Annotated in this window: 53 protein-coding genes (2 of these 53 cut by a window edge); 27 read left to right on the top strand and 26 right to left on the bottom strand. The window is 41.4% G+C overall.

The features are described from left to right. On the bottom strand, nucleotides 1-124 hold the 5' portion of the coding sequence (lptF, locus tag L3Q70_RS03335; protein ID WP_062570144.1) for an LPS export ABC transporter permease LptF. It extends 989 nt beyond the left edge of the window; 124 of the gene's 1,113 nt are visible here — the first part of the coding sequence; it begins with the start codon at nucleotides 122-124; its stop codon lies off the left edge, out of view. A gap of 322 nt (nucleotides 125-446) precedes the next feature. On the opposite strand from lptF, the gene pepA reads away from it, so the two are divergent. The 3 genes from pepA to L3Q70_RS03320 all read left to right on the top strand — a co-directional run bounded on the left by pepA (nucleotide 447) and on the right by L3Q70_RS03320 (nucleotide 5,413). Then, nucleotides 447-1,961, top strand: coding sequence for a leucyl aminopeptidase (gene pepA / locus L3Q70_RS03330; protein WP_062570143.1), 1,515 nt, complete (start codon nucleotides 447-449; stop codon nucleotides 1,959-1,961). Between the two features lie 126 nt (nucleotides 1,962-2,087). Next, nucleotides 2,088-2,534 carry a DNA polymerase III subunit chi gene (locus L3Q70_RS03325; protein ID WP_062570142.1) on the top strand — a complete coding sequence of 149 codons (447 nt, stop codon included), beginning with the start codon at nucleotides 2,088-2,090 and terminating at the stop codon, nucleotides 2,532-2,534. A 23-nt stretch (nucleotides 2,535-2,557) separates the two neighbouring features. Further along, nucleotides 2,558-5,413 (top strand): valine--tRNA ligase, encoded by a 2,856-nt coding sequence (locus tag L3Q70_RS03320; protein ID WP_237114841.1) that lies wholly within the window; start codon nucleotides 2,558-2,560, stop codon nucleotides 5,411-5,413. 110 nt (nucleotides 5,414-5,523) lie between these two features. Here L3Q70_RS03320 and L3Q70_RS03315 read toward each other — a convergent pair whose 3' ends face one another. Beyond that, nucleotides 5,524-6,801 carry an outer membrane protein transport protein gene (locus L3Q70_RS03315; protein ID WP_062570140.1) on the bottom strand — a complete coding sequence of 426 codons (1,278 nt, stop codon included), beginning with the start codon at nucleotides 6,799-6,801 and terminating at the stop codon, nucleotides 5,524-5,526. A gap of 337 nt (nucleotides 6,802-7,138) precedes the next feature. Between L3Q70_RS03315 and L3Q70_RS03310 the strand changes: the two genes are divergently transcribed. Then, nucleotides 7,139-7,462 carry a hypothetical protein gene (locus tag L3Q70_RS03310; RefSeq protein WP_062570221.1) on the top strand — a complete coding sequence of 108 codons (324 nt, stop codon included), beginning with the start codon at nucleotides 7,139-7,141 and terminating at the stop codon, nucleotides 7,460-7,462. Here L3Q70_RS03310 and L3Q70_RS03305 read toward each other — a convergent pair. The 10 genes from L3Q70_RS03305 to L3Q70_RS03260 form a co-directional block, all read right to left on the bottom strand. Beyond that, complete coding sequence (locus L3Q70_RS03305; RefSeq protein WP_062570139.1) at nucleotides 7,422-8,630, bottom strand: HD-GYP domain-containing protein; 1,209 nt, start codon at nucleotides 8,628-8,630, stop codon at nucleotides 7,422-7,424. The genes L3Q70_RS03310 and L3Q70_RS03305 overlap by 41 nt on opposite strands. 163 nt (nucleotides 8,631-8,793) lie before the next feature. Continuing rightward, the gene (gene rraB / locus L3Q70_RS03300; protein WP_062570138.1) at nucleotides 8,794-9,129 is read right to left on the bottom strand and encodes a ribonuclease E inhibitor RraB; all 336 of its coding nucleotides are present in this window, start codon (nucleotides 9,127-9,129) and stop codon (nucleotides 8,794-8,796) included. After that, nucleotides 9,129-9,842 (bottom strand): 1-acylglycerol-3-phosphate O-acyltransferase, encoded by a 714-nt coding sequence (locus tag L3Q70_RS03295; RefSeq protein ID WP_193988357.1) that lies wholly within the window; start codon nucleotides 9,840-9,842, stop codon nucleotides 9,129-9,131. The genes rraB and L3Q70_RS03295 overlap by 1 nt, the downstream gene beginning before the upstream one ends. Nucleotides 9,843-10,157: 315 nt before the next feature. Then, entirely contained in the window at nucleotides 10,158-12,458 is a 2,301-nt protein-coding gene (gene parC / locus L3Q70_RS03290; protein WP_237114840.1) for a DNA topoisomerase IV subunit A, read from the bottom strand. Nucleotides 12,459-12,468: 10 nt separating this feature from the next. After that, nucleotides 12,469-13,569, bottom strand: coding sequence for a PQQ-dependent sugar dehydrogenase (locus tag L3Q70_RS03285; RefSeq protein WP_062570135.1), 1,101 nt, complete (start codon nucleotides 13,567-13,569; stop codon nucleotides 12,469-12,471). 53 nt (nucleotides 13,570-13,622) lie between these two features. After that, nucleotides 13,623-15,512, bottom strand: a complete 1,890-nt coding sequence (parE, locus tag L3Q70_RS03280; protein WP_062570134.1) for a DNA topoisomerase IV subunit B — start codon at nucleotides 15,510-15,512, stop codon at nucleotides 13,623-13,625. A 33-nt stretch (nucleotides 15,513-15,545) separates the two neighbouring features. Further along, complete coding sequence (locus tag L3Q70_RS03275; protein WP_062570133.1) at nucleotides 15,546-16,106, bottom strand: YqiA/YcfP family alpha/beta fold hydrolase; 561 nt, start codon at nucleotides 16,104-16,106, stop codon at nucleotides 15,546-15,548. Beyond that, nucleotides 16,091-16,873, bottom strand: coding sequence for a metallophosphoesterase (locus L3Q70_RS03270; RefSeq protein WP_237114839.1), 783 nt, complete (start codon nucleotides 16,871-16,873; stop codon nucleotides 16,091-16,093). Before L3Q70_RS03270 ends, L3Q70_RS03275 begins: the two co-directional genes overlap by 16 nt. Further along, nucleotides 16,860-17,318, bottom strand: a complete 459-nt coding sequence (locus tag L3Q70_RS03265; RefSeq protein WP_062570131.1) for a DUF1249 domain-containing protein — start codon at nucleotides 17,316-17,318, stop codon at nucleotides 16,860-16,862. The genes L3Q70_RS03270 and L3Q70_RS03265 overlap by 14 nt, the downstream gene beginning before the upstream one ends. Before the next feature lie 27 nt (nucleotides 17,319-17,345). Continuing rightward, a complete protein-coding gene (locus L3Q70_RS03260; protein WP_062570130.1) occupies nucleotides 17,346-17,978 on the bottom strand; it encodes an NUDIX domain-containing protein in 633 nt (210 codons plus the stop codon). 152 nt (nucleotides 17,979-18,130) lie between these two features. On the opposite strand from L3Q70_RS03260, the gene tolC reads away from it, so the two are divergent. The 3 genes from tolC (at nucleotide 18,131) to L3Q70_RS03245 (ending at nucleotide 21,132) form a co-directional block, all read left to right on the top strand. Beyond that, nucleotides 18,131-19,471 (top strand): outer membrane channel protein TolC, encoded by a 1,341-nt coding sequence (tolC, locus tag L3Q70_RS03255; protein ID WP_062570129.1) that lies wholly within the window; start codon nucleotides 18,131-18,133, stop codon nucleotides 19,469-19,471. A 100-nt stretch (nucleotides 19,472-19,571) separates the two neighbouring features. Then, a complete protein-coding gene (gene lpxL, locus L3Q70_RS03250) occupies nucleotides 19,572-20,498 on the top strand; it encodes an LpxL/LpxP family Kdo(2)-lipid IV(A) lauroyl/palmitoleoyl acyltransferase (RefSeq protein ID WP_062570128.1) in 927 nt (308 codons plus the stop codon). A gap of 58 nt (nucleotides 20,499-20,556) precedes the next feature. Further along, nucleotides 20,557-21,132 (top strand): TcpQ domain-containing protein, encoded by a 576-nt coding sequence (locus L3Q70_RS03245; RefSeq protein WP_062570127.1) that lies wholly within the window; start codon nucleotides 20,557-20,559, stop codon nucleotides 21,130-21,132. Here L3Q70_RS03245 and glnE read toward each other — a convergent pair. Beyond that, nucleotides 21,121-23,913, bottom strand: a complete 2,793-nt coding sequence (glnE, locus tag L3Q70_RS03240) for a bifunctional [glutamate--ammonia ligase]-adenylyl-L-tyrosine phosphorylase/[glutamate--ammonia-ligase] adenylyltransferase (protein ID WP_237114838.1) — start codon at nucleotides 23,911-23,913, stop codon at nucleotides 21,121-21,123. The genes L3Q70_RS03245 and glnE overlap by 12 nt on opposite strands. 72 nt (nucleotides 23,914-23,985) lie before the next feature. Here glnE and L3Q70_RS03235 point away from each other — a divergent pair, with 72 nt between their 5' ends. The 6 genes from L3Q70_RS03235 to ruvX all read left to right on the top strand — a co-directional run bounded on the left by L3Q70_RS03235 (nucleotide 23,986) and on the right by ruvX (nucleotide 28,250). Continuing rightward, nucleotides 23,986-24,879 (top strand): hypothetical protein, encoded by an 894-nt coding sequence (locus L3Q70_RS03235; RefSeq protein ID WP_062570125.1) that lies wholly within the window; start codon nucleotides 23,986-23,988, stop codon nucleotides 24,877-24,879. Between the two features lie 28 nt (nucleotides 24,880-24,907). Then, nucleotides 24,908-25,372, top strand: coding sequence for a hypothetical protein (locus L3Q70_RS03230; RefSeq protein ID WP_062570124.1), 465 nt, complete (start codon nucleotides 24,908-24,910; stop codon nucleotides 25,370-25,372). A 59-nt stretch (nucleotides 25,373-25,431) separates the two neighbouring features. Then, entirely contained in the window at nucleotides 25,432-26,166 is a 735-nt protein-coding gene (gene rsmE / locus L3Q70_RS03225; protein WP_062570123.1) for a 16S rRNA (uracil(1498)-N(3))-methyltransferase, read from the top strand. 68 nt (nucleotides 26,167-26,234) lie between these two features. Continuing rightward, entirely contained in the window at nucleotides 26,235-27,188 is a 954-nt protein-coding gene (gshB, locus tag L3Q70_RS03220) for a glutathione synthase (RefSeq protein ID WP_237114837.1), read from the top strand. A 24-nt stretch (nucleotides 27,189-27,212) separates the two neighbouring features. After that, nucleotides 27,213-27,770, top strand: a complete 558-nt coding sequence (locus tag L3Q70_RS03215) for a YqgE/AlgH family protein (protein WP_062570121.1) — start codon at nucleotides 27,213-27,215, stop codon at nucleotides 27,768-27,770. A 30-nt stretch (nucleotides 27,771-27,800) separates the two neighbouring features. After that, nucleotides 27,801-28,250, top strand: coding sequence for a Holliday junction resolvase RuvX (gene ruvX / locus L3Q70_RS03210; protein ID WP_193988351.1), 450 nt, complete (start codon nucleotides 27,801-27,803; stop codon nucleotides 28,248-28,250). On the opposite strand, the gene L3Q70_RS03205 is transcribed toward ruvX, so the two are convergent. Genes L3Q70_RS03205 through L3Q70_RS03195 form a run of 3 tightly spaced genes read right to left on the bottom strand, consistent with a single transcriptional unit; the run spans nucleotide 28,247 to nucleotide 31,304 of the window. Next, the gene (locus tag L3Q70_RS03205; protein WP_237114836.1) at nucleotides 28,247-29,116 is read right to left on the bottom strand and encodes a hypothetical protein; all 870 of its coding nucleotides are present in this window, start codon (nucleotides 29,114-29,116) and stop codon (nucleotides 28,247-28,249) included. The genes ruvX and L3Q70_RS03205 overlap by 4 nt on opposite strands. Further along, nucleotides 29,116-30,249 carry a PilT/PilU family type 4a pilus ATPase gene (locus L3Q70_RS03200; protein ID WP_237114835.1) on the bottom strand — a complete coding sequence of 378 codons (1,134 nt, stop codon included), beginning with the start codon at nucleotides 30,247-30,249 and terminating at the stop codon, nucleotides 29,116-29,118. The genes L3Q70_RS03205 and L3Q70_RS03200 overlap by 1 nt, the downstream gene beginning before the upstream one ends. A 14-nt stretch (nucleotides 30,250-30,263) precedes the next feature. Then, nucleotides 30,264-31,304 (bottom strand): type IV pilus twitching motility protein PilT, encoded by a 1,041-nt coding sequence (locus L3Q70_RS03195; protein WP_062570117.1) that lies wholly within the window; start codon nucleotides 31,302-31,304, stop codon nucleotides 30,264-30,266. A 2-nt stretch (nucleotides 31,305-31,306) separates the two neighbouring features. On the opposite strand from L3Q70_RS03195, the gene L3Q70_RS03190 reads away from it, so the two are divergent. From L3Q70_RS03190 to L3Q70_RS03150, 9 genes are all read left to right on the top strand, one after another. Then, nucleotides 31,307-32,020, top strand: coding sequence for a YggS family pyridoxal phosphate-dependent enzyme (locus L3Q70_RS03190; RefSeq protein WP_237114834.1), 714 nt, complete (start codon nucleotides 31,307-31,309; stop codon nucleotides 32,018-32,020). Between the two features lie 17 nt (nucleotides 32,021-32,037). Beyond that, nucleotides 32,038-32,859, top strand: coding sequence for a pyrroline-5-carboxylate reductase (gene proC, locus L3Q70_RS03185; protein ID WP_062570115.1), 822 nt, complete (start codon nucleotides 32,038-32,040; stop codon nucleotides 32,857-32,859). A 23-nt stretch (nucleotides 32,860-32,882) separates the two neighbouring features. Next, nucleotides 32,883-33,416, top strand: a complete 534-nt coding sequence (locus L3Q70_RS03180; RefSeq protein WP_062570114.1) for a YggT family protein — start codon at nucleotides 32,883-32,885, stop codon at nucleotides 33,414-33,416. A 54-nt stretch (nucleotides 33,417-33,470) separates the two neighbouring features. Then, nucleotides 33,471-33,911 carry a DUF4426 domain-containing protein gene (locus tag L3Q70_RS03175; RefSeq protein WP_237114833.1) on the top strand — a complete coding sequence of 147 codons (441 nt, stop codon included), beginning with the start codon at nucleotides 33,471-33,473 and terminating at the stop codon, nucleotides 33,909-33,911. Between the two features lie 7 nt (nucleotides 33,912-33,918). After that, the gene (locus L3Q70_RS03170; protein WP_062570112.1) at nucleotides 33,919-34,518 is read left to right on the top strand and encodes an XTP/dITP diphosphatase; all 600 of its coding nucleotides are present in this window, start codon (nucleotides 33,919-33,921) and stop codon (nucleotides 34,516-34,518) included. After that, a complete protein-coding gene (gene hemW, locus L3Q70_RS03165; protein ID WP_062570111.1) occupies nucleotides 34,515-35,651 on the top strand; it encodes a radical SAM family heme chaperone HemW in 1,137 nt (378 codons plus the stop codon). Before L3Q70_RS03170 ends, hemW begins: the two co-directional genes overlap by 4 nt. Nucleotides 35,652-35,691: 40 nt before the next feature. Next, nucleotides 35,692-37,527 (top strand): DUF885 domain-containing protein, encoded by a 1,836-nt coding sequence (locus L3Q70_RS03160; protein WP_062570110.1) that lies wholly within the window; start codon nucleotides 35,692-35,694, stop codon nucleotides 37,525-37,527. A gap of 102 nt (nucleotides 37,528-37,629) precedes the next feature. Continuing rightward, nucleotides 37,630-38,310 carry a hypothetical protein gene (locus tag L3Q70_RS03155; RefSeq protein ID WP_237114832.1) on the top strand — a complete coding sequence of 227 codons (681 nt, stop codon included), beginning with the start codon at nucleotides 37,630-37,632 and terminating at the stop codon, nucleotides 38,308-38,310. Nucleotides 38,311-38,317: 7 nt separating this feature from the next. Beyond that, complete coding sequence (locus L3Q70_RS03150) at nucleotides 38,318-39,574, top strand: oligosaccharide flippase family protein (protein ID WP_193988348.1); 1,257 nt, start codon at nucleotides 38,318-38,320, stop codon at nucleotides 39,572-39,574. Here L3Q70_RS03150 and L3Q70_RS03145 read toward each other — a convergent pair. Then, nucleotides 39,563-40,279 (bottom strand): SIMPL domain-containing protein, encoded by a 717-nt coding sequence (locus L3Q70_RS03145; protein ID WP_193988347.1) that lies wholly within the window; start codon nucleotides 40,277-40,279, stop codon nucleotides 39,563-39,565. The genes L3Q70_RS03150 and L3Q70_RS03145 overlap by 12 nt on opposite strands. Before the next feature lie 142 nt (nucleotides 40,280-40,421). Between L3Q70_RS03145 and L3Q70_RS03140 the strand changes: the two genes are divergently transcribed. Both L3Q70_RS03140 and L3Q70_RS03135 read left to right on the top strand, forming a co-directional pair. Further along, on the top strand, nucleotides 40,422-43,091 hold the full coding sequence (locus tag L3Q70_RS03140) for a bifunctional acetate--CoA ligase family protein/GNAT family N-acetyltransferase (protein WP_237114831.1): 2,670 nt from the start codon (nucleotides 40,422-40,424) through the stop codon (nucleotides 43,089-43,091). A 10-nt stretch (nucleotides 43,092-43,101) separates the two neighbouring features. Beyond that, the gene (locus L3Q70_RS03135) at nucleotides 43,102-44,055 is read left to right on the top strand and encodes an ion transporter (protein WP_157066224.1); all 954 of its coding nucleotides are present in this window, start codon (nucleotides 43,102-43,104) and stop codon (nucleotides 44,053-44,055) included. A 27-nt stretch (nucleotides 44,056-44,082) separates the two neighbouring features. Here the strand turns inward: L3Q70_RS03135 and L3Q70_RS03130 are convergent, their stop codons facing one another. The 3 genes from L3Q70_RS03130 to L3Q70_RS03120 are packed head-to-tail and all read right to left on the bottom strand — an operon-like array spanning nucleotide 44,083 to nucleotide 49,232. Then, nucleotides 44,083-48,588, bottom strand: coding sequence for an EAL domain-containing protein (locus tag L3Q70_RS03130; protein ID WP_237114830.1), 4,506 nt, complete (start codon nucleotides 48,586-48,588; stop codon nucleotides 44,083-44,085). Nucleotides 48,589-48,600: 12 nt separating this feature from the next. After that, nucleotides 48,601-49,029 carry a GNAT family N-acetyltransferase gene (locus L3Q70_RS03125; RefSeq protein WP_193988344.1) on the bottom strand — a complete coding sequence of 143 codons (429 nt, stop codon included), beginning with the start codon at nucleotides 49,027-49,029 and terminating at the stop codon, nucleotides 48,601-48,603. Nucleotides 49,030-49,031: 2 nt separating this feature from the next. Next, the gene (locus L3Q70_RS03120) at nucleotides 49,032-49,232 is read right to left on the bottom strand and encodes a DUF3283 family protein (protein ID WP_062570102.1); all 201 of its coding nucleotides are present in this window, start codon (nucleotides 49,230-49,232) and stop codon (nucleotides 49,032-49,034) included. Nucleotides 49,233-49,372: 140 nt separating this feature from the next. Between L3Q70_RS03120 and L3Q70_RS03115 the strand changes: the two genes are divergently transcribed. After that, on the top strand, nucleotides 49,373-50,068 hold the full coding sequence (locus L3Q70_RS03115) for a transporter substrate-binding domain-containing protein (protein ID WP_237114829.1): 696 nt from the start codon (nucleotides 49,373-49,375) through the stop codon (nucleotides 50,066-50,068). Here L3Q70_RS03115 and L3Q70_RS03110 read toward each other — a convergent pair. The 4 genes from L3Q70_RS03110 to zntR all read right to left on the bottom strand — a co-directional run bounded on the left by L3Q70_RS03110 (nucleotide 50,065) and on the right by zntR (nucleotide 53,241). After that, entirely contained in the window at nucleotides 50,065-50,313 is a 249-nt protein-coding gene (locus L3Q70_RS03110) for a DUF1289 domain-containing protein (protein ID WP_062570219.1), read from the bottom strand. The genes L3Q70_RS03115 and L3Q70_RS03110 overlap by 4 nt on opposite strands. Before the next feature lie 99 nt (nucleotides 50,314-50,412). Continuing rightward, the gene (locus L3Q70_RS03105) at nucleotides 50,413-51,540 is read right to left on the bottom strand and encodes a 1-acyl-sn-glycerol-3-phosphate acyltransferase (RefSeq protein ID WP_062570101.1); all 1,128 of its coding nucleotides are present in this window, start codon (nucleotides 51,538-51,540) and stop codon (nucleotides 50,413-50,415) included. 152 nt (nucleotides 51,541-51,692) lie between these two features. Next, on the bottom strand, nucleotides 51,693-52,844 hold the full coding sequence (locus L3Q70_RS03100; protein WP_237114828.1) for an SO_0444 family Cu/Zn efflux transporter: 1,152 nt from the start codon (nucleotides 52,842-52,844) through the stop codon (nucleotides 51,693-51,695). After that, a complete protein-coding gene (gene zntR, locus L3Q70_RS03095) occupies nucleotides 52,828-53,241 on the bottom strand; it encodes a Zn(2+)-responsive transcriptional regulator (protein WP_083515344.1) in 414 nt (137 codons plus the stop codon). The genes L3Q70_RS03100 and zntR overlap by 17 nt, the downstream gene beginning before the upstream one ends. Nucleotides 53,242-53,326: 85 nt before the next feature. Here zntR and L3Q70_RS03090 point away from each other — a divergent pair, with 85 nt between their 5' ends. Both L3Q70_RS03090 and L3Q70_RS03085 read left to right on the top strand, forming a co-directional pair. Beyond that, entirely contained in the window at nucleotides 53,327-54,271 is a 945-nt protein-coding gene (locus L3Q70_RS03090; protein ID WP_193988340.1) for a D-2-hydroxyacid dehydrogenase, read from the top strand. Nucleotides 54,272-54,428: 157 nt separating this feature from the next. After that, on the top strand, nucleotides 54,429-54,812 hold the full coding sequence (locus tag L3Q70_RS03085; protein ID WP_062570098.1) for a DUF3192 domain-containing protein: 384 nt from the start codon (nucleotides 54,429-54,431) through the stop codon (nucleotides 54,810-54,812). A gap of 28 nt (nucleotides 54,813-54,840) precedes the next feature. On the opposite strand, the gene L3Q70_RS03080 is transcribed toward L3Q70_RS03085, so the two are convergent. Beyond that, entirely contained in the window at nucleotides 54,841-55,764 is a 924-nt protein-coding gene (locus tag L3Q70_RS03080; RefSeq protein WP_062570097.1) for a diguanylate cyclase, read from the bottom strand. Continuing rightward, nucleotides 55,733-57,671, bottom strand: the 3' portion of a protein-coding gene (locus L3Q70_RS03075) for a response regulator (RefSeq protein WP_062570217.1). It continues 1,514 nt past the right edge of the window; 1,939 of the gene's 3,453 nt are visible here — the last part of the coding sequence; its start codon lies beyond the right edge, outside the window; its stop codon occupies nucleotides 55,733-55,735. Before L3Q70_RS03075 ends, L3Q70_RS03080 begins: the two co-directional genes overlap by 32 nt.

The raw sequence follows: 57,671 nt of genomic DNA, 5'->3' as shown, positions 1-57,671 counted from the left end.
CCCCTTCGGAGGCATCCCCTAAAATAACAACAAACTTTTGTGACACAAAAATGGTCATCAAAGTTAGAAATACGGCGACCTGCGACTTTAAGACTTCAGTGGTCAAATAACGAAAAATTAGCAATGCTCGCCCCTGTTAAACATCGTGTTTCACTGGAATAGTAAGAAATTTTGAGTAAACTAGTTATTTTACTCACTTTATTATATGCCATCATAGTGAAATATCATACCTAGCAAGAACATATAATCTTGCATAAATGGTACAGATGGCCTCAATTATGTGATATTGATATTCACAATAAGATAAAGTTCAAAAACACGTAAATAGAGTCATAGTTTATGAGCTAATATTAGTATTAATAAACTAAAAAATGTAAGAAAGGACTAAAAAATGAATTTCTTGCCCTTATTTTTTAAGGTTAAATGACTCAACACTAGGAGTGACAATGGAATTTAGCGTAAAAAGTGGTAGTCCAGAAAAGCAACGTAGCGCATGTATTGTAGTTGGCGTTTATGAGCCACGTCGTTTATCCCCCATTGGTGAGCAGCTAGATAAAATTAGCGATGGTTATATCTCTAACTTACTTCGCCGCGGTGATCTTGAAGGAAAGCCAGGGCAAGTATTATTACTACATCATGTACCTAATGTACTGAGCGAGCGTGTATTGCTGGTTGGCTGTGGTAAAGAACGTGAGTTAGATGACAAGCAATATAAACAGATCATCTCTAAAACAATTAATACACTAAACGAAACCGGTTCGATGGAAGCGGTATGCTTTTTAACAGAGCAACATGTTAAAAGTCGTGACACCTATTGGAAAGTGCGCCAAGCAGTTGAGACAACGCAAGACTGCTTATACACCTTCAATCAACTGAAAAGTAAAAAAAGCGACCCTCGTCGCCCACTACGTAAAATCGTTTTTAACGTACCAACACGTCGCGAGTTAACGATTGGCGAAAGTGCCATTGAGCATGGCCTAGCCATCGCTGCGGGTAGCAAATTATGTAAAGACGTTGCCAATATGCCACCAAATATCTGTAATCCAGCGTATTTAGGTGAACAAGCACAGGAAATTGCTGATAACTTCGATAATGTAACGGTTGATATTATCGGCGAAGAAAAAATGGCAGAGCTGGGCATGAATTCATACCTAGCAGTTGGCCGTGGCAGCGCGAATGAATCGGTTATGTCGGTGATCAACTATCAAGGTGGCGACAAAGATCAAGCGCCAATCGTGTTAGTGGGTAAGGGCTTAACCTTTGACTCAGGCGGTATTTCAATCAAGCCAGGCGAAGCCATGGATGAAATGAAATACGATATGGGTGGTGCAGCGGGTGTTATTGGTACGATGCGCGCATTAGTGCAAATGCAGTTACCTATTAACGTTGTCGGTGTTTTAGCGGGGTGTGAAAATATGCCAGGCTCAAACGCTTATCGCCCAGGTGATATTTTAACAACCATGTCGGGTCAAACTGTTGAAGTGTTAAATACCGATGCCGAAGGTCGTTTAGTACTGTGTGATGCGCTCACTTATGTTGAGCGCTTTGAACCAGATACCGTAGTTGACGTAGCAACACTAACCGGCGCGTGTATTATTGCGCTGGGTTCACATGCAACGGGTTTACTCTCAAACCATAACCCACTTGCTCATGACCTACTTAAAGCGTCTGAGCAAAGTGGCGATCGTGCATGGCAGCTACCGCTTTGGGATGACTATCAAGAGCAACTTGAAAGCCCATTTGCAGATTTCACCAACTTAGGTGGCCGCGCAGCAGGAACAATTACGGCAGCATGCTTCTTATCTAAATTCACCAAAAAATACAATTGGGCGCATTTAGATATCGCTGGTACAGCATGGCGCAGTGGTGGTAAAAACAAAGGTGCAACGGGTCGTCCTGTCCCAATGTTAACTCAGTATTTACTAAACCGCGCAGGTGTGAGCGAAGCGAGTCACGATTAAGCCTTATCGCAAGCTTAAAACTAACCCTAAATAAGGCGCCAAATGGCGCCTTATTAATTGAAGCAACACGCGTTCTATGTCAAAATCTCTGCTTTGATCTGTGTATCTGTGGGGACGAAAGTCACAATGAGCATGAACGCACAATTTTACGTTCTAAAACAAGATGGTAACAGCCAGCAAGCTGATAAAGCATGTTTTGATCTTGCCGCAAAAATAGCAGCAGATCAGTATCGTCTTGGTCATCGCGTATTTATTTACGCCGATAACACTGACACGGCCCACACAATCGACGACATCATCTGGTCATTTGAGCCAGATAGCTTTATACCACACAACCTACAAGGTGAAGGCCCCAAAGGGGGCGCTCCGGTTGAAATTGGTATGACTCCACCTGTCGGCAACAGAAAAATATTAATCAACTTAGCTGAACACCTACCGGATTTTATTCGCCGTTTTCAGCAGGTTTTTGATTTTGTCCCCGTTGAGCCTAACGCTAAACAAGCTGCCCGTGAGCGGTTTAAAAAGCTACGCCAACTGGGCGCCCATATTGCAACGCAAGAAATTGACATTTAAGCATTTATTTAAGGTTCTGTGTAATGGATAAAACCTACAATCCGCAAGATATTGAACAGTCTTTATATCAAGACTGGGAAGAAAAAGGCTACTTTAAACCGTCTGGCCAAGGTGACGCTTACTCAATCATGATTCCGCCACCAAACGTCACAGGTAGCTTACACATGGGCCATGCGTTCCAAGATACCATTATGGATACGCTAACACGCTTAAAGCGTATGCAAGGCAATAACACTTTATGGCAAGTAGGTACTGATCACGCGGGTATCGCAACGCAAATGCTTGTTGAGCGTAAGCTTGCAGCTGAAGAAGGTAAAACACGTCACGACTTAGGCCGTGATGCATTTATCGAAAAAATCTGGGAGTGGAAAAACCACTCTGGTGGCACTATCACCAAACAATTACGTCGCTTAGGTGCGTCAGTAGATTGGGACCGTGAGCGTTTCACTATGGACGAAGGTCTTTCTGAAGCGGTTAAAGAAGTATTCGTACGTCTTCACAAAGAAGACTTAATCTACCGTGGTAAGCGCCTAGTTAACTGGGACCCTAAACTTCACACGGCGATTTCTGATCTTGAAGTTGAAAACAAAGACAAACAAGGTCACATGTGGAACTTACGTTACCCACTTGCTGATGGCGTAAAAACCAAAGAGGGCAAAGACTACATCATTGTTGCCACAACACGTCCTGAAACAATGCTCGGTGATACAGGTGTTGCAGTTAACCCTGATGATGAACGTTACCAAGACCTGATCGGTAAAGACATTTTACTGCCTATCGTTAACCGTCGCATTCCAATTGTTGCTGATGAACATGCAGACATGGAAAAAGGCACAGGTTGTGTGAAAATCACGCCTGCCCACGACTTTAACGATAACGAAGTAGGTAAACGTCACCAACTACCAATGATCAACATCTTCAACAAAGATGCTGCGGTATTAAGCGAAGGTGAAAGCTACACATTCGACGGTAAAGAGCTTAAATTAGATGCGCCAATTCCTGAGCGTCTACACGGCCTTGACCGCTTTGATGCACGTAAAGCGATTGTGAGCGAATTTGAAGAACTTGGCCTACTAGAAAAAATCGAAGATCACAGCCTAACTGTACCTTACGGTGACCGTTCTGGCGTAGTGATTGAGCCTCTTCTTACTGATCAGTGGTACGTGCGCGTAGCACCTCTAGCAGAACCTGCGAAAGAAGCGGTTAAAAATGGCGACATTAAATTTGTACCTCAACAATACGAGAACATGTACTTCTCGTGGATGAACGACGTACAAGATTGGTGTATTTCACGTCAGCTTTGGTGGGGTCACCGCATCCCTGCTTGGTACGACAACGAAGGTAACGTATACGTTGGTCGTGACGAAGCTGAAGTACGCCGCGATAATAACCTTGCTGATGATGTTGCACTTAAGCAAGACGAAGACGTTTTAGATACCTGGTTCTCATCTGCGCTTTGGACTTTCTCAACGCAAGGCTGGCCTGCAAACACTGATGATTTAAAAACTTTCCACCCGTCTGATGTATTGGTAACAGGTTTCGACATCATCTTCTTCTGGGTTGCACGTATGATCATGATGACTATGCACTTCATCAAAGATGATAACGGCAAGCCACAGGTACCATTCAAAACCGTTTACGTAACTGGCCTTATCCGCGATGAAAACGGCGATAAGATGTCTAAATCGAAAGGTAACGTACTTGATCCTATCGACATGATTGACGGTATCGACCTTGAGAGCCTAGTTGAAAAGCGCACTGGTAACATGATGCAGCCACAACTAGCGAAGAAGATTGAGAAGAACACGCGTAAAACATTCGAAAACGGCATCGAAGCACACGGTACAGATGCACTGCGTTTCACCCTTGCGGCAATGGCGTCAACGGGTCGTGATATCAACTGGGATATGAACCGCCTTGAAGGTTACCGTAACTTCTGTAACAAACTATGGAACGCCAGCCGTTACGTATTAATGAACACAGAAGAACAAGATTGTGGCTTCAATACAGATGCTGAAAAACAGTACTCACTCGCTGATCGTTGGATTTTAGGCCAATTTGAAGCAACCGTTAAAACCTATACTGAGCATCTAGAAAACTACCGTTTTGACCTAGCAGCAAACACCATTTATGAGTTCACTTGGAACCAATTTTGTGACTGGTACTTAGAACTTACTAAACCAGTATTGTTTAAAGGTAACGAAGCACAGCAACGTGGTACGCGTCATACCTTGATCACAGTACTAGAAAGCTTACTACGCTTAATGCACCCAATGATGCCTTATATCACAGAAACGATTTGGCAACGTGTTGCACCGCTTGCGGGCATCGAAACAGCCAACACCAGCATCATGGTACAAGGCTTCCCTGTATACGATGAAGCAAATGTTGATAGTCAAGCGATGGACGACCTTGAATGGGTTAAACAATTCATTCTTGCGATCCGTAACATCCGTGGTGAAATGGATATCAGCCCAAGTAAGCCACTATCTGTGTTACTTGCAAATGCGTCTGATGAGGACAAGCGACGTTTAACTGAAAACGAAGCCTTCTTAGCGTCGCTTGCTAAGCTTGAAGAATTTACCTTACTTGATAACAAAGACGATGCGCCAGCGTGTGCAACATCGTATGTTGGTAACCTTGAGATCATGATCCCAATGGCAGGCTTAATCGATGTTGAAGCTGAATTAGCTCGTATCGCGAAACAGCTTGAAAAAGCAGAAAAAGGCTTAGCACAGGTTCAAAACAAGTTGGCTAACGAGAAGTTTGTAAACAACGCACCAGAAGCTGTGCTTGCTAAAGAGCATGCTAAACTGGCTGAGTTTACAGATGCAAAAGACAAACTATTAGCGCAAAAAGCGAAAATCGAAAGTCTATAAAAGTATATATAAAGCGCGATTTATTCGCGCTTACAAAAAAGCCGCGCTATAACAATGTTATAGCGCGGCTTTTTAATGCTCTGTAGCAGCGACTTTACGTCGCGTCACTATTAAAACGTGTAGTTATACTGAGCACCAATGAGCACTGCATGACCTTTCGATTCAAAGTCCCATGATACTTCTTGGCCTAATGCTTTTGCAAAGCTATCTTCTTCTGTAAAGTTCTGTGTTTTACCGCGAAGGATACTCACACCTAAGTCAACGTTTGAGTTTTCACTAAATGCGTAGTTACCACCAAATGAGAACCAGAAACGATCTGTATCAGGAATAGAGATTGATAAGTGAGATTGATCAACTGGTGACTCATCGTAAGCAATACCGGCACGAAGAAGTAATGCATCGCTGTACTGATAGTCAGTACCGATAGAGTAACGCATTGCATCAGAGAAATTCTCTTCTTTTCTAAATACTGGTGCTTCGTTACCTGGTACATAGGCTTCTAATTTTTGGAAGCTATCCCAACCCGTCCATTGAATGCTGTAGTGTACGCCTAGTTTTTTATCTAACTGGTGTGAACCAGAAAACTCAGCAATAGCTGGAAGCGTTAACTCAAGTGCGCCTGGTACTTTAACGCCCGCAGTGCCACCAAATGCAGCAGGTAAGCCATTTGCGTACTCACCTTCAAAGTCGATGTCTGTTTCGCTACGGTAGTTAAAACCAAAACGGTTGTTTTCGTCTAACTGATACATGGCACCAATGTTCCAACCAAAGCCGTAATCATCGCCTTCAAGGTGAACAATTTCAGTCTCTACTGGTACACCAAGTGGATTAACACCTGCATTACGCACTACTTTCGCATCAGCATATACATAGTTTAAGCCAAGACCTAAGCTGAACTGTTCGTTAAACTTATATGATGCACTTGCATTCATGTTAACTGTAACGATTTCAGTTTCACCAGCAATTGAGCCTGCCGCGTAGTTATCATTAAATTCAGTTGAAAGACCGAAGTTAGAAAATGCACCAAAACCTAACGATACTTTGTCGTTTAATGGCATTGTGAAGTAACCTGCTGGGATAAATGCAGAAGGAGCAATGCTACTATCATCAAGTACATTCTCATCTAAACCATATGCAGCAGATTCACCTTCTAAACTTACATCAGGAATAACAGCAATACCCGCAACTGAGATTTGCTTAGTTTTAAATAAAGACATAAGTGCAGGGTTACGCGCTACTACTGACGCATCATCAGCAACCGCTGCTTCACCAGCATAGGCACGGCCTAAGCCTGATACGTTTTGTTCTGCTAATTGGAAAGCTGCAGCAAAGCTGTCAGCAGAAACAACAGCAAGTGATGCTGCAATCAATGTTCTAGTGAATTTCATAATCTGTGTCCTCTTGCAAACTTGTATGTTAGCTAACCCAACAAACACAGAGGCAACCTATAATTTAAGCATAAAGGTCAATGCTGTGCGTTGGTATTAGATGTATTATTCTAATAATTACAAACTTTCGAACATTACCTTAATTAAGATCAAAAAACTGTAACTTTTCGTTAGAAAGAGGTAAAAAAACCACATTTTAACAACAAGATAACAACTTTTTAAAACTCGTCCGATGTCTAGTTACAAAAACACCAAACGATAGTAATTATCATTTAGATTGACATGTTATTTTATGCCCCTTAAACTAAACGCAATTGAAATTATTTGGGCAAAAGTGATGGTTATTGCATTGATAATCGCAGCATTAATTCTATGTGGTTTAAGCGTGCACTATTTCTGTAAGGCAAATTATTGCGCATGCACTAAGGCTGGTGACTGTGATAACCCTGTTAACCACTACTGGTTAGGTGCCATGTTCAGCTCAGTATTATCGTTGGTGTTATGCTGTGTGGCACTGCACGTAGAGAAAGGCACATTACTGTGGCTAGTATTAATGACGAGTTGTTTTAGTGGTGCATTTATTTCTGCAAAACGAAACGCTAAAAAGCGCTGTGTAAAGTCTAAACAAGAAGATGCTCTTTTAACAAACGAGCCAAATTAAGTTGATAATCAAGGGGCTTAATACTCGATATTATTTTTAGCTCATGCTCTTCACTTAAGTGAACATCTTTCGCTGTAATGTGGTGTTTGTGCTTCGCATTATAAAAGATTTTCACTTTTGGCTTTATCGGGTTGTCCTGATTGCCTTCCATGACTAACGCTAAGCGTTCATTGTTTAACTTCACAATTGATCCGACAGGATGCACACCCAAACACTTTATAAATCGCTGTACGAGTTCTGAGTCAAATAACTGTTTATTCGCTAATAAATAACGCAGTGCCGAAATTGGCTCCTCTCCCATTTGGTGAGGTCTGTCAGCAGTTATTGCATCATAAACATCGACAATTGCCATTATTCTGGCAGGACGACTTAGCTTTTCGGCTGTAATGCCCCTAGGGTAACCACTTCCGTCTAATCGTTCATGATGATTAACAATCATATCAAGCATTAACGGTGTAATGCCCTTTTCACCTTTAACTAAGCCTAGACTCTGTGCAACGTGTTTTTTCACAACCTGCATTTCATTGTCATTAAGCTGACTTGGCTTAGACAGCACGCCCTGTGGCATTTTAGCTTGCCCAATATCGTGCAGTAGCGCCCCCATTGCCAATTCTTTAACAGTTTGCTCTTTATACCCAAGATATTTAGCGAATACACTCACCAGAATGGCCGTATTGATCATATGTCGCCAGTTATAAATATGCTTGTCTCTAAGACGAGTAAGAATCGTCATGGCGTTGTGATTACGAAATACAGAACTAACGATATCAACCACGACTTCATCAAGCAGTGTCATATTCATTTTCAAACCTGATGTGATATCTGAATATAAAACTTGCAACTTACGACTATGCTGTTCGTAGTTAACACTCGCTTTCACGAACTCTTGTTCGACCGATATGCCTTTTTCAGCAACTTTTTTTTCTTTTTTTGGCTTGGGTTTTTCTACGGGTTTGGGCTGGTATTTAGCCGGAAGCGCAACATCACTTTGAGTGAAGTCAATGAGGAGTTCTTCAACACCTTCAGACACCAGACGTTGAATAATACTTCTATCTCTAACTAATCCACGGGTTTTAATTTTAACGCTATTAATGTGCTCGTGCTGCTTACTGACACTGTCAACAAACATCCCTGGTACTAGTTCGGCAATGGGTAAGGTTACAAGCATATGTGAGCTTAGTTTATAAAAACATCGAGTTTTTTATTATCGCCAATTGGTTAAAAATGTCTATAGCAAGGAGGGTAAATACGAAATTAGTGTGAGACAAAAAGGCTTCAGATCATAGGCGCGACTTTAAATCGCGCACAAAATAAATTTCACGCCTACAAAATTACTCTTGAAAGTAAGTTCCCCAACCATCGTATTCAACGTTCGATTGTTGAGCGAGCGCTTCAAGCTTATCGACATCTTCCATAATGGCTTCGACGTCAAGCTCACACTCAACGACTACATCAAAGCTCCATACTTTTTCGCCATCCTCTAGCTCAAGTTCAGCAGGCTCTTCAACATCGTAACCGAGTTTAAAAGCAGCTAAAGCGGCTTGCTCTAACTGTTCAAAATTTTCGCTAACAAAGTGGTGTTCTACTTCGTACAGTACTTCAGGATCTGAGCCATCTTCAAGTAATGAAGTAACGATGTCTTCAGTAATTTCGCGCCAATTTTCCATTATTTATTTCTCACTTGAGCATCTAATTCAGTTATTTTAGCAGCCATAATCTGATGAACATGCGATGCATGATCACGAGCAGATACGTCTTTATCAAGATAAATTGGCGCTAACATTTCGAGGTAAATTGTACCATTATCCCAGCGATTTAGCTTAATAGTTTTATGCGTTGTGCTCATGCAAACTGGCACAACAGGTACATCAGCACTCATTGCTGTATGAAAAGCCCCTGTTTTAAAAGGTAACAAGCCACGCCCATAGCTTCGCGTGCCCTCAGGGAACATCCAAACCGACAAACCTTTTTGCTTAATTTTTTCGGCTGATTTTGAAATCGTGCCTGCGGCTTTTGAACGATTAGCGCGATCAATTAAAATATTACCTGATAACCAATATAGCTGCCCAAAGAATGGGATCCATTTCAGGCTTTTCTTTCCAAGACTCACACAATTTTCAGGCACCATTGCAGGCAAGGTAAATAAATCGTAGTTATTCTGATGATTAGCCACATACACTGCAGGGCCAACTGTTTTTGCATCCGCATGGTAACGTAATTCAAGTTTTACTCCCAGTAAGTTAGCCATTTTGCTAAACCAGCCAGAAATAATATGTACGTTATTGGTATGAAATGGCTTAATGATGCATAAGACTAAGCCAAAAAGGCAGCTAAACACGATAAATAAAGCCATGATAATAATACGAAAAACAGCTAACAAACGGATTCTCCTCGGGTAAATCAGCGCGCATTATAACGTGAAAAGTGCCTCTGCAATAGCTTTTAGCTTACATGTGTGCGCTAAAAATATATCTTTTTATACCAATTCGCTTAATTAAGTGGTCTATTTTGAGGCAATAAAACCTCGTTGATAGCAAGGCAAAAATTTCGTTATTTAGTTGCTCTAAATCAGAAATTTTTAACGCAGATAGCGACAGGTTTAATCCCTCAAAATGATTAAGTATTATTGCGGATTGGTATAATATTAGAACAATAATCTACCCCAATAAAAAAGGCCTGCTAAGCAGGCCTTGTATTATTCTGTTATATCATCAACCGATGGCTCCGTTATGTCATCGGTCTGTGTTATTTCTATTACAGCTTCATCTACTCGCTGTAAGCCACGTGGTAACTTGTTCCCTCTTCGTCCACGCTCGCCATGATAATGCTCAAGGTCACTTGGCTTTAAGGTTAATTTGCGCTTACCAGCATGAAGCGTAACACTGCTCCCCTCGGGCACTACGGCCAACACTTTTACAAACTCTTCCCTCGCCTGTACTTTCGCACTTGGAATAGAAATAATTTTATTGCCTTTACCTTTACCTAGTTTAGGCAAATCACGTAGTGGGAATAACAACATACGGCCTTCGTTTGAAATAGCCATACAATAGTCAGTGGCAATATCGGTAATACGAATTGGCGCAAGTAGTTCACCCCCTTTCGGAACACTGACCAATGCTTTACCATTTTTATTTTTACTCACGAGATCTTTAAAGTCACTGATGAAACCATAACCCGCATCTGATGCCATCAAGAGTTCTTGATTATCTTCGGCCATCACAACATGCTCAAAGTTAGCACCCGAACTTAAATTAAAGCGACCCGTCATAGGCTCACCTTGGCTACGTGCAGAAGGTAAACTATGCGCATCAGTCGCAAAAGCACGGCCATTTGAATCAAGGAATACCGCTGGCTGATTACTCTTACCACGCGCAGAGGCCTTATAGCTGTCGCCTGACTTATAACTTAAACCTTCTACATCTAAGTCATGACCCTTACCAACACGTGCCCAGCCTTTTTCAGATAACACAACCGTCACTGATTCAGAAGGGATTAAATCTTTTTCGCTCAGTGCTTTTGCTTCCAAACGTTCAACAACGGGTGAGCGTCTATCATCACCATACATGTCAGCGGCTTCTTGGATTTCTTTTTTCATCAACGTCGACATACGACGTTCAGAGCCCAGAATTTGCTCTAATTTGTCACGCTCAAGGGCAAGTTCATCTTGCTCACCTTTGATCTTGAATTCTTCAAGTTTAGCTAAGTGACGTAGTTTTAACTCTAAAATCGCTTCGGCTTGAATATCCGTAATACCAAAGCGTTCCATTAATACAGGTTTTGGCTTATCTTCCGTACGAATAATCTCAATGACTTCGTCGATATTTAAAAAGGCCGTTAATAAACCTTCTAAAATATGTAAGCGTGCTAGTACTTTATCTAAGCGATACTGTAAGCGGCGTCTGACTGTTTCGCGGCGAAACGTCAGCCACTCAGTTAAAATACTTCGTAAATCTTTCACTTGCGGACGACCATCTAGGCCAAGCATGTTTAAGTTTACGCGGTAGTTCTTTTCTAAATCTGTGGTGGCAAATAAGTGCGCCATTAACGGCTCAGCTTTAATGCGGTTTGAACGTGGCACTATCACAATACGGGTTGGGTTTTCGTGATCAGATTCATCACGTAAGTCAGCCACCATCGGTAGCTTTTTAGCATTCATTTGTGCTGCAATTTGCTCTAAAACCTTTGCTCCTGAACACTGGTGCGGTAATGCTGTGATAACAATATCGCCCTGCTCTTCAGTGTAAATTGCACGCATCTTAATAGAGCCACGCCCTGTTTGATAAATCTTACGGATATCGTCTTTGGGGGTGATGATCTCAGCTTCTGTTGGGTAGTCAGGCGCATGCACTAACTCAAGCAGCTCTTCGATTTCAGTTTTTGGCTTATCAAGTAATAAGCAACAGGCACTGGCCACCTCACGCACATTATGTGGTGGAATATCGGTTGCCATACCCACCGCAATACCGGTCACACCATTGAGTAAAATGTGCGGTAAACGCGCAGGCAGTACCATTGGTTCATCAAGTGTACCATCGAAGTTGGCGGTCCAATCAACCGTGCCTTGACCAAGCTCTTTTAGTAGTACTTCCGAGAACTTTGATAAACGGGCTTCAGTGTAACGCATCGCTGCAAATGACTTAGGATCATCAGCAGCCCCCCAGTTACCTTGACCATCCACCAGCGGATAGCGATAAGAAAATGGTTGCGCCATTAATACCATGGCTTCGTAACAGGCACTATCACCATGTGGGTGGTATTTACCTAGTACATCACCCACGGTACGCGCTGATTTTTTATATTTTGCTTGCGCCGATAACCCCAGTTCGCTCATTGCATAAATGATACGACGCTGTACAGGTTTAAGTCCGTCGCCAACATGCGGTAAAGCGCGGTCCATGATGACGTACATTGAGTAGTTTAAGTAGGCGTCTTCAGTAAAACGCCCCATCGTTTGTTGTTCTATGCCTTGCATCAGCAAGGTATTTGTATCACTCATTAACGCTTACCTATTTTTTCTTAGCACTAACACGATAGATCACGTTAGCAAAGTCGTCTGAGATCAATAAGCTGCCATCTGCAAGCTCTGCAAATGCAACTGGGCGACCAAATGTTTCTTCGTTTTGCATAAAGCCTGTGATGAATGGGGTGTATTTAGTGATACGACCTTGCTCAACATTCGCTAGCATGACTCTGTAACCCGACTTTTTACTACGATTCCAAGAACCATGCTCAGCAACAAATAACTGCTCTTTGTATTTAGCTGGGAACTGCTTGCCGTTATAAAAATGAATGCCTAATGGCGCAACATGCGCACCCAGTGCGAGCGCAGGCGATTTGTAATCAGCAATATTTTTACCTTTACCAAACTCAGGATCTAAAATCGCCCCTGCGTGAACATAAGGGAAACCATAATGCGCTCCCTCCTCACCTTCACCAACTCGATTGATTTCGCAAGGCGGGATATCATCGCCCATCATGTCACGACCGTTATCACTGAACCAAAACGCATTTGTTGTTGGGTGATAGTCAAAACCCACTGAGTTACGAACGCCCTGAGCAATGGTTTTGATTTCTTTGGTATCAACATTAAGTGAAAAAATACGACCGTATTTGTCGTCTTCAGCACAAATATTACATGGCACCCCGACAGGTACAATTAACTCACCTGTTGGGGCAAAGCTAATAAATTTCCAACCATGGTGGCGGTCTGTTGGGAATTTATCATACACCACCTCAAACTTAGGGGCTTTGAGGTGTTTATCAATGTCTTTAAAGCGAATAATACGTGACACTTCAGCAACATATAAATCACCCTCTTTTATTGCCAAGCCTGATGGCATTTCTAATCCTTTGGCAATAACAATTTTCTTATCGGCTACACCATCGCTGTTATGATCAATCAATGCATATACATTGCCTGCTTTACGCGAACCTGCATACACAATGCCTTTTTTTGATACGGCAATTTGGCGTGCATTTTCAACATCATCGGCGAATAAGCTTACTTTGAAGCCTTCAGCAACAGTTAGTTTATCAAGAATATCTTCAGCCATTGCTGGCGCTGATAGTAAGCTCAGCGATAAAAATGAGGTCAGTAGTTTTTTCATTTTTCTTGCCCTTTAATTCGTTTAACAACCCTTAGGCTGCAAATGTACCTGTATTAAACTTGCGCGCGATTACCGTGATCTTCTAACCATTGACGGCGATCTGATGAACGTTTCTTCGCAAGTAACATATCCATCATTTCCATGGTTTGCTCTTCTTCATCGAGTGTTAATTGCACCAAACGACGGGTATTTGGATCCATCGTTGTTTCTCTTAGCTGCAGCGGGTTCATTTCACCCAACCCTTTGAAGCGTTGAACATTCACTTTACCGCGTTTTTTCTCAGCTTCGATGCGCGCTAAAATACCATTCTTCTCATCTTCATCGAGGGCGTAATACACCTCTTTACCGATATCAATACGAAACAGCGGTGGCATGGCGACAAATACATGACCTTCTTTAATAAGCGCTGGGAAATGACGAACAAACAGTGCGCATAATAGTGTGGCAATGTGTAACCCATCCGAGTCAGCATCAGCCAAAATACAAATCTTGTTATAACGCAGACCCGATAAATCACTTGAATCAGGGTCGATACCTAGGGCCACTGAAATATCATGCACCTCTTGTGATGCTAAAATCTGTCCTGATTCGACTTCCCATGTATTAAGAATTTTACCGCGCAGTGGCATAATTGCTTGAAATTCACGGTCACGGGCTTGTTTAGCTGAGCCACCCGCAGAGTCACCCTCTACTAAGAATAATTCAGTACGGTCATTATCTTGGGCACTACAATCGGTTAATTTACCCGGTAACGCAGGGCCTGAAGTAATGCGCTTACGCACGACTTTTTTAGCCGCGCGTAAACGACGCTGTGCATTTGAGATACATAGCTCAGCTAATAATTCAGCGGTCTCGGTGTGTTCGTTTAACCATAAGCTAAATGAGTCTTTCACCACACCCGATACAAATGCAGCACATGAGCGTGAAGACAGCTTTTCTTTGGTTTGGCCAGCAAATTGTGGGTCTTGCATTTTCACCGACAATACATAGCTGCATCGCTCCCAAATATCATCTGGCGTTAACTTTACACCGCGAGGCAATAAGTTTCTGAATTCACAAAATTCACGCATCGCTTCGAGTAGACCTTGGCGTAAACCGTTGACGTGGGTACCGCCTTGTGCGGTAGGAATTAAGTTTACATAGCTTTCAGCGATGGATTCACCGCCCTCAGGTAACCACACAACAGCCCAGTCAGCGCCTTCAGTTGAGCTTGAAAAATCACCAATAAATGGTTCTTTTGGTAATACCTCAAAACCCTTCACCGCTTCAACTAGGTAATCTTTTAAGCCCGTTTCGTAATACCACTCTTGGCTTTCCTTGGTTTGCTTATTAGTAAACTTAATGCGCAGGCCTGGGCAGAGTACTGCTTTGGCTTTTAATAAATGATTAAGCTTGGTAATCGAGAAATTAGCAGAGTCAAAATAACTGGCATCTGGCCAAAAACGCACGGTAGTCCCTGTGTTACGCTTACCCACAGTGCCAATCACGTTTAAGTCTTCAACTTTGTCGCCGTTTTCAAAGGCCATACGAAACTGCTGCGCATCACGACGTACGGTAACTTCAACACGCGTTGACAGGGCATTTACAACCGAAATACCTACACCGTGTAAACCACCTGAAAACTGATAGTTTTTATTAGAGAACTTACCACCAGCATGCAGCTTGGTAAAAATGAGCTCCACTCCGGGAATGCCTTCTTCAGGGTGAATATCTATCGGCATACCACGGCCATCATCAATAACTTCAAGCGAGTTATCTTCATGAAGAATGACATCTATTTTTGTTGCATGACCTGCCATTGCTTCATCGACGCTGTTATCGATAACCTCTTGGCCTAAGTGATTAGGGCGAACCGTGTCGGTGTACATACCTGGGCGGCGTTTAACGGGCTCTAACCCATTTAAGACTTCAATTGCTTCGGCGTTATAATTTTGCTGACTCATAGTTTTTATATCTTTTATGCGCTTAGCTATGTTTTACGTGATTTTAAGAAAATCTACAATACTTGCAAAGGTTTGTTCGAAGCCGATAAAACTATGATCGCCTCCAAATTCAACGTGTTGCTTACACTGAGAATAATAGTTAACCGCCTGCTGAAAAGGCAGTACTTCATCGCCTGTTTGCTGTAGCAAATAAATCAATGAAGGGGTGTCTAATTGCGACAAATATAACCTGCGCAATGCATCCATGTGACGAGTATCAAGTTCGTAATGGGTGTCTTGATACGGGTTATAGTTTGGCCCTAAATAGTTATCAAGTAACTCAAATGGGCGCACCGCAGGATTAATTACCACCGCGGGTATCGAATAACGTTGCGACAAATAGGTCGCATAAAAACCGCCTAATGAACTACCGAGTAATACAGTATCATCATTTAACAGTTGTTCTAATTGTAAAATTGCATGTAATGGCTCATGGGTTAATCGCGGCACTTTATAATCAACATCAAACTGAGCCATATGCTCACCAAAACGCACGGCTTTATAGGATTGCTCAGAGCTATTGAAACCATGAATATAAATTACCCGTTTAGCCATACTACATCCGTTGTTAGCTGCAAGCTTTGTTGTTTATCAATATTTAAGTTAATCACACGAAACGCTGGCCCTAAATCCTCTTGCTGCCACGCCATAGTATGTTTAGTAAATTGTATCGAGCTGGCAGGTGTCGCAAACACCTTTAGATCACGGTAATTTTGCGTGTACTCATGGTGTACGTGACCATGAAATACGCCAATACATTGCTCACTATTAACGCAAACGTTTAAAAACTGCGGGCCATTTTCAAGCATATGTTTATCTAAGTAAGCTTGAATAGGTAGCGGGTTATGATGACAAAGCACCACACTCGGGATTTGCCCTATCGCTTCGCTTAATTCGCTTAAGTGTGTTTGTGTTACCCAACCTGCTGGAGTCGGGCCTTTCGAGTTTACTAAAAGCAGTTGTCCAGTTAAAAAGGTAATACGTTTACAGCTTAAAATTTGCGAGTTTGAAAGCGCTTTATATTCAGCAAGCTCATCGTGATTACCCGGTAGCCAAAACACAGGACAAGACAGTGCCGAATCACCAATAAGTTCAGCAAATAGTTGATACGATTTACTGCTGTGATCTTGTGTTAAATCCCCCCCAAAGATCACGCAATCAAGTTGTAAGTTTGCCATGGCTTCTAAGCAACGCGAAAAATACTCAGCGGTATTTACATTAAAATACTCACCTTGTCTGTCTTTTGATAAATGACAATCTGTAATGTGTGCAATTTTTAATGTTGTTTTGTCAAAATGATAAGCATCACTAAACCAAGCCATTGTTTACATCCCAGTGTAGCGCTGCACGACCGTTTTCTACACACGCAACAAGCCAGTCATACAAAAAAGCATTTAGTTGATACTTTTCGTCTTTTTGATGCATATTCGGATTCGGGTATGCGTAAGATGGCTTTATTCGTTGATGAAAATCGTGATGAACAATCTCAGCCACTTTTGCATCATGATACATACGCACAGTTAGATAAAGTGGGGTAACAACATGTAAGTTTCCTGTCTCTTGCGAGATAGAAATATCCATGGTGTACTTTGCTGTATCATCTATTTTAACTACAAACGTGCTATTACCGAGTTGCACTTTACGTACATGGCCTATTTGACGTTCGTTGGGAAGCAATTTGAGCGCACGCACGTAATTATGCTCACACAAAGTTAAATACTTAGGTAAGCTTTGAATGTAACGTTGTTCAGCTGTTACGTACGTCAAAATAATTCCTCATTATAAAAATGTAAGTTAAGCAGTTTGCCAATCAGACAGTATACGTTGCTTATTCAGTGCTAACCACTGTAACGAGATAACTGTTGCAGCATTGTCTATCTCTCCTTGCTCTAAGCGGAGCATGGCTTCTGTGTATGACATTACATGTGTTTTAATATCTTCATCTTCATTATCAAGACCAAAAATCCCCTCTTGGTATTGAGATAAGTCGGCGCGTGCTAAATACAAGTATAAACGCTCTGTTGTACCACCTGGACTTGAAAGATAAGACATCATAAACTCAAGCTCACCAAGCTCAATGCCCGCTTCTTCCCATGCCTCGCGTTTGGCAACTTGCTCATAGTCTGTGCTGCCATCAGCCATGCCTGCGATACACTCAAGTAACCAAGGAGACTGCTTAGATGCAAGTGCGCCGATACGCACTTGCTCAACAAGCAAAATCTGATCGGTTGCAGGGTCATATGGAAGCACCGCAACAGCATGACCACGCTCTAAAATTTCACGTTTAATCTCTACTGATTCACCTCCTGAAAATAATGCATGGCGAAAGCGATATAAATTAACTTTAAAAAAGCCATCATATGCACGTTCAACAGGTTTTAGATCAATATCATCATGATTAAACTGTGAGATTGCTGTTACTTTCATTACACTAATTCCTTTAGGTTTTGCGCTAAAAATTCACTCAATTATATTCTGTTACACTTGGACATGTAGATTTACGCATTTTTTTTTTGGTTATTCACTAAAAAAGAGTACCATGGTGACAGTACGAAAATTGTCTAAGGACTGAACGAATAATGAAAAAAACACTACTCGCCGCGCTGATCGGTTTTTCAAGCGCTTTGACTGCTACTGCCACTTACGCTGAAGATTTACTTCAAGTATACGAGATTGCTACAGCCAATGATCCTACCGTACTTAAAGCAAAAGCCCAAGCAGATGCGCAAGCTTATGAGAGCGATCGCGCGTTAAGTGCGCTATTGCCACAATTAGGTTTAAGTTTAGGGTACGAAAAAACCGACGCAACACTATACGAAGGCAACGATACAACCGGTTACATTGAATTTGACCGTGATACAGATGTATTTAGCCGCGGTATTAGTCTGAGCCAAACCTTGTTTGACTTGGGTGCGTGGAATTCATTAGGCATTGCTGATAAACAAGCTTTGCAAGCAAATGCACAGTACGACTTTGCCAGACAAGACCTCATTGTTCGTGTTGCTGAGGGTTATTTCAATGTACTTAGCGCAATTGACAACTTAGAGTTTGTACAAGCTGAAAAACGTGCAATTGAACGTCAATTACAACAAACAAAAGAACGTTACGCAGTTGGTTTGACGGCGATTACCGACGTACATGAAGCACAAGCACAGTACGACAACTCTGTAGCAAAAGAAATTGTTGCGAAAAACAGCGTTGAAACGGCCCGCGAACAGCTTCGTGAAATCACCGGTAAATACCATGCAAAATTAGACATGTTAAATACTGACACGTTTTCAACTGTTGCGCCTAACAAACAGTCAACCGACTACATAAAAATCGCAGAAGAGAAAAACTTAAACCTACAAGTGTCAAAAGTAACCGTTGATATTGCAAAAGATCAAATCGACTTAGCAAAAGCTGGTCACTACCCTAAGCTGACTCTAAATGCATCGTACGGTGATAGCCTAGAAGACTTAAATAACAACTCACATGAGCCTCGCACAGATAGTGCAAGAGTGGGGGTTAACTTTAGCCTACCTATTTATTCTGGTGGTGCAACTGTCGCAGCAACAGAACAAGCACGTGCATTTTATGTGGCGGCCAGTGAAGATTTAGAAGCAAGTCTGCGTGCAGTGACACGCTCTGTGATTACTTCTTATAACCAAGTTGTGTCAGATATCGCAACTTATAAAGCGCTACAACAAGCGGTTGTTTCAGCAGAAAGTGCGCTGAAAGCAACTGAGGCAGGCTTTGAGGTGGGTACACGTACAATTGTTGATGTATTAATCAGCACACAAAACCTTTATAACGCCAAAAGCAACCTTGCTAACGTGCGTTACCGCTATGTTGTTTCAACGCTGCGTTTAAAACAAGCGGCTGGCACATTAACAGCTGAAGATCTTGCGGCAATTAACCAAGGTTTAAAAGAGATTTAATTACTCTACTAAACTGATAGAAAAGCCAGCTAAATGCTGGCTTTTGTATTTTTAAAGACTTACGGTTAAACTAGCTTTTTATTTTTTTAGAGACTTTTCAGTGGTTAGTTCATCTCCTTTCAAAGCATCCTTTTTGGGTCCTCGTTATTGGCTTACATGGGTTGGCGTTTTCTTCTTATTTCTGATCTCTTGGTTGCCACATAAGTTTCAATTATTCCTTGGTAAATGGTTAGGTAGATTAGTTCATCGCTTTATGAAACGCCGTCGCCACATAGCAGAGGTCAATATCCGTCTATGTTTCCCAGATATGCCGGAGCAAGAACAAAAAGAATTAGTACTTAAGAATATGGAAAACACCGGTATCGCTATGATGGAAACAGGCATGGCGTGGTGGTGGCCCGAGTGGCGAGTAAGAAAGTGCTACGGGTCAATCAAGGGCCTTGAATACTTTGAACAAATTCAGCAATCAGGCAAAGGCGTTTTAATGCTCGTGCCGCACATTCTTCATTTAGAGATGGCGAGCCGAGTGATGGGGTTGAAATATCAAGGTATTGGTTTTTATCGCCCACACAATAATCCATTGATGGAATATTTTACGACCAATGGCCGTTTACGTTCTAATGAATTCTTAGTTGGAAAGCGTGATGTTAAAGGGTTGCTAAAAGCACTAAAAAATAAAAAGATTTGTTACTACTTACCCGATCAAGATTACGGACGTACCCGCTGTGAGTTCGCGCCATTTTACGCGGTAAAAGATGCTGCAACAACAACGGGCACACTACTTTTTGCGAACAGTAAACACTGTGAAACGGTTAGTCTTGCTAGCCGCCGCGATGAACAAGGTCGCTACCACTTAGAAGTGCTCCCGATTATGGAAAACTTTCCAAGTGGTGATAATCTTAATGACGTAACACGTGTCAATCAACGCATGGAGCAAGCGGTTAATAGAGCACCTGAACAATATATGTGGTTACATCGACGTTTTAAAACACGCCCTGATAAGAATGCCCCTTCTTATTATAAGTGAGTGACATTTGTTAAATTGTGTGGTTTTATAAATCTAAGCAACAACAAGAGTATTAGAAATGTGGTTTTGGGTTAAGCATTTATCATTAGCTATTATTTTAATTGCAGCAGCTCTTTATTTTTTATTCGGTAAAGGGCCTGTTATCGATATTAAAAATACTCAAAATGCCGCCGCACAGGGACTTTCTCGTTTTTATTCGTCGCTAAGAAATCAAGTTAACAGTAAAAATAACGAGCGTGATAAATACGTTCTTAAGTTAAAAGAGCCTGAAACAAGCCTCGATATGGCTCTGTTTGAACGGGGTAAGGTAGTCGAACCTTCATCTCCAAACTGGACTGGTGATGTATTACCACGTCGTTTTGAAAGCGGAACAACATTAAAAGACGTGTTATCAGACTACGCTCGAAATGAAGAAATTGAGCTTTACTGGTACCTCAGTAAAGATTATGTCGTTAAAGATCACTTTCGTGTTGATAGCAACTTTGTGTCCGCTTTATATCAAGTGGGACGTGCTATCAACGACGACTTTGAAAATGAGGTTTATACCTTCTTTTGTTTCAAGCAAAGAGCGGCTGTTATTACAGAGCTGCCCTCTCCTTACATACGCGAAAACTGCCGCCGCTTAAGAAGCTAACACTTGCTGCCACGCACTTTGCACCAAACTTATATGCTCTTTGAGCTCAGTGCGCGGCGCACATCGACCTTGCTGGTTTAAGCTCATGACATGATAACGAGAACGGTATTCAATGTAAGCAGCCACTAGCTGATGTTGCATTTCAGAATCAATACAGCCAAGCTTAGCTGCATCCTCTAAAATACGAACATTATCAGGCCAAGTCGTTAACTCTTGATACTGCGGGGCATATTTTAGGACTAAATATTGTGTAATAAACTCAATATCAGTCATTCCACCTTGGTCTTGTTTTAAGTCAAATAATTCACTATTACCTTTAGCTAAGTGATTGCGCATTTTTTCACGCATTTCTATGACATCTTTTTTCAATTTTTCATCATCACGTGCTTGGCACAAAATAATTGCTCTGATCTCATCAAATCGAGAATGAAGCGATACCTGCCCATAAATCATTCTCGAGCGAACTAAGGCTTGATGCTCCCAAGTCCATGCTTGGGTTTGTTGATAGTGATAAAAGCTTTCTAGGTTTATTGCCAACAGCCCTGACGCTCCTTCAGGCCTCAAGCGTGTATCAAGCTCGTACAAAATGCCAGATGCAGTGCGTGTATTAAATAGATGCATTAAACGCTGTGCTAATTTTAAATAGAACTGTCTTGAATCAATCGCCTTATCGCCATCGGTATAACTACTACCATCATGATTATGCACAAACACTAAGTCTAAATCAGAGTCATAGCCTACTTCAAAGCCGCCTGTTTTACCGTAAGCAATAACCGCGAAGCCTTTTTCTTGTTCTGTGGTATTGGCTGGTTGCCCAAAGCGTGCAACACATGCATGCCACGCGATGTTCACAGCCTGCTCAACAATCGCCTCTGCCAACGCCGTTAAGTGGTCGCTCACCTTCATTACATCAAGAACGCCTGTCGCATCCGCTGCGGCAATACGCAGTTGGTGTGTTTGTTTAAATTGGCGTAAGGCTTCCATTTGCAGCTCTAAATCATCGTATTCTATTCGAAGGAAGTACTGTCTTATTTCGTCTTTATACGCTGATAACGGAGTGGGTTTATAAAGTACTTGAGGATCAATCAACTCATCAAGCAAAATTGGGTAACGGGAGATGTGCTCACCTATCCATTTACTGTGACAGCACAAAGCGACCAGTTGATTTAACGCGCCAGGGTTTTCATATAAGAGTTCTAAATAAGCTGTACGAGAGATGATTTTATTCAGCACTTGGCAAATCATAGTGAATGCATCACCGCTGGCTTTACTCACTGTCAATTGCTTAAGCAGTAAAGGCATTAACTTATCAAGAATATCTCGCCCACGGCTACCAACTTTTGCTTTTGTTAAACGTGTTTTAAAGTCATCAAGTGCCTGTTGCCAAGCTAAATTAGCATCGTCTATCAAGCAAACATCGGCCATTTCCCACGCACTAATAAAGGCACTTTCACATGGATCAACATTGTCACTTTCAAAACCAATTACTTGCTCAAACTCACTGTGTATTGAGGCCATTGTTTCATTGATCGCTTTTAGGCACTCATCAAAGTTGGGTTTATTAAGCAGCACACATAAGCGTTGCTGGTCTTGCTCATCATCGGGCAATGTTTGAGTTTGCTTATCATCAAATATTTGTAAGTATTGCTCAATACGACGCAGCGTGAGGTAATTCTGCTTAAGCAGTGATGCTTCTTTAGCGTCAATAACCTGATTATTGGTAAGCTCTTGTAAGGCTGATAAAAGTGATTGTGTCTGTAAGTTTGCCTCGCGGCCACCACGCACCATTTGCAATGCTTGCACCACAAATTCAACTTCGCGAATCCCCCCGGCGCCCAGCTTTATATTGTTAGTTAAACGCTTTCGGCGCACTTCTTGAGCAATCATCTGTTTCATTTTTCGTAAAGATTCGATCACCGAAAAATCAATATATCGACGATAAACAAATGGCCTTAATAACTCATAGAACTCACCCCAATAGCTATTTTCGGCGCCTATTAAACGCCCTTTTAGCATGGCATAACGTTCCCACTCTCGACCTTGCTCTTGGTAGTAATCTTCCATTGCATTAAAGCTCATCACCAAAGGACCACTTTCACCAAAAGGCCTCAAGCGCATATCTACACGGAAAACTTGGCCATTAACGGTGGTTTGGTTGAGTGCCATAATTAATTTTTGCGCAACCTTAGTGTAAAAAACTTGCGCTTCAATAGAGCGGCGTCCACCTTGAGTAGCCACATCTATTGGGTAAGAAAAAATGAGATCAATGTCTGAGGAGTAATTTAACTCCCCTCCCCCAAGTTTTCCCATGCCTAGTACAAGCATTGGAATAGCATTTCCAAACGCATCTGTTGGCATGCCACTGACTTTTGCAACTTGTGCAAATGCCCATTGATTCGCACAATCAATTAACTGCTCAGCAAGTGCAGAAATATAAGCGATACTGTCTTCAATTGGGTTATGACAACAGACATCTAAGAACGCAACCTTAAGCCAATATTTCTCTCGGTATAATCGCAACTTGGCCATTGCTGCGGCATCATCTAACTCAGTAGAGTCGTTATCAGTCAGTGGCGGTTGCGGGTTACGGCAAGCCAATGTGCTTTCATCTAGCAACCAATCTTTCAAGTCAGGTTGAGATTGTAAGCAGCTCCAAGCGAAGTCACTCAAAGACAGTAATTTAGCAATCAACGGGTCTACAGGCTGCTCAGGGTACAAACCGTTAAAACGAGTTTGCCCTAATTGATAAAGCGCGTCAGGAAGCGGTTGTGAATTACTCATTAAATACTCTCTTTTAACTTATCAATAACCGTACTAGAATGATTATCAAAGAATTATTTAGCAGGGATCTGCATGCATTATTTATCATTATCTAACACTAGTTTAGTCGCGATTGCCATTAGTTTTGCTGTAATTTGCATAACCATAGTACTTCTACGTATCTTAACGCAAATTAAAGCAAAACAAGCGCTTAAAGAAGAGCTCGCACAACATGATAATTTTGCAATGGGGATTAGCTTTGCCAGTGAAATTCTCGTCGTGATTGCGACCATTGCTTATATTTTTGATGAAATCAGTTTAAGTGCAGCTCAATCAAACCCACTTAAGGTGGTCGTTTTAATCGCCTTGTTGTTCTCCTTCATTAAAGTGGGTCACCTCATTCATCGGAAATGGATTTTATATCGCTTTAACGAAGAAGCCGCTATTTTAAAACAAAATGTTTGTGCGGCTTTGGTTGACTCAGGTATGTTAATCGCAAACTGTATTATTAGTTTAGGCCTTTATAATTGGTGTCATACTCAAGGTTACAGCAGCTTACTAATAGCCACTGTTAGCTTTTTTGTGCTACAGGGCATGTTTGCTCTGGATAGTAAAATTCGCGAGTACCGTTTTGCCAAGGCTAACCAAGGGGCTTCTTTACAGAGCAATTTTAACCTTGAAAATACCTCTATTGGTATTCGTTATGCGGGTAAATCGATTGGTCTTGCCTTAGCAGGGTATGCTGGTCTTGCCAGTGCATCATTTATTAGTGGTAAGATGGTAGAAAACCTATTTACGCTAGTCTCTCATTGCGGTGCTATGTGGGTATTGTTATATGTTTTGAGTTATATCATTAAATATATTTCATTACCGAATATTAATACATCGTTAGAAGTGGATCATCAAGATAACATAGGTATTGCCTGTATCGAGTTTGCCGTTTACGGCGCGATAGGCTATCTACTAATTAGCATGTTTTCGATTTAATATGGAAATACATAATAAGTGAGGCAGTATGCCCTTTAAAGTTAATAATTATTTGCTAGTTGATGTCGACAATGAGTTTAGTCATGCTTTTACGCATCATTATTTTGCAGGTAAAGGCGGCTCAACGTTAGTTGTTGCAGGAGCGAATAGCCGGCACATGGTTAAACTGATGTTCGACGAGCTAATAAAAGATTATTGTTACTGCGACTTTAGTAATGAAATAAGTGTTTCCGAATTGGCAAGTTACCTGCATGAGCACCATGACATAAAAGGCGTGTTGATTAACCATACTGACTACCAACTTGCCGATGACGCTCAAAAATTTATTTACAATTCGCTGCACAAAGTACGCTTTTTAATACACCAAAATGAGCAAGGATTTAATTTTATACCTTGCCCAGACGCCGCTCATATAAACCATTTATCTTGCCAAACAGACATCGCTCAAACGACAGCCGACATTCTCACCTTAAGTGAAGATTTAAATAAATAATTGCACCCATCGCGCTGTATACTTACCATATTGCTAAATTATTTAATAAGCGACATCCAATGCGAATTCCTCATATTTACCAACCATCAGCAATTTCTTTAAACACCCAAGTAGCACTTGATGATGATGCTGCCGGTCATATTGGTCGAGTACTTCGCATGAAAGCTGGAGAAAAAGTCTCTATCTTCAATGGCGAAGGCGGAGAGTACTTAAGTGAAATTATTGAAGTAAGTAAAAAGAGCGTGATTGTAGAGCCGCAAGAGTTTATCAATCATGATGTAGAGTCACCACTTAAAATTCACTTAGGCCAAGGTATTTCACGTGGCGATAAAATGGACTTTACCATTCAGAAATCTGTAGAGCTGGGAATTACTGAGATCACCCCTATTTTTAGTCAACGCTGTGGTGTCAAGCTAAGCGGTGATCGCCTTGCTAAAAAACATCAACAATGGCAAAAAATAGCGATTGCTGCCGCAGAGCAATCTGGTCGTAACTTTGTGCCTGTCGTACACCCACCTATCGATATAAAAGAGTGGTTAGAGCAAACCAGCGATGCTCTAAAACTGACTCTACACCCACGCGCTGAACACAGTATAAAAACCATTCAAGTCCCAAGCGAGGGGGTGCGCTTTTTAGTTGGCCCTGAAGGGGGATTTACCGATGAAGAAATTAATATTGCTAAGCAACAAGCTTTTGTCGATATTCGCTTAGGCCCCCGTGTACTGCGTACTGAAACCGCTGCGCTAACAGTACTCAGCGCACTGCAACTGCAGTTTGGCGATTTAGCGAATTGAAAACCATAAAAACACCCATATATTAAAGTAACCGACACAGTGTAGTCATTCTATTCTAAGGCAAAAACATGGCAATTAAGTTAGGCATAATCTCTGATCCAATTAGTGGCTTTAATATTAAAAAAGACACAGGCTTCGCAATGATGATGGAAGCACAAAAACGTGGTTACGAACTTTACTACATGGAAATGGACGACCTATCGCTACGTCAAGGTCAAGGTTATGCAACCGCATCAAAGGCACGTGTTTTCGATGATGTTAATCACTGGTACGAGCTTGAAGAAAAATCAACAATTGCCCTTGCCGATTTAGACGTTATTTTAATGCGTAAAGATCCGCCTTTTGATACTGAATATATTTACGCAACCTATATTTTAGAGCGCGCAGAGCAAGCTGGAACACTCATTATTAATAAGCCACAAAGCCTTCGCGATGCAAACGAAAAGTTATTTACAGCATGGTTTAGCGAGCACACGCCAGATACCTTGGTAACCCGCAGCCAAGCAGACATTCGTGCATTTTTAGCTGAACATAAAGATATCATTTTAAAACCGCTAGATGGCATGGGGGGCGCGTCAATCTTTCGTGTTAAAGAAGACGATGCCAATATCGGTGTAATTTGCGAAACATTAACCGAGCATGGTAGCCGTTTTGCCATGGCACAAAATTATATCCCAGAGATTAAACAAGGCGATAAACGCGTCTTGGTCGTCGATGGTGAAGTCATGCCATACTGTCTTGCACGTATACCACAAAACGGTGAAACACGTGGTAATTTAGCCGCAGGTGGCCGTGGTGAAGCTCGCCCAATAAGCGACTCAGATCGTAAAATCGCAGAAGCCGTCGCACCAACACTTAAAGCAAAAGGTCTCATTTTTGTGGGACTGGATATCATTGGTGACCGCTTAACCGAAATTAATGTAACAGCACCAACCTGTGTAAAAGAGATTGAAGCAGCTTATGACATTTCAATCACTGGCCACTTATTTAATGCCATTGAAAGAAAACTGAGCCATACTTAATTTAAACAACAAAAGGGGCGACCTATGCAGTCATTAGAGAATCACTTCTTAATTGCAATGCCTAGCATGCAAGACCCTTTCTTTAAGCATGCTGTAACGTATATTTGTGAGCATAATCAAGATGGTGCAATGGGTTTGGTGATTAACCAACCCATCAACATCACAGTGGGTGAGTTACTCGATAAAATTGAGATCGATAACGATAAAAGCCAAGATGCGGCAAGCCTTGCTGTCTATGCTGGTGGCCCTGTAAAAACAGACCGAGGTTTTGTACTGCATTCCCCAAAGCCCGGCTATGCTGCAAGCCAAAAGCTTAGTAGTGATATTATGATCACCACATCAAAAGATGTACTGGCAAGCTTAACGACAGCAGAAGCACCCGAGCAATTTATTATTACACTGGGTTATGCCGGTTGGGATCAAGGTCAGCTTGAACAAGAACTACTTGAAAATTCGTGGCTGATCATCAAAGCAGATCCTGAGATCATCTTTAACACCCCAGTAGAAAAGCGCTGGGAAAAAGCAGTCTCAATGCTGGGCTTTGACGTCAGTCAGTTAAGTTCTGAAGCTGGTCATGCCTAATTTTTACCGTCTTATTTTAATTGATTCATTATGACAAAAAGAACGTTTAAGCCTGTAGGCGAGCGAACCGTTATGGGCTTTGACTTTGGTACCAAAAGTATCGGTATTGCCATCGGCCAAGAGTTAACAGGTACGGCGTCAAGCCTACAAGCCGTCAAAGCCAAAGAGGGGATTCCGGACTGGCAACAAATTAAAAAACAAGTGGATGAATGGCAACCTGATCTTATGGTTGTTGGCTTGCCGCTTAATATGGATGGCACCTCACAAGAAGTGACGTTCAAAGCGAAGAAATTTGCGAACCGCCTACATAATCATTTTGCTATTCCTGTTGAAACTCAGGATGAACGCTTAACCACCGCAGACGCTAAAGCACGCTTGTTTGAACAAGGTGGCTATCGCAACTTAGGCAAAGGGAATGTGGATAATATGTCTGCTGTGATTATTCTTGAAAGCTTTTTTGAACAATTTTACGGTGATTAATCGGTACTGTTAATCACGGTGTAATCGTTTAAGTTAGGAATGAAGCCTGCCTCTTTGTAGGCTTTTTCTATTGCCCCTTGTTTGCGTAACTGCTTGAGCCCTGCCTGCAGCGCAGCATACGCTTGGCTTGCATCAGGGTGATGCTTAGAAATAATAAAATGACGGCTATCGTTGAGCTGTAAGACTATATTTGGCACCGCGACTAAACGAATGTCTTCCAAATGATATTGATTTTTGAGGCTTGGCATCAGTGGCATCATCACAAAGTCAACCCACTTCATAGACACCATACGAACTTGACTTAACCACTCGTCTTCTCTCAGTAGCTCTTTTAATGGCAACGCAGACAAGGTGTGCCAGTCTGTTAGCCATTTAGGCGTAGATACAGCTGTCAACGATTTGAAGTCTTCACGTTTTTGTAGTTTTAATACACGGTGATTCGACGGTGCAGTAAATACACCGGCATAGTACTCTCCCTTACGAATAACCGCATCAGAAATATACACATCTTTAGCGAGCTGCTCAGCGTCAAGGGACCAAACACTATCAAAACTAATCAGTAACTTACCGTCTTCAAGTAACTTAGTCTTACGAAAATTCACATTCCCTGTATGGTAGCTAAACGACTTAGTGAAGCCACCCAACATCAAGGCTTGTTGTGCGATAATCATATCCACCACATCACGGCGGATATATGCCCCAGTAAAGTCTTTCACTTCACTGGGCTGACGACCATTTAAGAAGCGAGTATAATCGTCATACACATCGTCACGGATAAAAATAACGATGTCATTTAATTCGCTTGCTTTTGCAGGAAAAGCACTCAAAATAAAAATAATGCATGCTATTTTTATCCCCTTCAACATTAGCTATTACCCTTTTCATCAAGGCCATCAATAGTCACACCTTGTAAAAAGCCAGCCCCTTTTTGCTCGTTATTTTGTAACTTGATCATCAAGCGTAAATCGTTTGGAGAGTCAGCATGATGCAAGGCATCGGCATAATTAATACGCTGGTGTTTATAAAGCTCAAACAAGGCTTGGTCAAAAGTCTGCATACCCATTTCTTTTGATTTCGCCATAGTTTCTTTTATTGAACCAATATCACCGCGCTTTATCAGTTCAGCGACCATAGGAGAATTAAGCAAGATCTCGATAGCAGCCACACGGCCTTCCCCATCCGCTGTTGGCACCAGTTGCTGTGCAACAATTGCGCGTAGGTTCAGTGCTAAGTCGTATTTTAGCTTATCGTGCTTTTCTTTTGGTACTAAGTGCATAATACGGTCAATGGCTTGGTTGGCATTATTAGCGTGCAACGTTGCGACACATAAATGCCCTGTCTCAGCAAAACTTAATGCATATTCCATGGTTTCTTGTGAACGGATTTCACCAATTAAAATAACATCAGGCGCTTGGCGTAATGAGCTTTTTAACGCTGACTCAAAGCTTTCAGTATCAAGACCTACTTCGCGTTGAGTAATAATACTTTTTTGGTGCTCATGCACAAACTCGATTGGATCTTCAATGGTAAGAATATGCCCACGTTGATTACGATTTCGATAACCTAAAAGCGCAGCAAGCGAGGTTGACTTACCGGTACCGGTACCACCTACAAACAGCACTAAGCCACGTTTTGCCATTATCACATCGGTAAGAATAGACGGTAATCCTAAATCGTTTACATCAGGAATTTGCGTCACAATTCGGCGAATAACCATACCCGCTTGGTCTCGCTGCCAAAATGCAGAAACACGAAACCGCCCTTCTTCTGTTGCAATGGCAAAGTTACATTCTTTTGTTGCGTGAAACTCATTACGTTGCTTTTCGTTCATCGCAGACTCAACCATAGCCAGTGCCTGCTCATCAGATAACTTATCGTCGGTCAGCGGTTGCAATTCACCGTTAATTTTGGCACTAACAGATAAGCCACTAGACACAAATAAATCTGAACCATTCTTATCGATCATCACCTGTAAAAAGCGATTTAAAGGTATTGTCATAATTAAGTGCTCCGTTAGCCACCAAACTGAGTTTTATCTTGCGCTTTAGCTCTAGCATCTGCTGTAGTAACAATGCCGTAGTTCACTAAATTACCTAAACATTGATCCATTGTTTGCATACCATGTGATGCGCCAGTTTGAATCGATGAATACATCTGTGCAATTTTATCCTCACGAATAAGATTTCGAATAGCAGGGATCCCTATCATAATCTCATGCGCTGCCACTCGCCCACCTCCTACTTTTTTAAGTAATGTTTGCGAAATAACAGCACGCAACGATTCTGAAAGCATTGAGCGCACCATGTCTTTTTCTTCTCCTGGGAATACGTCGATAATACGGTCAATGGTCTTTGGTGCAGATGTGGTATGCAAAGTACCGAACACTAAATGGCCTGTTTCTGCGGCCGTCATGGCTAAGCGAATAGTTTCTAAATCACGAAGCTCACCCACTAAAATAACATCAGGATCTTCACGTAACGCACTTCGTAGAGCATTAGAGAAGCTGTGAGTATCACGATGAACTTCACGTTGGTTAATAAGGCTCAGCTTATTGTCGTGAACAAATTCGATTGGATCTTCAATCGTTAAAATATGGTGGTGTTTGGTCTGATTAATGTAATCAACCATCGCTGCCAAGGTGGTAGATTTACCTGAACCAGTTGGTCCTGTCACTAAAACCAAACCGCGTGGGTTATCAGCAATGGTCTTAAATATTTCCGGCGCACCCAAATCATCAAGTGTTAACACATCACTGGGGATTGTACGAAATACAGCAGCGGGTCCTCGGTTTGAATTAAACGCGTTAACACGAAAACGAGCAAGATTAGGTACTTCAAAAGAAAAATCCACTTCGAGATTTTGCTCATAGTCCTTACGCTGATTATCGTTCATAATATCGTAAACCAGACTGTTTACATCTTTTTGTTCTAATGCTGGAATATTAATACGACGTACATCGCCATCGACGCGTATCATAGGTGATACACCCGATGATAAGTGTAAATCCGAGGCCTTATGTTGCACACTAAAGGCCAATAATTCGGTAATATCCATTTATGACTCCACAACCAACTGATAATTATATGGTTACAATAGCAGAACGACTTAAATCCGCCTACGCAAGAATAACTCAAGCGGCAAAAAATAATCACCGTGATGAGCAAACGATTAGCTTACTCGCTGTTTCAAAAACCAAGCCTGTCGCTGATATCATCTCAGCCTACCAATCTGGACAACGCCTCTTTGGTGAGTCCTATGTACAAGAGGCCGTTGAAAAGGTAGCTGCACTGAAAGACTACAATGAGATAGTCTGGCATTTTATCGGCCCTATTCAATCAAATAAAAGTGCACTTGTCGCCGCTAACTTTGATTGGGTCCAAAGTGTTGAGCGAACAAAAATAGCAAAACGCCTGAATGAACAACGACCAGCTGATAAGGCTCCGCTGAATGTATTAATTCAAGTTAATATTAGTTTAGAAGAGGCAAAGTCAGGCTGCCACCCAGACGAGCTAATAACGCTGGCTGAATTTATTAGTCAGTGCGACAATTTATGCCTACGTGGTGTCATGGCTATCCCTGCAAAAACCGACGATAGCCAGCTACAATTACAATATTTTGAGCAATTAAGCGCTTGCTTTGATAAACTAAAGGCCCAATATCCCCAAGTAGACACCTTGTCGATGGGTATGAGTAATGATGTTGAAGCTGCGATTGCCGCAGGTTCAACTATGGTACGCATTGGCACGGATATATTTGGCCAACGAAATTAAAAGGTGATAACAGACATATGTCAGATAAAAAAATCGCATTTATAGGCACGGGTAACATGAGCTACGCCATTATTGGCGGCATGGTAAAGAACGGTTTTGCAGCTAAAAACATCATTGCAACCAATCGCAACCAAGAAAAATTAGCGAAGGTTGCTGCTGATTTCGGGGTGCAAACAACCGCGGACAACAACGCGGCACTTCGCGATGCAGATGTGATTGTATTGTCTGTTAAACCACAAATGATGGGTGATTTATGCCAATCGTTCCAAGATTCAGGCATTGATTTTAGCGATAAACTATTTATTTCTGTGGCCGCAGGTTTAACTGTACGACGTCTACGCGAAATGTTAGGTCAAGACGTTAAAATGGTCCGTTGTATGCCTAACACACCGTCATTACTTGGTCGTGGTGTGTCTGGTCTATATGGCGCAGGCGAAACCGTGCAAGAGCATGAATTTGTACAACAAGTTTTTGAATGTACAGGTATTGTTGTGTGGGTAGAAAACGAGTCGCAAATCAACGATATCATTGCGGTAACAGGCTCATCTCCAGCTTACTTCTTCTTATTTATGGAAGCGATTGAAGAAAAAGCCAAAGCACTTGGTTTTAGCGATGACGATGCACGCCGTTTAGTACAACAAACCGCGCTAGGCGCAGCCGAAATGGCGCTTTCACAGCAAGACATTAGTATTTCTCAGCTACGTGCCAATGTTACATCAAAAGGCGGAACAACCCATGCAGCTGTTGAGCACCTGAAAAGCCAAGGTCTTGTAGGTACTGTTGCAGATGCAATGGATGCCTGTATTGCTCGTGCAGAAGAAATGGAAAAAGAACTCTAAGCTTACTTTTTGAAGGTAAAACTATGCAAGCCATGCAATTTTTAGTTGAGATTATTTTTGATCTCTTTTTAATGGTGGTCCTTTTACGCTTTTGGTTACAAGCGGCAAAAGCTGACTTTTATAATCCTATGAGCCAGTTTGTGGTAAAAGCCACTTCATTTGCTGTTAACCCATTACGTAAAATCATCCCTGGGTTTGGTGGCTTTGACATGGCTTCTTTACTACTTGCTTATTTAGTGGCTGTAGCAAAAATAAGTGTCATTATGTTGATGTTTTATGGCGGCTGGTCAGCAGCACCTGTCTTTGTTTCGGCATTTATGACGGTGATAAAAGAAGGCTTAAACCTGTTGTTTTGGGTTTTAATTATCCGTGCGTTACTAAGCTGGGTAAGTCAGGGCTATAACCCTATTGAAGCTGTTTTCCATCAACTAACCGAACCTATGCTGCGTCCGATTCGTAAAGTTATTCCACCATTAGGGGGCTTAGACTTATCGATTCTGGTACTCATCATTGGTTTGCAGTTTTTACAAATCCTGTTAATGGATTTTATAGGCTAACGCCATTTGTGAATTAAGAGGCCGCTAGGCCTCTTTTGTTAAGTGAGATATTCCATGAAGCAAATTATTCTTATTACCTTCCTCTGCCTAAGTTTATTTTTAAACTTTGCTAAGGCGGATGAACAAACAGGCGCTCAATTTAAAAAGCTTGGCCCTTGGGAGGTTCACTATATTGCCTTTCCATCCACCTTTATTCAGCCTAATATCGCCAAAAATTACGATTTAGACCGTAGCCCGAGCAAAGGGGTTATCAATATTTCGGTATTAAGAAACAGCGACAAAACAGCACAAACAGCGACCTTAACAGGCACCGCTCGCAACTTACTTGGCAATAGTAAACAGCTCGAGTTTAAAGAAGTTATTGAAGGCGATGCGATTTATTACTTAGCGCAAATCGACTACAGCAACGAAGAGATTTACCGTTTTAACATCGAAATCAATAAAAACGGCCAAATACAAACACTGAAGTTTCAGCAAAAATTTTACGTAGACTAACTCTCATATGAACAACACCTTAGTTTTAGCCACGGGTAACCCTGGCAAAGTAAAAGAGCTGGCAAGCATGCTCAGCCCGCTTAATATTAACGTGGTTCCACAAAGCGATTTTCAAGTACCAGAGGTGCCAGAAACAGGCACCACATTTGTTGAAAACGCCATCATTAAAGCGCGTCATGCGGCGAAGATCACGGGTATGCCAGCCATTGCCGATGACTCAGGACTTGAAGTAGACGGCCTAAATGGTGCACCTGGCGTTTACTCAGCACGCTTTGCTAAAGAAGGTGCTAGCGATCAAGATAATATCGACAAACTATTAAAAGAACTTGCTGATAACCCTATACGTAGCGCACGCTTTTGGTGTGTATTGGTACTAATGCGCCATGCAGATGACCCAACGCCACTTATTTGTAGTGCAAGCTGGGATGGCGAAATCACCCAGAGCCAAGACGGTCAAGGTGGTTTTGGCTATGATCCGGTGTTTTATGTGCCTTCTGAGCAGTGCACCAGCGCACAACTAACTAAAGAGCAAAAGAATGCACTGAGTCACCGAGGTCAAGCTCTTAAACAACTCCTTGCGCAATTGCAGCAAAAAGGCGGCCTGTGAACTTACCGCCTTTAAGTCTATATGTGCACGTACCTTGGTGCGTGCAAAAGTGCCCTTACTGTGATTTTAATAGTCATGGCCAAAAAGGCACGATCCCCGAAAAAGAATATGTTCAGCACCTAATTGATGATCTCAAAGCCGATCTACATTTAGTGCAAGGGCGTAAAATCCACAGCATCTTTATTGGCGGCGGCACCCCGAGCTTATTAACGGGTGATGCTTATACTCGCCTACTTAGCGAAGTCGACAGATTAATTGGCCTAAGCGATGACTGTGAAATAACCCTAGAAGCAAACCCAGGCACTGTCGAAACAGGCCGTTTTAAAGAGTATGTTGGTGCTGGTATCAATCGTATTTCGATTGGCGTGCAAAGCATGCAAAACGATAAACTCAAAGCGCTTGGTCGCATTCATGGTGCCGATGAAGCAAACTATGCGGCTGAACAAGCTCACCAAGCTGGACTAAACAGTTTCAACCTAGATTTAATGCATGGGCTTCCAGGGCAATCTCTTGAGGATGCACTGAGCGACCTTAAAAAAATTATTGCATTAAATCCGCCACATATTTCTTGGTACCAATTAACCATAGAACCCAATACACAATTTGCCTCAAAACCACCGACTTTACCCCAAGACGATATATTGTGGGATATCCAAGAGCAAGGGCAAGCATTGCTAGCCGAAGCAGGTTATGAGCAATACGAAATTTCTGGCTATGCAAAACCTGGCTACCAATGTCAGCATAACTTAAATTATTGGCGATTTGGCGATTATCTCGGTATTGGCTGTGGCGCGCATGGTAAAGTCACCAACATAAAAACTGGGGTCATCACTCGCACTGAAAAAGTCAAGCATCCTCGCGGTTATATGGACTTAGCAAAGCCTTATTTATATAAGCAATGGCGCGTAGAGGAAGACGATTTAGCGTTTGAGTTTTTTATGAACCGCTTTCGCCTTGTCGAGTCATGCCCTAAAGAAGACTTATCGTCACTGACAGGTTTATCGCAGCAAAGTCAGCAGCGAGCCTTAAATACAGCCATCGCAAAAGGACTACTAATAGATAACTCAGAAACTTGGCAGGTGAGCCAAAAAGGCCATCGTTATTTAAATGACCTGCTAGAATTATTCGTTTAACAACAAAAATTAAATTTCTAACAACGACAAAGGAACTAAAATGCGTAAACTAACCTTCATCGCAGCTGCGGTAAGTGTTGCATTACTTGGCGGTTGCCAACAAATGCAAGAGCAACCGACATCAGCGCCAAGTGTACAAAGCCAGCCTGTACAAAGTGAAATAGATAAAGCCAATGCGTTTTTCGAAGACACTTTTAATCGCGATATAATGAACAGCCCTGTATCTCAAACCTATATGGGTATTAAAAAAGATTACGGCAAATGGGATGATGGTAGCGAAGAGCGTGCTTTAGCTGATTTTGAACAAAAAAAAGCAGACCTAGTCGCACTGAATGCAATTAACCGCGACTTACTTGATGACGCCACAAAAGTTAGTTACGACTTAAAGAAACAAGATCTTGAAAATGACATCGCTGATTTCAAATGGCGTTATTACAACTACCCTGTGAACCAAATGTTTGGGGTTCACTCAATGATCCCTGCTTTTCTAATCAACCAACATCAAATTACTGATGTCTCTGATGCAAAAGCATATATCTCGCGTTTAAACGGTGTCACAACGGTTATTGATCAACTAATCAAAGACCTTGAAGTACGTGCAGATAAGGGCATTATTGCACCTAAGTTTGTGTTCCCACATGTTGTTGATTCAAGTAAAAACATTTTACATGGCGCACCATTTGATTCTGGTGATGACTCAACACTTCTTGCTGACTTTAAACGTAAAGTGGCAGCACTGGATATTGCCGACAGTGAGAGATCAGCGCTTATCAGCGATGCTGAAAAAGCCCTAAAAGCAGCTGTGAAGCCCTCTTACACTAAGTTAATCAACTTCTTAGCTCAGCTAGAAAAACGTGCCGATGAGCGTGATGGAGCATGGAAGTTTCCTGATGGCGAAACCTTCTATAACAACGCATTAGCACGTACTACAACCACTGAGCTAACAGCAAAAGAAATCCACTCGATTGGCTTAGCTGAGGTTGCACGTATTCATGATGAGATGCGCGCTATCAAAGATAAAGTAGGCTTTGAAGGCGACCTTCAAGCATTCATGCAATTCATGAAAACAGATAAGCAGTTCTACTACCCGAATACAGCAGAAGGTAAACAACGTTACCTTGACGAAGCAACAGCCCTTATCGATAACATGAAGACACGCTTAGATGAGTTATTCATTGTTAAACCTAAAGCAGGTCTGAAAGTGAAAGCTGTTGAAGCGTTCCGCGAAAAAGCAGCGGGTAAAGCCTTCTATCAACAACCTGCACCAGACGGCTCACGCCCAGGTATTTACTACGCAAACCTGTACGATATGGAAGCGATGCCAACATACCAAATGGAAGCACTTGCTTATCATGAAGGTATTCCAGGCCACCACATGCAGATTGCCATCGCACAAGAGCTTGACGGTGTACCTAAATTCCGCAAGTTTGGTGGCTACACGGCCTACATTGAAGGCTGGGGTTTGTACTCTGAGCTAGTACCAAAAGAAATGGGCTTATATGAAGACCCATATTCTGATTTTGGCCGCCTTTCTATGGAGTTATGGCGAGCTTGTCGCTTAGTTGTAGATACGGGTATCCATGCAATGAAGTGGACTCGTCAAGAAGGCATCGATTATTACGTTAATAATACGCCAAATGCGACCTCTGATGCCGTTAAAATGGTTGAGCGTCACATCGTAATGCCTTCTCAAGCAACCGCTTACAAAGTGGGTATGCTAAAGATTTTAGAGTTGCGTGAAGCAGCAAAAGAAAAGCTTGGTGAAAAGTTCGATATTCGTGAGTTCCATGATGTTGTACTTAAAAATGGTGCTGTACCACTTAACGTTTTAGAGCAATTTGTTGATCAGTGGGTTGCTAAAAAACAAGCCGCTTAAAAACATAATTGATTAAAAGGCCGCTTTGCGGCCTTTTTTATTACTGATAAACACGCTATAAATAGCTATACCTACCCCAAAGAATAATAATTGAGAGACTTCATGCTAAGCGCTATTGAACAACTTAACAGCCGACTCCAACATCATCAGTTAAAAGAGTTACTCACTGATTACCAAGGTTTGTCGAGCGTATTGCAAGCAGCGCAGTTACAACATCTATATCAATTAGCAAATAGCAGCGAAGTAAAATACCTATTTTTACAAAATGTCGCTGCACATTTGCTCGAAGCAAGTCCACTTCCGAGCGAAGCTGTCGGCTTTATTGATGATATCGACAAACTCAGTTTTTTCACCCCAGGGCTCAAATTTCAAAACGCTTTTAATATTACAGATCAACAGGGTAACAACCTGTTACATCACCTGTTTAGCCATTGCCAAGCAAATAAACTGCCCTTTAATTACTTACGCTCTTTGATGTTATTTGAAAGCAATGAAAGCTTAGCTGTCGCACTAAAAGCGCAAAACCAACAAGGATTAACCCCGATAGGATGTTACATTGCTTGTAATAACAACACACAGATGCCAGCAAAACATGAGTTCTCTGCTTTACTGGCAATGATGGAAGTAGATCAAAACCACAACCAAACCACCGTCACAGCCCTAGTTAATAAGCTTAAGCAATTTTACAATACTGATATACCAAATATTACCGACAGCAAAGTGTTGCTTTGTGCTACGTATTTACAAGTGTCAACGACCCAGTTACTCCATACATTAAATTAATAGCTCAATGAACAAGGATGTCGTCAAAGGATTTCTCTCGCTCAGTAGTTTTACTGCTCTGAATCATGCTAGTCGTATTATTCTCACCTTGTGCCTTGCGAGGTTATTAAGCGATGATGAATTTGGCACTTTCGCCGCGTTACTCGCGCTTTGTGAAATACTCTTATTGCCAGCAAGCATGGGGTTTGCATCGTCATTAATGCGAATAAGCTATCCACTTTATAAAGCCCAACAACATGATTTACTACGTGGCTTAAAACATGTTTACTTGGCTGCATCTTGTTTATTCGGTGTAATTTTTGTAGCTGCAGTAGTCATTAGCTTTCAGGCTATATCCCCCCACCAAAGTGCCAAAGAACATGTCGTTTATTTACTGTTACTGGTGCCAATTGGCGCCATTATGCAAAGCCAATCGGCTTTTTTAGTCGCTTTAAACAAACCTAAAATTGGCCTGATAACGCAGCAATGTATTTTTGAATTGTTAACGGCTGGGTTTTGCTTTTTTGTGTACTTGATACGTGGTGATTTATCTTTAGTCGAGATTTGTATCTTGTTGTTCTGTAGCATCTTGTGTGTAGTGAGTTATCAATACTGGTTAATCAAAAAAATGATTGTCGCAAGCGCTGCTCGCTACCAAACCAAGCAATGGTGTAAAGACTCTTTAATCATGCTCGCAAGTGGTGCAGGAACCGTGTTAGTGGCAAAACTTGACGTGTTGCTGGTGCATCACTGGTTTGGTGCACAAGGTGTAAGCATTTTCTTTCCCGCGGTTGTTATTGCTGGATTACTGACTATTTTAGGTAATGCAGCGAGCCAATATTTAAAACCTATTTTAATGGCTGATGAGAATACCGAGCAGCAACTTGGCGAGCTAATGAAAGTGGTGTGGCGTTTTAACTTTGCTTCTATCTTGCTACTTGCCTTGCTTGCAAAGCCCCTTCTGCATTTATATGGTGAAAGCCAATTACAAGAAGGGTTTTGGATTTTAATACTGTTATTGCTAGGGCAGCTATTATTACCTGCAAGAATCTTAGCCAGTAGTATGATTAAGTTAAAAGGTAACCCGCTTATCAACTTATACGTATTACTTGGCGCAACCAGTGTCACGGTATTGATGGCAGTACTTTTAAAAGATCAGTTTGGCTTAATGGGTGTGGCGGTGGCATTTAGTGGTGGCTTTGTGCTTGGCGCACTTAGCCGCACGGTTATTGTCTGTACTCGCATGCGGCTACCTTTCTCTGTAGTACTTGGCTTAGTCAGATAAGTAATATTCAACGCTAGTAACGACTCGCACCTTTTTAAGCTGTGGTGTATTAGAATCTCTATCTGAAATCGAAAACTGACCTTGGCGAGCCGTTTTGATTTTACCAAGTTTAGACTGTGAGTCTTTAGCAAATTTCATCGCCACTTCGCGGGCTTTTTCTGTCGCTTGCTGAACCATGGCAGGCTTTATCTCATTAAGGCCATTAAATAAATATTGAATGCGTGTTTCGTAATTGTCTTGCACTATAGCAATTCCTTGCTTTGCCAACTGATTAACCTGACTCAGTGCGTGCTGAACTTTTTCAATATCATTAGAATAGACGATAACATTGGAACGAGCGATATAACGAAATTGCTGATTTTCTCCACCATATTCGCGTGCTTGCTTGTCAATTATTGACTGGCTTCCCGTGCTAATTTCTTCATCGCTAAAGCCATTTAACTTCAAAAACGCAACGACCGCATCGTTTTTATTTTCAACACGCCCGACTAACTTTTCAAGGTTATTATCGGCATCAGAAAACTGTAACGGCCAAATAACGGTGTCTGCGGCAACTTCCATTTCAGCCAAGCCTTTAACTTGTACAGTACGCTCCATGGCTTTTACATCAAGCGCAGCACTTTTTAAAATAAAGCCCAGCCCCAATAAACCAATCGTTAATGCAATCGCGGCAATTATTACATTAAACGGCTGCGCTTTATTCATGCTTATCTCCTTGATGTAGGTCACTGTTTTTGACTCGAAAAGTCGTAGTAAACAGGTTATCTTATATAAAAGGGTTATCTTATGTATATAAACTTAACAGACCCTGAAATGTTTACAACTAAGCGCAAGCGAAGGAAATAGCATGAGCGTTAAACGTATTAGCCAATTTTTTAATCCATCTTCAGTCGCTGTCATTGGCGCGTCGAACTCACCTAATCGTGCTGGTTTTGTGGTTATGCGTAATTTGCTACAGGGCGGATTCAAAGGCCCAATTATGCCGGTGAGTTTAAATCACAGTGCAGTACATGGTGTGCTCGCTTACCCGAGTATCGCCAGCTTACCCAAAGTGCCAGACCTTGCCGTTATTTGTACCAATAAAAACACGTTAAAAGACATAATCAAAGAATTAGGAGAGCTTGGCTGTAAACATGCTGTTATCATCGCAGCAGGTCTTAACCCTGATCAAAAGCAGCATTTAAAAGACGCTGCACAGGCAGCAAATGTGTCGTTGCTTGGGCCTAACTGTTTAGGGTTGTTAATTCCTCACATTGGCTTAAATGCGAGCTTTTCGCACACGGTTGCAAGCTCTGGCAAACTTGCCTTTGTTTCTCAATCAGCCGCAGTTTGCTCTACAATTCTTGATTGGGCTAAAAATAAAGAAATTGGCTTCTCGTATTTTGTCTCTGTAGGTGACTGCATTGATATTAATTTTGATGAACTACTCGACTTTTTAGGTCGAGATGCCAAAACCAAAGCTATTCTTTTATACATTGATAACATTGAAGATATCCGCAGCTTTATTTCCGCAGCACGGGCAGCCGCATTCAGCAAACCTGTCATTGCGATTAAAACCGGAAAAACCAGTGCAGGGGCACTTGCTGCAGAGATTCACACAGGGGGTAAACAAAGCTCAGATGCAGTGTACGATGCACTTTTTCAACGCGCAGGTATGCTAAGGGTAAATGACCTTAGAGAGCTATTTGCTGCAACACAAACTCTAGCAATGCACCCTAAACTTCTAAAAGTTGAGCAGCTCACCATTTTAACCAATGGGGGTGGCCCTGGGGTCATGGCTGTGGACACATTATTGCAAAGCTCTGGTAAACTCGCGGAGCTAAGTGATGAAACACGCTCAGCACTAAATAGAGTGATCCCGCAATCAGAGATGACCTCAAACCCAGTGGATATTTTTGGTGACTCTGCTCCGAGGCGTTATCAACAAGCACTCGAAATCTTACTGCAAGCAAAAGAGGTTAAAAACTTACTCATTATTCATACTCCGTCCGCGCTTGCTCCGAGTGAAGATTACGCAGAGATCATTGTCGAAACCTTACAAAAAATCCCAAAAATGGCTCGCCCTTATGTCATGACTAACTTTATGGGTGAAGACGCCGCATATGCAGCACGCAAAGTCTGTGCTAACAATGCGATTCCAACTTACCGTACCCCTGAAGGGGCGGTTGGTGCGTTTATGCACCTAGTCAGTTATCGCCGAAATCAAAAGCACTTAACGCAAACCCCTGAATCAAATACCGATGATGCCAAAATAAATAAAGAAGCTGCGCGCGCTGTGGTAAATGAGTTTTTAGCGGAAGAACAAAGCTATTTATCAACCCATGAAGCAAGTCAAATTCTAACTCACTATGGCATTGACTGTATTCAAACCGAAGTGGCTTACACGCCAACGGAAGCAAAAGAGCACGCTATCGAACTTGGCTTTCCAGTGGCATTAAAGTTAATTAGCCCGAGCATTCCATCAAAGTCAGAAGTTGGCGGTGTGGTACTTAACCTAAATGATGCGCAAGAGGTCGAACAAACTGCCTTTGCGATGCTACTGCGTATCAAAAACACCTACCCTGATGCTCATATTGAAGGGTTTTCGCTACAAAAAATGGCACCGCGTGCTGGCGCCAATGAACTGCGCATTGCAATTAAAACAGAACCCAACTTTGGTCCCGTTATATTGCTGGGTGAAGCAGGCACTGGGCTTGAGTTTGGGCAAGCTGCTGTAGCGCTCCCTCCTTTGAATATGAATCTGGCAAAATACTTAATTGCTGCGGCACACGATAAAGGCGTGCTAAAAGATAGAGTACTCCCTGAAAAAGTCGATAAGTACCGTTTATGCGCCCTACTAACACGAATTTCTCAATTAGTAATCGACCAGCCTGATATAACCAGTGTTGAGCTCAACCCTATTTTAGCTAGTAACGGTCAGTTTTTAGTGCTTGATGCCACCATAGGACTCAGTCGTTATAAGGCCAAGGCAAACCGTAAACGTCTATGTATTCGTCCTTACCCTATTGAATTGGTAAAAGATGTAACGCTTAAAAACAATACCCAAGCTCAATTGCGGCCAATAAAGCCAGAAGATGAACAAGCACATTTAGAGTTTGATCAATCTTTAACTAAAGAGGATAGGTACAAGCGCTTTTTTGGTGAGCTGCCACAATTTAATCACGATCAACTCGCAAAAATGACGCAAATTGATTATGACCGAGAAATGGCGTTTATTGTAAGCCAAGAACAAAATGGTTCAGCGTGCACTCTTGGCGTTTCTCGGGTATTAATGGACCCTGACAAGCAAGAGGCAGAATTCGCGATTGTGGTACGCTCAGACTGCCAAGGTTTGGGGCTCGGCACCATATTAATGAATGCTGCCATTGAGCACTGCAAAAACCAAGGAGTTAAACAAATTGCTGGTATAACATTACCGGAAAATACAGGCATGATAGAGCTTGCCCGTAAACTTGGCTTTAAAATCACTCGCGACTTTGAAGAAGGCAGCATTAATATGGTGCTACAGTTAAACTAAAAAACGGATCATTATTTTGCATCGTTTAAGAAATTATACTGCCCGTGTTTTTGAAGGGAATGGTAAATACCGCAGAGTAGGTCGAGCACTCGATGTATTCTTGATGTCACTTATCATGATCAATGTTGTTGCTATTGTATTAGAGTCGGTTGGCCCTTTGGCAAAGCAATATCATCAGGAGTTTTTAACGTTAGAGTTGGTATCGGTCGCCATTTTCACCTTAGAATACATATTAAGGCTTTGGTCTTGCGTGGATAAAAGCGTGCATAAAGAAAGCCCCTTAACGAACTCTAAAATTCGCATAAAGTACTTCTTTACCCCATTAGCCTTAATTGATCTGATTGCTATTTTGCCCACTCTGTTAATGGTATTTGTGAGTGTTGATTTACGCTTCTTACGTGTTCTGAGGTTGATGCGTATTTTTAAACTCACCCGTTACTCACGTGCCATGCAGCTGCTTCTTAATTCATTTCGTGAAGAAAGTAGCTCCTTACTCGCAGCATTCTTTATCATGGCAGTGGTATTAATCATTGCCTCATGCGGTATTTACTTAATAGAGCATGATGTACAACCGGATAAATTTGGCTCCATACCTGCAGCAATGTGGTGGGCAATGGTTACACTGACAACGGTTGGTTATGGCGACGTTGTGCCAATAACTCCACTCGGGCGGCTCTTTGGTGGTGCAATCACCTTAGTGAGTATGGGCATGGTCGCAATTCCGACAGGTTTACTCGCGTCAAGCTTCTCTGAGCAATTACGTAAACGTAGGCAACTATTTACTGATGCAGTCCACGAAGCGATTGAGGACGGTCACCTAACCCCCGTTGAGCAAGAGCACTTAGAGAACTTGCGCTATAAACTTGGGCTAAGCCAGCAAGAAGCGAATAAAGCGATCCATAATGAATTAAAAAACCGTAACCGTAGCCTTTATTGCCGCCACTGTGGCAAACGCCAAGACTAGCAATTTAAGTATCGCGCATTAGGGTTTTTATTCGTTAAACTCATCTTGCCAATGGGCGTTTAATAACGGGCTAACCGAGTCGCCAGGTACTGGCTTACTAAATAAATAGCCTTGAAAATATTCGCACCCTAATTGGCGTAAAAAGCGAAGTTGTGTTTTATTTTCGACGCCCTCGGCGACACATTCCTTCCCTAAGCTGCGAGCAAGGGTCAGTGTAGAATTAATAATCGCTTCATCATCTTTATCAATGCCAATATCATGTACAAAGCTCTTATCTATTTTCAACACATCGATAGGAAAGCGTTTTAAATAGGTTAGTGACGCGTAGCCAGTTCCAAAATCATCGATATAAATTCGACAACCTAACGCTTTGAGTTCTTCCATACTCTGCTGTGCTTTATTTGAATCATGCATCATCACGGACTCTGTGATCTCAAAAACCACAGCGCTTGGCGGAACTTCTGATACATCAAGTGCCTGATGAATACTCTCAACGAGATGAGCACTTTCAAAATCAAGCGCCGATAGGTTAATTGAAACATATAACTCAGGGTGTGTTATACGCCACTGACGAAGCTCAATCAGTGCTCGAGATAAAGTCTGCAGCATAATTTTTGTGATTAAGCCCGAGCTTTCAGCGGCATTTGCGAAATCTTCTGGTTGGTAATTATCATTACTTGGCCAACGTAGTAATACTTCAAGACCTGCAATTTGCTTCGTTTCTGCACTAATAATTGGCTGATAATAATTACAAAACTCATGTTCTTGATATGCTTTGCTTAATTGAGATTCTAAATGCAAAGTACGTTGAACTTGCAAGTTCATCTCCTGCTTATAAAACTGATAGCCTCCTTCAACATGCCCTTTGGCATGGTAAAGCGCTACATTTGCAGCTTTGAGCAATGCTTTGGTGTTGTTGGCATCATCAGGGTAAATTGCAACGCCAACACTTAAATTAACTTTAACTGCTTGCAAGCTAAGCTCAATGTGGCTTTCAACACTCTCCATCACACTTGCGCACAATGCGAGTAACTCATCTATACGCTTAAAGTCCTCTGCAAGAATCATAAACTCATTGCCGTCAAACCGAGCAAGACTATCTTGTGGACGTAGTACCTGCTTTAAACGTCTCGCAACCCGCTTTATAAGCTCGTCAGATTCTTCATGTCCTAGCGAATCATTAAAATTTTTAAAACGCTTTATATCTACATTCAATAAAGCCACTTTTGTATGATGATAATCTGCTTGCTCAATGGCGTGATTAACACGATCACTAAATAAGGTTTTGTTAGGCAAGCCAGTTAAAGTGTCATAATTAGCCAGCAGATGAAGCTCATTCTCAGCCAACTTTTGTGCGCTAATATCGGTAACAATAATCACATAGCAATCTAATTGACGATTACTACCCGCGACTGCACTTATCTTAATGAGCACTTGACGCTTTTCACCACTGGCAACCTCAACAACATCCTCTGCAGAGAAATGTTCACCTGATTGCAGTTTTTGCATAATTCGTAAGTAATGAATACGAGCAGGTATAGATAAGCCTAATGTTAAAGAGCGGCTTGAACGGGGATCCGCGGGGAAAGCAAAGGCATCTTGAAATGATTTATTAGTCGCTCGAATACGTAAATTTTTATCTAAAATAAAAACCCAATCGCGCGTTTGTTCAAAGGCAGCACCAAACAAGCGCGCGTTTTCCTCAAATACCAGCTCACGGGTCATATTCGTATAAGTCCCTGCTACTTTCTCAGGAACATTCCCATGCCATTCAACGACCTTACCGAAATCTTTATACCAACGCCATTGACCATCCGCATGACGAAGTCGATAAGTACAATTAAAGTAACCTTTTTCAGTTGATAAAAACTCTAACCATTCAAGGCGGAATGTTTGTTTATCGTGAGGGTGTATCTTTGCTAAGTAATCATCCAAGTTAACACCATCAACGTCATAGCCGAGCTCATTCTTTAGCCTTGGTTGATAAATAATGAGGCTTTTTGATGACCAATCCCACATCCCTGAGTGGCTTCCTTCTAATGCAAGCTTAAGACGGGCTTCACTTTCTTTACTTTCTTTGTGAGCAGCAAGGAGTATTTGTTGCGTACGATTGCGCCTGTAAACCCACGTTGCGGCCAATAGTGCAATCAGCAATATATATAAGAAAATAAAATGAGGAGCTCGCCAAAGGGGGTATTTAACTTCTATATTCAAAATCGCAGGCGGTGTTAGCTCACCTGTTAAAGGGTCTCTTGCCCAAACTTTTAAATGATATTTACCAGCACTTAATTTAGGAAAAAGAACACGATTATTGTTTCGAGTATAAGTTTTTTGACCATCACCTAATTGATACTCGTAAAGAATTCGCTCTTGATAGTTAAATGCCATAGCCGAAAAGGCCACTTCAAGACCGATATCGTCGTGTTCAAGAACAACGCTATCAATGGGCTGTTTGAGCTCTGCCGGTAAATCACGTGACATTAAATCAAGGTTCGTAATATTGACATGGTCGATTAAAGGTTGTTGATAGTGATTATCCATAGGGTAAAAATAAGTAAACCCTTTAAGCGTACCATAGACTATTTGTCCTGATGCTAGTTGTGTGAATGCACCACTGTTAAACTCTGTTGAAAGTAGCCCTTCAGACCCTGTAAATTGCTGGAAATGTAAGTTTTCGGGGTTCAAACGCCACAACCCCTTGTGGGAACTCATCCAAATCATACCGGCTTCATCTAGGACCATGTCATAAAGCAAGGTGCCGAGCTTATTCTTTTCTAAATCAATTGTATATATATGTTCATAGGTCGTTGCATCAAGACCTATTAAGCCGAAATTAGATAAAGATAACCACAGTACATTGTTATTATCAATAATGTAGGACATAACATTAACAGCGACGTTTTCATGTTGTTCAGGAACAGTATAAATAGTTGTTAAGTCATAGGTCTGTGGGTCAACTTGATACAAAATTCCCGCATTATAAAAAAGGGGGGCGTCCGGTTTACTCGATAAAGCAGGCAAAAAACCATAAGCTAAAAAAGGTTCAAACTCATCAAACTTGCCGCCTAAACGGGTCACTTTTTGGCTATCGATATTATAGGCGAACATGCCATAATCCGGGTGTACATAGAGTAAATTACCCGTTGGCATCAGTAACACACCATGCACCCAATCGTTAATTAAAACTTGCTGTTCAGGATCAGCTGTTTTAACTGGACTAGCCTGCCCTGTTGTCGGGTCAAAACTAAAAATACCACGATTAGTATGCAACCACAGTTTGCCTTTATAAGGCATAATTTGATAAACACTAAACTCTGTTGTGATCAGATCAACTTGATAGTTTTTTAGAAATACTTCACTTTCATAGGTATCTAAATCGACAGCAGTTAAGCCATTATGAGTGGCAAGCCAAAGACGACCTTGATACTCAGTCAGCCCCCAAATAGAGTGGTGTGACAATCCATCGCCTTTAATTGAGCTGGCAACAACATTAATGAAGTTATAGTTATCGTAGGATAAGTAAAATGCGCCATCATTTTTAGTCGCCAGCCACATACCGCCAGATCTATCTTTAACGACATCAATAATACTAGTATCTGCAAGTGTATAGCCGCTCTCTTTCAAGCGGGTATTTTTTATCAGCTCTCTCGTTGCTAGGGTATAATCAAATAACCCCTTATCTGTTCCTAAAGTTACCTTTGATGCTTGTTTAATAATCTTCCAGATATTTAAGTCACGCACTAACTCTTCATTACTAAAGGCAATTTCAGGTGTGGTAAACATCTTATCAAGCTGGCTGATATCGACCTTATACAAGCCTTTCACAGCACCCACTAATAAGGTTTGGTCATTGACGACAGCGAAAGACTTTACATAGTTTTGATATATATGAGCTGGCTTATCTTGCAAATGCTCAAGTTTTCTCACTTTTCCCGAAGCGATTTGGTATACATATGCTCCGTTACTTGTGCCCATGAAAATATAGCCTTTATAAGGGTATAGCTCGCGAATGACACTGCTTTTTATTCGCTCTGGAATTTTAAATAATGAGGTTACTTGCTTGGTTTCTAAATCAAGCTTAGCAAAATCTTGACCACGCCCTAGCCAAAGCGTTTTATCATCTACCGCAACCATGCTGAATACCGATTCAATGAATATTTGCTCTTCGGTAGTCGGTTTGGGGATAAATTGTTCATATGAATCTTCGCTAGGGTCATAACGAAATAACCCTGCTTGTATTGAGGCTATCCAGATATACCCTTGTGGGTCTTGATAAATACGATCGATAATTGCGTCTTCAAGCTCACCATTGGGACCTTTAATATTAACAACTTCATAACCATCATAACGATTAAGTCCACCTTCCGTTGAAAGCCATAAGTAACCGCTGTTATCGATGAGCATGGTGTTGACATAACTTTGCGATAAGCCTTCACTTGTTGATAAGCGTTTGACCTGTGCAAAGCTGATTTGACTAGAAAAGCAGGTTATTAGAATAGCACAGAAGATAATTCTGGTTAAAAACTTAGTCATTAACGTTCCAAATTACATACTTGGCACGGCGTCACATGTAAAGTGCATTGGGACAATATCTCGATGTGCATACACCTCAAACAACGATTGCAAAGAACAGGGTAATGTTAATGTATAGTTAAACCCATTTTGTAGATAGAAATCAATTAGATTTTGATAAGCGAAAGTAAAAACGCTGCTTTTTTGCTCTGCGAGTAAAGTTTCAAGTAACTGAGAGGCTATTTTTTTACCACGCCACTGGGCATCAACATATAAAGTTGATAAAAATAAATAGCCATGTTGATTTTGTACACGACAGGCACCAACAATATCTATCTCATGGTAAGCAACCCACACTTGATCAGCTTTCGTCGCTCTTCCACGCGCACTGTGTTTATTATAAAACTTATTAACTAGCGGTGTTTTTATAGGATCAAGCAAGCAAAATTTTAGCTTGGGCATTACTAGCTCATTAACGACAGGTAATGCTCAAATTGCTGCTTTAAAAATGCTTGCTCAGACATGGGTCTGCTATTTATGCTTGTGTACACACCTTCTCGTGTGTTTTTACCACGCTTAATCTGGTAGGCCCAAAAAGACGCTTCATAATCTAGTTGAATTTGGTACTTTTGCTCTCTCGGCAACTTACATAAATTAAAACTCATACTATCTCAGGAATAAAGTGACTATTTTTCCAGTATAACAAAGTAAAGAAAAAATTAGCATATTAACGACCTGCCAACCTTGATTTTAGCCACACATGAAAGTAAATTAACGACGAATTTACGCCCGCTAGGAAAGCACAATGCCAAAGTTTATCATTTATTTTTTCGCATTTGTTTTGCTTTGCTTTGCTTTTTCGACTCACGCTAGTTTATTAATATTCAACCGCCCTGCTGATACACCGCAAGCACGTTATGTCATAGATTTACTTCGTATGGCTTATAAAGAGATTGGTTACGAATTACATATCATTGATTTTAATCATCAAAGTTCTTTAGCTGCTGCAAACGAAGGGGTTCTTGATGGGCAATTAGGCCGCATCGCTGACGTAACACAAGATTACCCTAACCTATTAAAGGTTGATTTCCCGCTATTTAATTTTAATTTGCTATTACTAAAAAACTGTCAGACGTGTCTTTATAGCGACTTAAAATCATTAGCAATCCAGTCTAGCTACCCTGCAGCACAAAGTTTTTTAGATAAACAGCCATTTCATGGCGATGTTATCACTGTTAGAAATATCACTGCTCAGCTAAATTTAATGACACAAAAACGTGTTGAAGGGGCCCTCTTACTCGACTTTTTACTGTCAACAAAACACCCTAACTTTGATCAGAGCCAATTTCACAAAGAAGTACTAATGTCTATGCAGAGCTTTCACTTTGTGCATAAGCGTCACGCGACATTAATCCCTAAGCTGACAGCTGCATTAAAAAAGTTAGATGAACAAGGAACAGTGCGATTTTTAAAAAACAAATATAACCTTACCGACTTCTAAAAATCGAAACCACCTTGCTCAGGGCTAGATTGTATGTGTGCAGCCGCATTGAGCTTTTTCTGAAGGAAGCGTTTATAACGCTGCTGACATAAAATAATCACTTTTCTTTTTTCCGCATTACTGAATTTATTCCAATGAAAGCGCTCATCACGGCTGCGATAACACCCTTTACAGTAACCACGGTTATTAACCTGACAAATTCCTTTGCAAGGGCTTGGGATTTCAAATATTTCAATTTGTTGCATCACAATTTGCCAGTAAATTAAAGGTACTGAAAGTATAGCCTGAAATTTAGTCATAAAAAAAGCCACTTAAAAAGTAGCTTTTAAAATGCGTTACTCTGATTAAGATTCGCTCGTTGCAAGCTCTGCCTTGCGATGAAATGGTTTTGCATACATAGCTAAGACCAAAGGCTTTAATTCTTCAGGAACTTGGCTTAAACGCGCATCAAATGCTTCAGCGTCTTTTTTATCTATTACTGCTTGTTTACAGCCACCAGCAATATAATTACCAGGATGTAAGAAAAACGAATCAACAATTTGCTGATCAATCGTTTTTGCCAACTCCTCTGGTGATTCACAACCTGACTCGATTGGCTGACCAAACGCTAAGTGAACATGCCCTTTGGCTGTACTGAAACCTTCAACAATGCTGGCTATATCTTCACCTTGCTGCTTCACATACTGGCCATGTTGTTGCTTATGATACAACTCTTTTGCTTTTGCAATTGCACATGGTTCATACTGATAGGAAATAGAAACAGGTACTATTTTTAGCTCACGCACATAATCTGCAAATTCTTTTTTCTGTTTACGACCTTGTAATTGCAACATTTTAAGTAGTGCAGGATCAGTTTGGTCAAAACCATCCTTCGCACGACCTTCTTTTTGCGCTATCCAAATAGAGTGGCCTTCAGCCAGTGAATCATAAATATAAGCAGAAAGTTGCGAGAGCGCTTTTAACATCTCTTTTGGTGCTTTCGCGGAGCGCTTAACAATAAAACTCTTATTCAAGCGCATTAACTCAGTAATATATGGAATTTGCAGCAGGTTATCACCAATTGCGATGCGAACAGTCGGCATATTGTGTTTAAACAAGCCCCAGTTAACCAGAGCAGGGTCAAGAACAATGTCACGGTGATTAGAGATAAATAAATAAGCTTGCTTCGGATCAAGTTTATCGATACCTGAAAACGTGACTTCCGACGTAGTACGAGTAATTAGCTTATTCAGATAATCAGCAACTTCATGCTGAACTTGTTCAACTGAGTTGGTTTTACCCCACTTTTTTCTTAACTGCTGACGTACTAATGGGCGTGTTATAAACGGAAAATAAGATAAAAAGCGTGGTAGATTATACTTAGCGATAACATCCACAAAGGCATTATCAGCAATTAAACGCGCCACTGAATCTGCAACTTCATCATCATTGTAAGGTCTTATATCTGCGTATTTATCCACACATTCACTCATAAAAACTACTTAAGTTAAAAAACGGCACGCTTAGCGTACCGTTTAAAGAATTGGCGGATTATAACTCAGGCAATTTTAAATGCGAACCGAGACGCGATAGTTAACCTATATCTTCTCTTAATAGTTATAAAAATATATTTTATAACAATCAATTAGCTAATGCTCTTACCAGTCTGTGTTGACTTCTTTAAGAGTATTTTTAACGCTAACCTCAACATTAAAGCGACCAATAATACGCCACACACTAAGCTCAACCAGTGCGGTAATACTTGATGTTCATCCCCCATCATGGGTGCCACCACAAAACCAAACTCAGAAACTAGGTAATCCGTTAAAAAACCGAATAGTAATGCAACGCCTATGACACCGATTAAATAAGCAACTACAGCGCGTTTACCCAACTCTTTACCCACCACACCCAATGTTGCAACATTTGTGGCAGGGCCTGCCAACATAAATACCAACACGGCGCCTGGTGATACACCACTGAGCAATAAACCGGCTGCAATCGGGGTTGATGCCGTCGCACAAATATACATAGGAATGCTAATTAAGATCACCACCAGCATTGCAAAAATACCACTTCCCCACTGACTCAAGTACGACTCAGGCACATAGGTTTGGACCAGTGCGGCAAAAAATAGACCGATAACCAACCATACCATGGTATCTTCAAGCAACTTATTACAGCTAAAACTTATTGCGCGTTTAAGCTTTGCAACCCCTCCTTCAATTTTAACGACTTCCTTTTTGCTTGCGCAGCAGCTTGCTTTCTCAACAGTGGGAGCTTGCTTTGTACTACAACAACTTGATGTAGGCTCTTTAGCGGTTGCTTGCTTAGTGCTACAACAACTACTTGTTACTGTTTCAAGGTTATGCGAGGTTTTAGTACGCTCATTATTAAACTCACTCTCTTTACCAACTAACACACCAGCAGCAATCGCACTACATACGGCTGCAATCGGCCTGATCACAGCCATAAAAGGGCCTAATAAAACATAAGAAACAGAAACAGAGTCAACGCCCGTTTCAGGGGTCGATACTAAAAAAGCCGTCGTCGCACTTTTTGAAGCGCCAGCCCGCCTAAGTCCTATAGCGGCAGGGATCACACCACATGAGCACAATGGCATTGGGGCACCAATAAGAGCAGCTTTAATTGTGGTCCAAAGTCCCTCTTTACCAAGATGACGATGCAAAAAGTCCGTAGGCAAGTAAACATTTAATAGTCCTGCTATTAATAACCCCAACATCAACCAAGGGGCAGACAGTAAAAATAACTGCCAAAAATTAGTGAGTAAGTCCATCTATATCCTCCAATGTCGTTAATATAGAGCAATTTTCAGCAGGCTCTTCGCCGCCGCAACACTTCTTTGCTAATAGCGATAATGAATCATAAAACCGTGTTAATTCCTCAATACGTTGAGCGACTAAATCACGTTTTTGTAGAGTCATTTCTTTAACTTCATGGCACGAATGCTGATCTTTATGAATTTTTATTTGCAGCAACTCTTTAATTTCAGACAAGCTAAACCCCACGTTTTTAGCGCGTAAGATAAACGACATCTGTTTAATGTCTGTATCGGTATAAATACGGTACCCTGACTGTGAGCGCGAACTAGGCGTTAACAAACCATGTTTTTCGTAGTACCTTAATGTATCTGTTGAAACTCCCAACTTGCGGGCAAATTCACCTATTTTCATCACCGTCTCCATTTAAAAGCTTATACGTACTATAAACCTTGGAGTACACCCTAAGGTCAAGCATTAAATTAAAAAAGGAAAGCACATGAATATTACCATCCTTGATACCGCCACATTAGCAGATACCTCATTAGATTCATTAGCAAACTTGGGAACACTCTCTTGCTATGATTTAACAGACCCACAAGATGTTGTTTCTCGTTGTCAGGATGCCGATATTATCATTACTAATAAAGTCGTTATTGATCAAAAAGCGATGTCGCAGCTTAGCAACCTAAAACTAATTTGTGTTGCAGCAACAGGCACCAACAACATTGATTTAGATGCAGCCAAAACGCACAATATTGCCGTCACCAATGTGGCAGGCTACTCCACCCCTTCTGTGGTACAGCATACATTCGCACTCATCACTAACTTACTGGGTAATACCCACCGTTATATTCAAGATTGCCAATCTGGAAAATGGCAACAAAGCCCGATGTTCTGTCGTTTAGATTACCGTTTTAATGATATGTCAGGCAAAACACTTGCGATTATTGGTTATGGTTCACTTGGTAAAGCGGTTGCTGATGTAGGCCGTGCTTTTGGTGTTAATGTAATAATAAGTGAACGTAAAGGGCATGCTCCTCGCGAAGGACGTGTTAGCTTTGAAGAGGCGATTAAAACAGCGGATATTATCAGTATTCATTGCCCACTGACTGATGAAACTCGCAACCAAATAGCGGCTAAAGAGCTTAATATGATGAAATCAACAGCAATCCTAATAAATACAGCACGAGGGGGAATTATCAATGAAGCTGACTTAGCCAATGCCCTTGCTAATAATGTGATTGCGGGTGCCGGTGTGGATGTGTTGAGCAAAGAGCCAGCAGAAGAAAATAATCCACTTGCCATATATCAAGGTGATAACTTATTACTAACACCTCATATCGCTTGGGCGAGTCAAGAATCAATTGCTCGACTTGTGGCTGAAATAGCACTTAACATCAACGCCTTCAGCCAAGGTGAGGCACGAAATAGACTGGTCTAAAAAACAATTTTTTAGCCAAATAAGCTAAGTAATGAGTTCCACATTACTTAGCTAGCTCGCAACAACAAGCTAAAACTTTGATTATAAAAGAAATAAAATGTTGGCAAATGGATTGCTATATATGAAAAAACGAAACGATAAAACAAGGGATATAACAATGAAAAAAGCACTTCTTATTGCCGCGCTAACTGCACCTTTTTTAACCGGTTGTGTCATTGCCGTGTCAGACGGTGAAGCCGAAACTCACTGGGCAGGCGACTCGTCAACAAGCTGGCAAAAACACCACAAAAATAATCGTGAAGTCATTGCAAACTTAGCACTTGATACGCCTTACCAAACGGTACTCAATAAACTAAGCACACCTAACTTTACAGAGTTACTAAAACAGGATGACGGCGTATACCAAGTACTCTTTTATGCCACTCATAGCATCCACTCAGACAGCAAAACGACCAAAGATGAGTGCACCCCTTTGGTCTTTAAAAACGATAAATTAATTGGTGTGGGCGACACTATTTATAAATCACTCAGTAATGGCTAATTACTTTATGCAGGGGTAGACAAATAACCTACTCCTGCAATGTCGCAGATACTAATCGCGATACCACTTGGTCGCGCCCTGCCTCTTTAGCTTGGTATAATCCTAAATCGGCTTCTTCCAGTAATGTTTGCTCAGCATAAACTTGCCCTGACTCTGTGGTGGCAATACCAATACTAATTGTTACATACTCTGAATTTAAAGAGGCCTTATGCGGAATATTTAACTTATTAACTGCATTGCGTAACTTATTAGCGAAAGCAACCGCCTCTTTAGCAGGAGTGCTGGGCAACACAGCTGCGAATTCTTCCCCGCCGTAACGGGCAACAAAATCACTCCCTCGCTCGCATGAGCCAACAAGTGCATGTGCTATTTTTTTAAGGCAATCATCACCCGCACGATGACCGTAACAGTCGTTGTAACGCTTGAAATGATCAACATCCATCAATAAAACCGACAAAGGGGTATGATCTCGTCTTGAGCGCCGCCATTCCCTAGATAAGTTTTCATCAAGATAACGTCTATTAGGAATTTCAGTTAAGCCATCAATCGATGCCAACATTTCGAGTAGATCATTTTTTTGTTTGATCATTAACTGATTGCGAACACGGGCACGAACAATCGCAGCGCTAAAGGGCTTAGTTATATAATCCATTGCCCCTAATTCAAGGCCCTTGGCCTCATCATCATGGCTGGTATTTGCGGATATAAAAATAACAGGCAACATATTTGTTGTTGTATTTTCTTTTATTTGTGCCAGCACTTCATAGCCATCGATACCCGGCATAACAATATCTAAGATTAATAAATCAACGGGTTGTGTTTTTAAAAATGTAAGTGCTTTTTCACCACTTTCAACACAAAAAACATCGTAATCTTGTCGCAATGTTTTTTCTAAGACCAAGCGATTTAACGGATCGTCATCAACAATCAGTACCTTGGCTTTTTTCAACATTTGTAGATCCTTGTTCGATGATAAATGCAATAACTTGCTTTATGTGTTGCTGCAGCTCATCGTTTAATAGCTCAGGAAGCTTGCCTTGCGTTTTAAGTTCAGCCTCACACTGTTTAGCACATGCTGACAATCGCTTAAAACCTAAATTACCAGCAGACCCTTTGACATTATGCACAACTCTAACCAGTTCTTCAGTAGTACTTAAGGTAGAAATTTCTAATAATTGCTGTGCGGCCATAGTGGCAAACTTTGACAACATAGTTAATACCAAATCACTATCATTTGCAAACTGAGTTAAAACAAAAGAATGATCAAAAAATGGTTCAATTGGTTTATCAAGTTCACTCATTGCTAAAAAGAGCTTATTTGCAACAATTGGCTTTGTTAAATGCTTATTCATACCTGCAGCGACAGATTGTTCAATATCAGCAGCTTCGCTATGAGCGGTTAAAGCATAAATAGGCATCTGCTCTTTTGTGAATGATTGCCTAATAATTCGTGTCGCCTGACAGCCATCCATCTCTGGCATTTGAATATCCATAAAAATCAGATCTGGGGTTAAGCTTGCTGATAACTCAATTGCTTTTGCACCACTATCAGCACAAATAACAGTAATGTTAGCCTGCTTCAGAATACTTTTAATAATACTTAAATTAAGTGGATTATCATCCACTGCAAGCACTAATAGACCTGATAAATCTGTACTTGATGGGAGTAACGGGCTGTTTTTTTTGGCGGTCTGTGTGGTTTTATCAAGCTGTAAACAAAAGCTAAATTCACTGCCTTTCCCCTTTTCACTTGTGAGTTTAACTTCCCCCCCCATCAATGCGACTTCATATTTAACAATTGCTAGACCAAGTCCTACACCTTGATGAGAACGAGTAAGCGACTCGTCTCCTTGCGTAAAAGCATCAAATAATCGACTTTGATCAGCGTCGCTAATACCAATCCCCGTATCCTTAACTACAAAGCAAATAAGTTGCTGCTCATCGGACTGTTCAACTAAAGTAAGACTCAGTTTTACACTGCCATGTTCTGTAAATTTAGCCGCATTGGTTAATAAGTTTGCGAGCACTTGCTGTAAACAAATTTGATCACCCAATAAATTTGCATTAATGGTGTCATCAAATTCGACGCTAAACTCTAAACCTTTTTTACTGCAAAGAGGCGTTGCAATCCCTTCACAGTAATCAATTAAGTCAGCCACGCTAAATGGTGCCTTGTTTAATTGCACTTGCGCACTTTCAACACGAGCAAAATCAAGCATACGATTAAGTAGTGACAACAAACTATTTGCTGCCGACTTAGCTTGCGATGCGTAGCCTCGCTGCTCTGGCGATAAACCTTGTAAAGCGATTACATCTATTAAACCTAACACTGCATTAAGGGGCGTACGTATTTCATGACTTAAATTCGCAATAAAACGACTTTTAGCTAATGTCGCTCTCTCCGCATCATTCTTTGCCTGAATTAAATCTGTGACATCTTGCACGTGCAAAACATAATAATCAGGGGTTTGTTCGTTATCCCATACCAAGGAGACACTTATTTGCAACCAACGCTTTTGCTCTTGTTGAGGTAAGCTAAAGTGATAAACATTTTTCTTCTCACTATGCAGCTGCTTAAGTGTTTGCGTTAATTTTTCTAGTGATTGCGCAACGAATAAATCAGCCAACATATACTGACTGGGTATATTGTGGCTTTTTTGCATTGAAAATATCTGGCGGGCAGCTTTGTTAGCTTGTAACACTTGGTAATCTAGAGATAATAAAATAACCCCGTTCGCTGCATACTCCATGGCACTTTTGAGCTTTGCTTCTGAGCTTTGCAACGCATTAAGCGCTTCGTGTTGCTCTGTTATATCTCTACCTATGGTCATCGTACCTAACAGTTGTTGATGCTCATTA

It is taken from the genome of Pseudoalteromonas sp. CF6-2 (assembly GCF_021729425.1).
Taxonomy (GTDB): domain Bacteria; phylum Pseudomonadota; class Gammaproteobacteria; order Enterobacterales; family Alteromonadaceae; genus Pseudoalteromonas; species Pseudoalteromonas arabiensis.
This window is presented reverse-complemented; position numbering and strand designations above follow the sequence as displayed.

Bases quoted from the DNA above. Each gene is read 5' to 3' on its own strand.
- L3Q70_RS03305 (WP_062570139.1), bottom strand. From the start codon at position 8,630: ATGCTTGTAACCTTACCCATTGCCGAACTAGTACCAGGGATGTTTGTT.
- L3Q70_RS03085 (WP_062570098.1), top strand. From the start codon at position 54,429: ATGAAAAAAGCACTTCTTATTGCCGCGCTAACTGCACCTTTTTTAACC.
- L3Q70_RS03130 (WP_237114830.1), bottom strand. From the start codon at position 48,588: ATGACTAAGTTTTTAACCAGAATTATCTTCTGTGCTATTCTAATAACC.
- zntR (WP_083515344.1), bottom strand. From the start codon at position 53,241: ATGAAAATAGGTGAATTTGCCCGCAAGTTGGGAGTTTCAACAGATACA.
- L3Q70_RS03120 (WP_062570102.1), bottom strand. From the start codon at position 49,232: ATGAGTTTTAATTTATGTAAGTTGCCGAGAGAGCAAAAGTACCAAATT.
- L3Q70_RS03145 (WP_193988347.1), bottom strand. From the start codon at position 40,279: ATGAATAAAGCGCAGCCGTTTAATGTAATAATTGCCGCGATTGCATTA.
- rsmE (WP_062570123.1), top strand. From the start codon at position 25,432: ATGCGAATTCCTCATATTTACCAACCATCAGCAATTTCTTTAAACACC.
- L3Q70_RS03230 (WP_062570124.1), top strand. From the start codon at position 24,908: ATGCCCTTTAAAGTTAATAATTATTTGCTAGTTGATGTCGACAATGAG.
- L3Q70_RS03270 (WP_237114839.1), bottom strand. From the start codon at position 16,873: ATGGCTTGGTTTAGTGATGCTTATCATTTTGACAAAACAACATTAAAA.
- L3Q70_RS03245 (WP_062570127.1), top strand. From the start codon at position 20,557: ATGTGGTTTTGGGTTAAGCATTTATCATTAGCTATTATTTTAATTGCA.
- ruvX (WP_193988351.1), top strand. From the start codon at position 27,801: ATGACAAAAAGAACGTTTAAGCCTGTAGGCGAGCGAACCGTTATGGGC.
- L3Q70_RS03100 (WP_237114828.1), bottom strand. From the start codon at position 52,844: ATGGACTTACTCACTAATTTTTGGCAGTTATTTTTACTGTCTGCCCCT.
- L3Q70_RS03310 (WP_062570221.1), top strand. From the start codon at position 7,139: ATGGTTATTGCATTGATAATCGCAGCATTAATTCTATGTGGTTTAAGC.
- rraB (WP_062570138.1), bottom strand. From the start codon at position 9,129: ATGGAAAATTGGCGCGAAATTACTGAAGACATCGTTACTTCATTACTT.
- L3Q70_RS03175 (WP_237114833.1), top strand. From the start codon at position 33,471: ATGAAGCAAATTATTCTTATTACCTTCCTCTGCCTAAGTTTATTTTTA.
- pepA (WP_062570143.1), top strand. From the start codon at position 447: ATGGAATTTAGCGTAAAAAGTGGTAGTCCAGAAAAGCAACGTAGCGCA.
- L3Q70_RS03195 (WP_062570117.1), bottom strand. From the start codon at position 31,304: ATGGATATTACCGAATTATTGGCCTTTAGTGTGCAACATAAGGCCTCG.
- gshB (WP_237114837.1), top strand. From the start codon at position 26,235: ATGGCAATTAAGTTAGGCATAATCTCTGATCCAATTAGTGGCTTTAAT.
- parE (WP_062570134.1), bottom strand. From the start codon at position 15,512: ATGAGTCAGCAAAATTATAACGCCGAAGCAATTGAAGTCTTAAATGGG.
- L3Q70_RS03215 (WP_062570121.1), top strand. From the start codon at position 27,213: ATGCAGTCATTAGAGAATCACTTCTTAATTGCAATGCCTAGCATGCAA.
- glnE (WP_237114838.1), bottom strand. From the start codon at position 23,913: ATGAGTAATTCACAACCGCTTCCTGACGCGCTTTATCAATTAGGGCAA.
- L3Q70_RS03190 (WP_237114834.1), top strand. From the start codon at position 31,307: ATGACTCCACAACCAACTGATAATTATATGGTTACAATAGCAGAACGA.
- parC (WP_237114840.1), bottom strand. From the start codon at position 12,458: ATGAGTGATACAAATACCTTGCTGATGCAAGGCATAGAACAACAAACG.
- L3Q70_RS03325 (WP_062570142.1), top strand. From the start codon at position 2,088: ATGAGCATGAACGCACAATTTTACGTTCTAAAACAAGATGGTAACAGC.
- L3Q70_RS03260 (WP_062570130.1), bottom strand. From the start codon at position 17,978: ATGAAAGTAACAGCAATCTCACAGTTTAATCATGATGATATTGATCTA.
- L3Q70_RS03110 (WP_062570219.1), bottom strand. From the start codon at position 50,313: ATGCAACAAATTGAAATATTTGAAATCCCAAGCCCTTGCAAAGGAATT.
- L3Q70_RS03155 (WP_237114832.1), top strand. From the start codon at position 37,630: ATGCTAAGCGCTATTGAACAACTTAACAGCCGACTCCAACATCATCAG.
- L3Q70_RS03200 (WP_237114835.1), bottom strand. From the start codon at position 30,249: ATGACAATACCTTTAAATCGCTTTTTACAGGTGATGATCGATAAGAAT.
- L3Q70_RS03140 (WP_237114831.1), top strand. From the start codon at position 40,422: ATGAGCGTTAAACGTATTAGCCAATTTTTTAATCCATCTTCAGTCGCT.
- L3Q70_RS03090 (WP_193988340.1), top strand. From the start codon at position 53,327: ATGAATATTACCATCCTTGATACCGCCACATTAGCAGATACCTCATTA.
- L3Q70_RS03115 (WP_237114829.1), top strand. From the start codon at position 49,373: ATGCCAAAGTTTATCATTTATTTTTTCGCATTTGTTTTGCTTTGCTTT.
- L3Q70_RS03170 (WP_062570112.1), top strand. From the start codon at position 33,919: ATGAACAACACCTTAGTTTTAGCCACGGGTAACCCTGGCAAAGTAAAA.
- L3Q70_RS03125 (WP_193988344.1), bottom strand. From the start codon at position 49,029: ATGCCCAAGCTAAAATTTTGCTTGCTTGATCCTATAAAAACACCGCTA.
- L3Q70_RS03285 (WP_062570135.1), bottom strand. From the start codon at position 13,569: ATGAAAAAACTACTGACCTCATTTTTATCGCTGAGCTTACTATCAGCG.
- tolC (WP_062570129.1), top strand. From the start codon at position 18,131: ATGAAAAAAACACTACTCGCCGCGCTGATCGGTTTTTCAAGCGCTTTG.
- L3Q70_RS03275 (WP_062570133.1), bottom strand. From the start codon at position 16,106: ATGGCTAAACGGGTAATTTATATTCATGGTTTCAATAGCTCTGAGCAA.
- L3Q70_RS03235 (WP_062570125.1), top strand. From the start codon at position 23,986: ATGCATTATTTATCATTATCTAACACTAGTTTAGTCGCGATTGCCATT.
- L3Q70_RS03080 (WP_062570097.1), bottom strand. From the start codon at position 55,764: ATGTTGAAAAAAGCCAAGGTACTGATTGTTGATGACGATCCGTTAAAT.
- L3Q70_RS03205 (WP_237114836.1), bottom strand. From the start codon at position 29,116: ATGTTGAAGGGGATAAAAATAGCATGCATTATTTTTATTTTGAGTGCT.
- L3Q70_RS03315 (WP_062570140.1), bottom strand. From the start codon at position 6,801: ATGAAATTCACTAGAACATTGATTGCAGCATCACTTGCTGTTGTTTCT.
- L3Q70_RS03105 (WP_062570101.1), bottom strand. From the start codon at position 51,540: ATGAGTGAATGTGTGGATAAATACGCAGATATAAGACCTTACAATGAT.
- L3Q70_RS03320 (WP_237114841.1), top strand. From the start codon at position 2,558: ATGGATAAAACCTACAATCCGCAAGATATTGAACAGTCTTTATATCAA.
- L3Q70_RS03180 (WP_062570114.1), top strand. From the start codon at position 32,883: ATGCAAGCCATGCAATTTTTAGTTGAGATTATTTTTGATCTCTTTTTA.
- proC (WP_062570115.1), top strand. From the start codon at position 32,038: ATGTCAGATAAAAAAATCGCATTTATAGGCACGGGTAACATGAGCTAC.
- L3Q70_RS03160 (WP_062570110.1), top strand. From the start codon at position 35,692: ATGCGTAAACTAACCTTCATCGCAGCTGCGGTAAGTGTTGCATTACTT.
- L3Q70_RS03150 (WP_193988348.1), top strand. From the start codon at position 38,318: ATGAACAAGGATGTCGTCAAAGGATTTCTCTCGCTCAGTAGTTTTACT.